At 73.3% G+C, this 55,411-nt stretch carries 53 protein-coding genes, 1 tRNA gene and 1 pseudogene (2 of these 55 only partly in view); 16 read left to right on the top strand and 39 right to left on the bottom strand.

Annotated elements, in window-relative coordinates; translation table 11 throughout:
• Together OG455_RS25280 and OG455_RS25275 are read left to right on the top strand one after the other, a co-directional pair.
• On the top strand, positions 1–270 hold the 3' portion of the coding sequence (locus OG455_RS25280; RefSeq protein ID WP_266297373.1) for a PTS transporter subunit EIIC. 981 nt of this gene lie to the left of the window's left edge; only the last 270 of its 1,251 coding nucleotides appear in the window; its start codon lies off the left edge, out of view; it ends in the stop codon at positions 268–270.
• A 205-nt stretch (positions 271–475) separates the two neighbouring features.
• Positions 476–1,732: a PTS transporter subunit EIIC gene (locus OG455_RS25275; RefSeq protein ID WP_266297371.1), complete on the top strand. Its 1,257-nt coding sequence runs from the start codon at positions 476–478 to the stop codon at positions 1,730–1,732.
• Between the two features lie 153 nt (positions 1,733–1,885).
• On the opposite strand, the gene OG455_RS25270 is transcribed toward OG455_RS25275, so the two are convergent.
• On the bottom strand, positions 1,886–2,632 hold the full coding sequence (locus tag OG455_RS25270) for an MBL fold metallo-hydrolase (RefSeq protein WP_266297367.1): 747 nt from the start codon (positions 2,630–2,632) through the stop codon (positions 1,886–1,888).
• A 226-nt stretch (positions 2,633–2,858) separates the two neighbouring features.
• The gene (locus tag OG455_RS25265; protein ID WP_266297365.1) at positions 2,859–3,059 is read right to left on the bottom strand and encodes a MerR family transcriptional regulator; all 201 of its coding nucleotides are present in this window, start codon (positions 3,057–3,059) and stop codon (positions 2,859–2,861) included.
• A gap of 232 nt (positions 3,060–3,291) precedes the next feature.
• Between OG455_RS25265 and OG455_RS25260 the strand changes: the two genes are divergently transcribed.
• Entirely contained in the window at positions 3,292–3,885 is a 594-nt protein-coding gene (locus OG455_RS25260) for a type II toxin-antitoxin system PemK/MazF family toxin (protein ID WP_323185573.1), read from the top strand.
• A 175-nt stretch (positions 3,886–4,060) separates the two neighbouring features.
• On the opposite strand, the gene OG455_RS25255 is transcribed toward OG455_RS25260, so the two are convergent.
• The 6 genes from OG455_RS25255 to clpS all read right to left on the bottom strand — a co-directional run bounded on the left by OG455_RS25255 (position 4,061) and on the right by clpS (position 7,250).
• Positions 4,061–5,029, bottom strand: coding sequence for a PLP-dependent cysteine synthase family protein (locus tag OG455_RS25255; RefSeq protein WP_266297363.1), 969 nt, complete (start codon positions 5,027–5,029; stop codon positions 4,061–4,063).
• Positions 5,029–5,307 carry a MoaD/ThiS family protein gene (locus OG455_RS25250; RefSeq protein WP_266297361.1) on the bottom strand — a complete coding sequence of 93 codons (279 nt, stop codon included), beginning with the start codon at positions 5,305–5,307 and terminating at the stop codon, positions 5,029–5,031. The genes OG455_RS25255 and OG455_RS25250 overlap by 1 nt, the downstream gene beginning before the upstream one ends.
• A 127-nt stretch (positions 5,308–5,434) precedes the next feature.
• Complete coding sequence (locus tag OG455_RS42120) at positions 5,435–5,539, bottom strand: putative leader peptide (protein WP_323185572.1); 105 nt, start codon at positions 5,537–5,539, stop codon at positions 5,435–5,437.
• A gap of 129 nt (positions 5,540–5,668) precedes the next feature.
• Positions 5,669–6,100 carry a M67 family metallopeptidase gene (locus OG455_RS25245; RefSeq protein ID WP_266297359.1) on the bottom strand — a complete coding sequence of 144 codons (432 nt, stop codon included), beginning with the start codon at positions 6,098–6,100 and terminating at the stop codon, positions 5,669–5,671.
• 180 nt (positions 6,101–6,280) lie between these two features.
• Complete coding sequence (locus OG455_RS25240) at positions 6,281–6,865, bottom strand: DUF2017 domain-containing protein (protein WP_266297357.1); 585 nt, start codon at positions 6,863–6,865, stop codon at positions 6,281–6,283.
• A 91-nt stretch (positions 6,866–6,956) separates the two neighbouring features.
• Positions 6,957–7,250 carry an ATP-dependent Clp protease adapter ClpS gene (clpS, locus tag OG455_RS25235; protein WP_035848862.1) on the bottom strand — a complete coding sequence of 98 codons (294 nt, stop codon included), beginning with the start codon at positions 7,248–7,250 and terminating at the stop codon, positions 6,957–6,959.
• A gap of 197 nt (positions 7,251–7,447) precedes the next feature.
• On the opposite strand from clpS, the gene OG455_RS25230 reads away from it, so the two are divergent.
• Positions 7,448–8,803, top strand: coding sequence for a nicotinate phosphoribosyltransferase (locus OG455_RS25230; RefSeq protein WP_266297350.1), 1,356 nt, complete (start codon positions 7,448–7,450; stop codon positions 8,801–8,803).
• Positions 8,804–8,912: 109 nt separating this feature from the next.
• Positions 8,913–9,500: an isochorismatase family protein gene (locus OG455_RS25225; RefSeq protein WP_266297347.1), complete on the top strand. Its 588-nt coding sequence runs from the start codon at positions 8,913–8,915 to the stop codon at positions 9,498–9,500.
• 118 nt (positions 9,501–9,618) lie between these two features.
• Here OG455_RS25225 and OG455_RS25220 read toward each other — a convergent pair whose 3' ends face one another.
• Positions 9,619–10,704 carry a hypothetical protein gene (locus tag OG455_RS25220; RefSeq protein ID WP_266297345.1) on the bottom strand — a complete coding sequence of 362 codons (1,086 nt, stop codon included), beginning with the start codon at positions 10,702–10,704 and terminating at the stop codon, positions 9,619–9,621.
• A 104-nt stretch (positions 10,705–10,808) separates the two neighbouring features.
• Complete coding sequence (locus OG455_RS25215; protein ID WP_266297343.1) at positions 10,809–11,138, bottom strand: hypothetical protein; 330 nt, start codon at positions 11,136–11,138, stop codon at positions 10,809–10,811.
• Here OG455_RS25215 and OG455_RS25210 point away from each other — a divergent pair.
• Both OG455_RS25210 and OG455_RS25205 read left to right on the top strand, forming a co-directional pair.
• Positions 11,125–11,607 (top strand): hypothetical protein, encoded by a 483-nt coding sequence (locus tag OG455_RS25210; protein WP_266297341.1) that lies wholly within the window; start codon positions 11,125–11,127, stop codon positions 11,605–11,607. The genes OG455_RS25215 and OG455_RS25210 overlap by 14 nt on opposite strands.
• Before the next feature lie 110 nt (positions 11,608–11,717).
• Positions 11,718–12,020 (top strand): hypothetical protein, encoded by a 303-nt coding sequence (locus tag OG455_RS25205; protein WP_266297339.1) that lies wholly within the window; start codon positions 11,718–11,720, stop codon positions 12,018–12,020.
• Positions 12,021–12,192: 172 nt separating this feature from the next.
• On the opposite strand, the gene OG455_RS25200 is transcribed toward OG455_RS25205, so the two are convergent.
• Positions 12,193–12,507 (bottom strand): helix-turn-helix domain-containing protein, encoded by a 315-nt coding sequence (locus tag OG455_RS25200; RefSeq protein WP_266297337.1) that lies wholly within the window; start codon positions 12,505–12,507, stop codon positions 12,193–12,195.
• A gap of 104 nt (positions 12,508–12,611) precedes the next feature.
• Complete coding sequence (locus tag OG455_RS25195; RefSeq protein ID WP_266297334.1) at positions 12,612–13,007, bottom strand: glyoxalase; 396 nt, start codon at positions 13,005–13,007, stop codon at positions 12,612–12,614.
• 98 nt (positions 13,008–13,105) lie between these two features.
• Between OG455_RS25195 and OG455_RS25190 the strand changes: the two genes are divergently transcribed.
• Positions 13,106–13,849, top strand: a complete 744-nt coding sequence (locus OG455_RS25190; protein ID WP_266297332.1) for a DUF402 domain-containing protein — start codon at positions 13,106–13,108, stop codon at positions 13,847–13,849.
• Between the two features lie 57 nt (positions 13,850–13,906).
• Here the strand turns inward: OG455_RS25190 and OG455_RS25185 are convergent, their stop codons facing one another.
• From OG455_RS25185 to OG455_RS25160, 6 genes are all read right to left on the bottom strand, one after another.
• Positions 13,907–15,220 (bottom strand): S8 family serine peptidase, encoded by a 1,314-nt coding sequence (locus OG455_RS25185; protein ID WP_266297330.1) that lies wholly within the window; start codon positions 15,218–15,220, stop codon positions 13,907–13,909.
• 71 nt (positions 15,221–15,291) lie between these two features.
• Positions 15,292–16,824: a hypothetical protein gene (locus tag OG455_RS25180; protein ID WP_266297328.1), complete on the bottom strand. Its 1,533-nt coding sequence runs from the start codon at positions 16,822–16,824 to the stop codon at positions 15,292–15,294.
• A 34-nt stretch (positions 16,825–16,858) separates the two neighbouring features.
• A complete protein-coding gene (locus OG455_RS25175; protein ID WP_266297326.1) occupies positions 16,859–17,623 on the bottom strand; it encodes a DUF2563 family protein in 765 nt (254 codons plus the stop codon).
• Positions 17,624–17,725: 102 nt separating this feature from the next.
• Positions 17,726–18,439, bottom strand: a complete 714-nt coding sequence (locus OG455_RS25170; protein WP_266297324.1) for an endonuclease V — start codon at positions 18,437–18,439, stop codon at positions 17,726–17,728.
• Between the two features lie 170 nt (positions 18,440–18,609).
• A complete protein-coding gene (locus OG455_RS25165; protein WP_266297321.1) occupies positions 18,610–19,380 on the bottom strand; it encodes an RDD family protein in 771 nt (256 codons plus the stop codon).
• A 78-nt stretch (positions 19,381–19,458) separates the two neighbouring features.
• A complete protein-coding gene (locus tag OG455_RS25160) occupies positions 19,459–20,844 on the bottom strand; it encodes an RDD family protein (RefSeq protein WP_266297319.1) in 1,386 nt (461 codons plus the stop codon).
• A gap of 416 nt (positions 20,845–21,260) precedes the next feature.
• On the opposite strand from OG455_RS25160, the gene OG455_RS25155 reads away from it, so the two are divergent.
• A complete protein-coding gene (locus OG455_RS25155) occupies positions 21,261–21,677 on the top strand; it encodes an SsgA family sporulation/cell division regulator (RefSeq protein WP_266297317.1) in 417 nt (138 codons plus the stop codon).
• Positions 21,678–21,719: 42 nt separating this feature from the next.
• On the opposite strand, the gene OG455_RS25150 is transcribed toward OG455_RS25155, so the two are convergent.
• From OG455_RS25150 to OG455_RS25120, 7 genes are all read right to left on the bottom strand, one after another.
• Positions 21,720–23,195 carry a glycosyltransferase 87 family protein gene (locus OG455_RS25150; RefSeq protein ID WP_266297315.1) on the bottom strand — a complete coding sequence of 492 codons (1,476 nt, stop codon included), beginning with the start codon at positions 23,193–23,195 and terminating at the stop codon, positions 21,720–21,722.
• Between the two features lie 99 nt (positions 23,196–23,294).
• Entirely contained in the window at positions 23,295–23,687 is a 393-nt protein-coding gene (locus tag OG455_RS25145; protein WP_266297312.1) for a type VII secretion target, read from the bottom strand.
• A gap of 12 nt (positions 23,688–23,699) precedes the next feature.
• On the bottom strand, positions 23,700–24,317 hold the full coding sequence (locus tag OG455_RS25140; RefSeq protein WP_266297310.1) for a hypothetical protein: 618 nt from the start codon (positions 24,315–24,317) through the stop codon (positions 23,700–23,702).
• Entirely contained in the window at positions 24,314–26,065 is a 1,752-nt protein-coding gene (locus OG455_RS25135; protein ID WP_266297308.1) for an alpha/beta hydrolase, read from the bottom strand. The genes OG455_RS25140 and OG455_RS25135 overlap by 4 nt, the downstream gene beginning before the upstream one ends.
• 146 nt (positions 26,066–26,211) lie before the next feature.
• Positions 26,212–27,873, bottom strand: a complete 1,662-nt coding sequence (locus OG455_RS25130) for a cellulose binding domain-containing protein (protein WP_266297306.1) — start codon at positions 27,871–27,873, stop codon at positions 26,212–26,214.
• Between the two features lie 128 nt (positions 27,874–28,001).
• Positions 28,002–29,534, bottom strand: a complete 1,533-nt coding sequence (locus OG455_RS25125; protein WP_266300948.1) for a HAMP domain-containing sensor histidine kinase — start codon at positions 29,532–29,534, stop codon at positions 28,002–28,004.
• A 53-nt stretch (positions 29,535–29,587) separates the two neighbouring features.
• Positions 29,588–30,295: a response regulator transcription factor gene (locus OG455_RS25120; protein ID WP_266297304.1), complete on the bottom strand. Its 708-nt coding sequence runs from the start codon at positions 30,293–30,295 to the stop codon at positions 29,588–29,590.
• Between the two features lie 197 nt (positions 30,296–30,492).
• Between OG455_RS25120 and OG455_RS25115 the strand changes: the two genes are divergently transcribed.
• Positions 30,493–31,089, top strand: a complete 597-nt coding sequence (locus OG455_RS25115; RefSeq protein WP_266297302.1) for a hypothetical protein — start codon at positions 30,493–30,495, stop codon at positions 31,087–31,089.
• 143 nt (positions 31,090–31,232) lie between these two features.
• Here the strand turns inward: OG455_RS25115 and hppD are convergent, their stop codons facing one another.
• Positions 31,233–32,381: a 4-hydroxyphenylpyruvate dioxygenase gene (gene hppD, locus OG455_RS25110; protein ID WP_266297300.1), complete on the bottom strand. Its 1,149-nt coding sequence runs from the start codon at positions 32,379–32,381 to the stop codon at positions 31,233–31,235.
• A 239-nt stretch (positions 32,382–32,620) separates the two neighbouring features.
• Between hppD and OG455_RS25105 the strand changes: the two genes are divergently transcribed.
• Positions 32,621–33,124 carry an Lrp/AsnC family transcriptional regulator gene (locus OG455_RS25105; RefSeq protein ID WP_266297298.1) on the top strand — a complete coding sequence of 168 codons (504 nt, stop codon included), beginning with the start codon at positions 32,621–32,623 and terminating at the stop codon, positions 33,122–33,124.
• 104 nt (positions 33,125–33,228) lie between these two features.
• On the opposite strand, the gene OG455_RS25100 is transcribed toward OG455_RS25105, so the two are convergent.
• The 3 genes from OG455_RS25100 to OG455_RS25090 all read right to left on the bottom strand — a co-directional run bounded on the left by OG455_RS25100 (position 33,229) and on the right by OG455_RS25090 (position 36,974).
• Positions 33,229–34,059 (bottom strand): hypothetical protein, encoded by an 831-nt coding sequence (locus tag OG455_RS25100; protein ID WP_266297296.1) that lies wholly within the window; start codon positions 34,057–34,059, stop codon positions 33,229–33,231.
• Positions 34,060–34,110: 51 nt separating this feature from the next.
• Positions 34,111–34,761: an IclR family transcriptional regulator gene (locus OG455_RS25095; RefSeq protein WP_035848807.1), complete on the bottom strand. Its 651-nt coding sequence runs from the start codon at positions 34,759–34,761 to the stop codon at positions 34,111–34,113.
• Between the two features lie 383 nt (positions 34,762–35,144).
• Positions 35,145–36,974, bottom strand: a complete 1,830-nt coding sequence (locus OG455_RS25090) for a DEAD/DEAH box helicase (RefSeq protein ID WP_266297293.1) — start codon at positions 36,972–36,974, stop codon at positions 35,145–35,147.
• A gap of 360 nt (positions 36,975–37,334) precedes the next feature.
• On the opposite strand from OG455_RS25090, the gene OG455_RS25085 reads away from it, so the two are divergent.
• Positions 37,335–37,766, top strand: coding sequence for an SsgA family sporulation/cell division regulator (locus OG455_RS25085; protein WP_266297291.1), 432 nt, complete (start codon positions 37,335–37,337; stop codon positions 37,764–37,766).
• A 19-nt stretch (positions 37,767–37,785) separates the two neighbouring features.
• Here the strand turns inward: OG455_RS25085 and OG455_RS25080 are convergent, their stop codons facing one another.
• Positions 37,786–38,424, bottom strand: a complete 639-nt coding sequence (locus OG455_RS25080; protein ID WP_323185569.1) for a class F sortase — start codon at positions 38,422–38,424, stop codon at positions 37,786–37,788.
• A 26-nt stretch (positions 38,425–38,450) separates the two neighbouring features.
• Positions 38,451–41,063 (bottom strand): phosphatidylglycerol lysyltransferase domain-containing protein, encoded by a 2,613-nt coding sequence (locus OG455_RS25075; protein ID WP_266297289.1) that lies wholly within the window; start codon positions 41,061–41,063, stop codon positions 38,451–38,453.
• A gap of 308 nt (positions 41,064–41,371) precedes the next feature.
• Here OG455_RS25075 and OG455_RS25070 point away from each other — a divergent pair, with 308 nt between their 5' ends.
• Both OG455_RS25070 and OG455_RS25065 read left to right on the top strand, forming a co-directional pair.
• The gene (locus OG455_RS25070) at positions 41,372–42,646 is read left to right on the top strand and encodes a hypothetical protein (protein WP_266297287.1); all 1,275 of its coding nucleotides are present in this window, start codon (positions 41,372–41,374) and stop codon (positions 42,644–42,646) included.
• A gap of 182 nt (positions 42,647–42,828) precedes the next feature.
• Positions 42,829–43,449, top strand: a complete 621-nt coding sequence (locus tag OG455_RS25065) for a hypothetical protein (protein ID WP_266297286.1) — start codon at positions 42,829–42,831, stop codon at positions 43,447–43,449.
• A gap of 53 nt (positions 43,450–43,502) precedes the next feature.
• On the opposite strand, the gene OG455_RS25060 is transcribed toward OG455_RS25065, so the two are convergent.
• Positions 43,503–44,936 (bottom strand): MFS transporter, encoded by a 1,434-nt coding sequence (locus OG455_RS25060; RefSeq protein ID WP_266297285.1) that lies wholly within the window; start codon positions 44,934–44,936, stop codon positions 43,503–43,505.
• A gap of 265 nt (positions 44,937–45,201) precedes the next feature.
• Here OG455_RS25060 and OG455_RS25055 point away from each other — a divergent pair.
• Positions 45,202–45,276, top strand: a tRNA-Cys gene (locus OG455_RS25055).
• A gap of 174 nt (positions 45,277–45,450) precedes the next feature.
• Here OG455_RS25055 and OG455_RS25050 read toward each other — a convergent pair.
• The 6 genes and pseudogenes from OG455_RS25050 to OG455_RS25025 form a co-directional block, all read right to left on the bottom strand.
• Entirely contained in the window at positions 45,451–47,763 is a 2,313-nt protein-coding gene (locus OG455_RS25050; RefSeq protein WP_266297284.1) for a xanthine dehydrogenase family protein molybdopterin-binding subunit, read from the bottom strand.
• A gap of 788 nt (positions 47,764–48,551) precedes the next feature.
• Positions 48,552–48,998: pseudogene (locus tag OG455_RS25045) on the bottom strand ((2Fe-2S)-binding protein); the annotation flags it as partial.
• Between the two features lie 77 nt (positions 48,999–49,075).
• Positions 49,076–49,972, bottom strand: coding sequence for a xanthine dehydrogenase family protein subunit M (locus tag OG455_RS25040; protein WP_266300946.1), 897 nt, complete (start codon positions 49,970–49,972; stop codon positions 49,076–49,078).
• Between the two features lie 435 nt (positions 49,973–50,407).
• A complete protein-coding gene (locus OG455_RS25035; protein ID WP_266297283.1) occupies positions 50,408–52,048 on the bottom strand; it encodes a beta-N-acetylhexosaminidase in 1,641 nt (546 codons plus the stop codon).
• A gap of 62 nt (positions 52,049–52,110) precedes the next feature.
• A complete protein-coding gene (locus OG455_RS25030; protein WP_184937681.1) occupies positions 52,111–52,389 on the bottom strand; it encodes a DUF3039 domain-containing protein in 279 nt (92 codons plus the stop codon).
• Positions 52,390–52,455: 66 nt separating this feature from the next.
• Positions 52,456–53,034, bottom strand: coding sequence for a YqgE/AlgH family protein (locus OG455_RS25025; RefSeq protein WP_266297281.1), 579 nt, complete (start codon positions 53,032–53,034; stop codon positions 52,456–52,458).
• A gap of 248 nt (positions 53,035–53,282) precedes the next feature.
• Between OG455_RS25025 and murA the strand changes: the two genes are divergently transcribed.
• Positions 53,283–54,629, top strand: a complete 1,347-nt coding sequence (gene murA, locus OG455_RS25020) for a UDP-N-acetylglucosamine 1-carboxyvinyltransferase (protein ID WP_266297279.1) — start codon at positions 53,283–53,285, stop codon at positions 54,627–54,629.
• A 220-nt stretch (positions 54,630–54,849) separates the two neighbouring features.
• Here the strand turns inward: murA and OG455_RS25015 are convergent, their stop codons facing one another.
• On the bottom strand, positions 54,850–55,411 hold the end of the coding sequence (locus OG455_RS25015) for a sensor histidine kinase KdpD (protein ID WP_266297277.1). It continues 761 nt past the right edge of the window; the window shows 562 of its 1,323 coding nt (coding positions 762–1,323); its start codon lies off the right edge, out of view; the stop codon is at positions 54,850–54,852.

The raw sequence follows: 55,411 nt of genomic DNA, 5'->3' as shown, positions 1-55,411 counted from the left end.
GTGCTCTACGGCATCCACGCGCTGCTCACCGGCCTCTCGATGGCGGTCACCTGGGGGCTCGGGGTGCACGACGGGTTCAGCTTCTCGGCCGGCCTGATCGACTACCTGCTGAACTGGAACCTGGCCACCAAACCCTGGCTGATCCTCCCGATCGGCGCCGTCTTCGCGGTGCTCTACTACACGCTCTTCCGATTCGCGATCATCAGGTTCAACCTGCCCACCCCGGGCCGCGAGCCGGAGGACGAGATCGAGGACGTCACCAAGGCGTGACCCCAGGTGAACGCACTGGAAGATCGTTAATCCTCAACAAGGTTTCGATTTCATAGCGCTTCCCACCTGCGAGGCAGCCTGGCCTTCCGACCCCCCTCAGGGCGTGCTACAAACTGGTCTACACCACTAGTGGTGTAGACCAGTTCGCGTATCGGCCCCGCGGCCGCACCCCGCCCGGTACGCCCTGCCGTGAGGAACCACCCCCATGAGTACGACAGCACAGGCGCCGGCGCCCGCCGGGCCCTCGCCCCTCAAGCAGTTCGGGCAGAACGCCCTGCAGAGCCTGCAGAAGGTCGGCCGCAGCCTCCAGCTGCCGATCGCCGTGCTGCCGGCCGCCGGCATCCTGCTGCGCCTGGGGCAGCCCGACGTGCAGGAGAAGCTGCACCTGCCGGCCAAGCTGGTCGCCACCTTCGCCGCCGCCGGGTCCGCGGTGTTCGACAACATGCCGTTGCTCTTCTGCGTCGGCATCGCCATCGGCCTGGCCAAGAAGGCGGACGGCTCCACCGCGCTGGCCGCGCTGGTCGGCTACCTGGTCTTCCACAACGTGCTGACCGTCTTCCCGATGCACGGCACCGTCACCGCCGCGAACCCGGCCGGCACCCCGCAGAACCCGGGCGTGCTCGGCGGTGTGGTCATCGGCCTGCTCACCGCGACCCTGTGGCAGCGCTACCACCGCACCAAGCTGCCCGACTGGCTCGGCTTCTTCAACGGCCGCCGCCTGGTGCCGCTCATCATGGCCTTCGTCGGCACGTTCCTCGGCATCGCCTTCGGCCTGGCCTGGGGCCCGGTCGGCGACGCGCTGAACAGCTTCAGCAACTGGGCGATCGGCCTGGGAGCGCTCGGTTCCGGCATCTTCGGCCTGATCAACCGCGGGCTGCTGCCGGTGGGTATGCACCAGTTCGCCAACACCTTCTTCTGGCAGCAGGCCGGCACCTTCCACGCCGCCGGCGGCAAGCTGGTCCAGGGCGACCTGAACCGCTTCTTCGCCGGTGACCCGCACGCCGGCCAGTTCATGTCCGGCTTCTTCCCGGTGATGATGTTCGGCCTGCCCGCCGCCGCGCTGGCCATCGCGCACTGCGCCCGCCCCGAGCGCCGCAAGGCCGTCCTCGGCATGATGATGTCGCTGGCCCTGACCTCCTTCATGACCGGCATCACCGAGCCGATCGAGTTCTCCTTCCTCTTCATCGCCCCGGTGCTCTACGGCATCCACGCGCTGCTCACCGCGCTGTCGATGATGGTCACCTGGGCGCTGGGCGTGCACGACGGCTTCACCTTCTCGGCCGGTGCCATCGACTACGTCTTCAACTGGCACTTCGCCACCAAGCCGTGGCTGATCATCCCGATCGGCCTGGTCTTCGGTGTGATCTACTACGTGGTCTTCCGCTTCGCGATCACCAAGTTCAACATCATGACCCCGGGCCGCGAGCCCGACGAGGAGATCGAGGACGTCACCAAGGCGTGATCCGCCGTACCTGAGCGCACGCGCGAGAGGGGCACCGGCCGCGGCCGGTGCCCCTCTCGCGCGTGCGCGCCCGGGAGCGGTACGAATGGCGGATCCGGGCCGAGGGCTGCCAGCTCTCGCGCGTGCGCGCCCTGGGCGCGGACGCGGGAGGTGTCAGACCTCGTAGACCGCGCCGGCCTTGGCCAGCTCGACCGGGCCCTGGTAGGCGGCCTCGGCGTCGCGCAGGTTGCGCTGCGGATCGGTCCACGGCGGGATGTGGGTGAGCACCAGGCGGCGGGCCCGGGCGGCGGCGGCGTGCTCGCCTGCCTCGCGGCCGTTGAGGTGGATCGCCCGGTAGGTCTCCCGGCCGTCGGTGTAGGCGGCCTCGCAGAGGAAGAGGTCGGTGTCCCGGGCCAGCTCGACCAGCTCCGGACTCTCCCCGGTGTCGCCGGAGTAGACCAGCGAGCGGTCGCCGTGCTCGATCCGGAAGGCGTAGGCCTCCACCGGGTGGTTGACCTGAACGGCGGTGACGCTCAGCGGACCCAGCGCGAAGCGGCCGGGGGTGAGGGTGTGGAAGTCGAAGACCTCGGTCATCCCGGGGCGCTCCGGCATGTCGTACGCGCGGGCCAGGCGACCGGGCGTGTCCCGCGGGCCGTAGACGGGCAGCGGGTCGGGGCAGCCCTCCTGGCGGTAGTTGCGGGCCACCCAGTAGGCGCACAGGTCGATGCAGTGGTCGGCGTGCAGGTGGCTGAGCGCGACGGCGTCCACCTCGTAGAGGCCGACGTGGTTCTGCAGGGCGCCGAGCGCACCGTTGCCGAGGTCGATGACGAGGCGGTAGCCGTCGGCCTCGACCAGGTAGCTGGAGCAGGGCGATTCGGGCGACGGGAAGCTGCCCGAGCACCCCACCACAGTCAGTTTCATCCGAGCCCCTCCGCCGGATCCAGGTCCCCGCGCACACCGATTACCGCCGGGTCACACCGGCGGGTAGCTGCAGCGGTCGCGTGTCGAGGGTAAGGGCGGAGCGGCACTTTGCCCCCGTCCCCGTGCCGGGCTGTGGCTGGAATCACCAGAACGGGGCGGCGTGGGGACGGGCCCGCGCGCTCGGGTCACGCGCGGGCCCGGGACGGCTTCCGAACGGGCGGTGCGGTCAGCGGTGGCCGGGGCGGCGGCGGGCCCAGGCCCGGATGGTCTCGGCGTACCAGCGCGGGTGACCGCCCTGGTCGACGAAGGCGGGATCGGGCAGCAGCCCGTGCCGGCGGTAGTTGCGGACGGTGTCGGTCTGGACGCCGATATGGCGGGCGATCTCGGCGTAGGACCACACTTCGCCGCTGCTCTGCTGGCTGCTCATCTGGCGCCACCTCCGGGTGTGCCGAGGGCCGGCCTCCGGCTCGCGCGGGCACGGGAGGTCCGAGGTCGGCCGGCTGGCCGGACCGGTCGGCTGGACCGGTCGCTGATGCGTGACCAGCCTTTCCGGCGGGGCGCCGGTGGGGTGTGCGCGGCGGGCTCCGTAGTCGTTCCGTGACAGAGCGGGAGCAGCGAACGGATAAATCGTCAACTGTCACAGCCGGTACGGTCAGCACATGATTCACTCGCATGGCGTCCCGGCGATCCTGATCGTGCTGGTCGTCCTCGGCGCACTGGGCCTGCTGGGCGGCTTCGGCGCCGCAGCCGGACGTCGCCGCCGCGGCGGCCGACGTCCGCCGACCCGGAACCGTCGCCCGGGCGGCACCGCACCGCGCCCGCGCCGACCGGACCGGCCCGCGAAGCCGGGCGCGCGGACGGACGGGCCGCAGGGCGGACGCACGCGGGGCGGCCGGACGCAGGTCGGCGACGCGCGGGGCGGCGGGCCGCGGACCGGTGCCGGCGGGCCTGCGGCGCAGGAGATCTGGTGGGCGGAGGTCCCGTTCGAGGACGGGCCGGGCAGCAAGGACCGGCCCTGCCTGGTACTCCGGCTCAACGGGCGCACCGCCACGGTCGCGAAGATCACCAGCAAGCACCACGCGGAGCTGCCCGGCGTGTTCGCCCTGCCACCTGGCGCGGTCGGTGACCCGCAGGGGCGGACCAGTTGGCTGGAGACGGACGAACTGCGCGAGGTGCCGCTGACCGCGTTCCGGCGGCGGGTCGGGCCGGTGGACGCGCAGACCTGGGCGCGGGTGCAGAGGGCGGTGCGGTGAGCGGGGGCGGGTGGCTGCTGACGGGTGACGGGCGTCAGCCGACGTCTGGCAAATGACGGCTGACGGCTGACGGCTGACGAGAATCGGCTGGCGAATGACGGCTGACAGAATCTGAAATCTGTCAGCCGTCATTCGCCAGCCGTCATCCCAACCCCGACGCCGACCCCGACGACCATCAAGCCCAGAGCTGCCCCTGCAACAACTCGACCGCGTCCTCCGTGCTGGCGGCGGTGTAGATCCCGGTGGAGAGGTACTTCCACCCGCCGTCCGGCACGACGAAGACGATGTCCGCACGCTCGCCGGCCTCGGCGGCGCGCCGGCCGACGCCGATCGCGGCATGCAGGATCGCGCCGGTCGAGACACCCGCGAAGATGCCCTCCTCGGCCAGGAGTTCACGGGTGCGGCGGACGGAGTCGGCCGAGCCGACGCTGAACCGCGTGCTGAGCACGTCGGCGTCGTACAGCTCGGGCACGAAGCCCTCGTCCAGGTTGCGCAGCCCGTAGACCAGGTCGTCGTAGCGCGGCTCGGCGGCGACGATCTGCACGCCGGGCACCTTCTCGCGCAGGTAGCGGCCGACGCCCATCAGGGTCCCGGTGGTGCCCAGGCCCGCGACGAAGTGGGTCACCCCGGGCAGGTCGGCCAGGATCTCCGGACCGGTGCCGGCGTAGTGCGCGCCCGCGTTGTCCGGGTTGCCGTACTGGTAGAGCATCACCCAGTCGGGGTGCTCGGCGGCCAGTTCCTTGGCCACCCGCACCGCGGTGTTCGACCCGCCGGCCGCGGGCGAGGAGATGATCTCCGCGCCCCACATCCGGAGCAGTTCGCGCCGCTCCTCGCTGGTGTTCTCCGGCATCACGCAGACCATCCGGTAGCCCTTGAGCTTGGCCGCCATGGCGAGCGAGATGCCGGTGTTCCCGCTGGTCGGCTCCAGCACGGTGCACCCCGGGGTGAGGCGGCCGGCCGCCTCGGCCCGCTCGATCATGTGCAGCGCCGGACGGTCCTTGATCGAGCCGGTCGGGTTGCGGTCCTCCAGCTTCGCCCAGAGCGTGACCAGGCCCTCCGCGTTGCCGGGCACGGCGGCGGAGAGCCGGGGCAGTCGCACCAACGGGGTGTTGCCGACGGCTTCGAGCGGGCTGTCGTAACGCATTACTCGGCGCCGCCGGCCACCGCCGGGAGGATGGTGACGCTGTCGCCGTCCTTGATGCCGGTGGTGATGCCCTCCAGGAAGCGGACGTCCTCGTCGTTCAGGTAGACGTTGACGAAGCGGCGAAGGTCGCCCTTGTCCAGCAGCCGGTCGGCGATGCCCGGGTGGCGGACATCGAGGTCGGCGATGAGCTCCTGAAGGTTGCTCCCGCTGCCCTCGACGGCCTTGGCGCCGTCGGTGTAGGTACGGAGGATGGTGGGGATGCGGACCTCGATGGCCATGGCTGCGCTCCTGGACAGGTGGTGGTGGGGCCGCGGGCGCGCGGCAGGGGCGGTACTGGCTTCGTGACGGGCGATCGGTGACGGGCGAGGGCGCTGGCGCGCGGCTCGCCGGCCGGGCGGGCAGGACTCAGGCGTCGGGACAGATCGCCGCGGCATGCCGGCACAGGTCGATGTGCAGGCGCGCCACGAGGCGGATGCCCGGGGCCTGGAAGCTCACATCGACGGAACGCATGGGCTCATCGTATAGATTCCCGCCCCGGATCCTCCATGCCCGTCTCGCAGGTCGGATGCTTTCGTGTCGACCTGTGAGATGTGCCCCATGGCCCCGCCCACCGCCCCTCAGCCGTGCCCGGTGTGCCGGTCAGGCGGCCGGGGTGTCGAGCACCTCGACGTCTTCCTCCGTGATCACGCCATCCACGATGCGGAACGAGCGGAACTGGAACGGGTCGCCCTCGCCGGTGCCCTCGGCGGTGGAGACGAGCACGTAGTGGGCGTTCGGCTCGGAGGCGTAGCTGACGTCGGTGCGCGACGGGTAGGCCTCGGTGGCGGTGTGCGAGTGGTAGATGACCACCGGCTCCTCGTCCCGGTCGTCCATCTCCCGGTAGAGCTTGAACAGGTCCGCCGAGTCGAACTCGTAGAAGGTGGGCGAACGAGCCGCGTTCAGCATCGGGATGAAGCGCTCCGGGCGGCCGCTGCCGACCGGACCCGCGACGACCCCGCAGGCCTCGTCCGGGTGGTCGGCGCGCGCGTGGGCGACGATCGCGTCGTGCAGCTCTCGGGTGATGGTCAGCATGCGGCCAGGATAGGGCCCGGCCAGGCGGCGCCCGGGCCGCTGTCCGCTCCCTGGTCGCCGCGCTGGACACCGACCGCGACAGAGCCGGTCGCCACCCGCGACGCGGCGGACCCACCCCGGCACGGACCACCCGGCACGGACCACCCCGGGACAGGCCTCGCCAGGGCGGGCCGCCCCGGGTCAGCCCGCCATCGCCTCCAGCAGCGACTCCTGCATCGCCCCCAGCCAGAGGTAGGCCATCACCAGCGGCTTGCGCTCGTCGGCGTCCGGCAGGTCGTACAGCCCCTGCTCGTCCTCCTCGGTGACCTCCAGTCGCACGCCGAGCGTGAGCCGCAGGTCGTTGAGCGCACCCAGCCACCGCGGGCACTCCTGGGCGGCGGGCCGCAGCACCCCGCCGCCGTCCCCCAGGGTGTCCAGCGAACGGATCACCAGCAGCGCGTCCTCGCGCTTGCGGGTGCGCAGGTCCGGCTCGGTGTAGCGGCGGAACTCACCGGCCGCCGCCTTGGTCCCGGCGTCCGCCGCCTGCCCCGGCTCGCCGTAGGCGTCGGGGAAGAGCCTAGCCACCGCGGGGTCGCTGGGCGCCTCGGTCGGCCCCTCGGCGAAGAGTGCGGCGAGCGGGTCGGTGTCGGCACCGGGTGCGGCCCCCGGGCCGGGCCCGATCAGCTCCAGCATCTGCACCTCGAGGGAGCGGAGGATGGCGGCCTCCACCTCCTCCAGCGCGATCGCCGCGCTGCCGTCGCGGGTCCGCTCGAACAACCCAGCCATCGTCAGGTAACCGTCCGGTTCTCGTAGGTGTCGGTGGGTCGGGCGGCCTGCGCTGCCGACCGACGGGTGCTCAGCTGACCGGCCGCGCCGGTCAGTCGTGCTGCAGCGTGGCCCACAGGCCGTAGCCGTGCATGGCCTGGACGTCCCGCTCCATCTCCTCGCGGGTCCCGCTGGAGACCACCGCGCGACCACGGGTGTGGACGTCCATCATCAGCTTGCGGGCCTTCTCCTTCGGGTAGCCGAAGTAGGCCTGGAAGACGTAGAGGACATAGCTCATCAGATTGACCGGATCGTTGTGGACGATGGTCACCCACGGAGTGTCCGGCTCTGCCACCGGGAGGCTCTCGGCCTCGGGGCGTTCGATCTCGGCCGGCGCGACACTCACGACTGGCTCTCCTCACCGGGGGTGGCTCGACGGGGACCGGGCATGGCCCGGCACGGCTCCTCTGACCTCCCATGCTGCCATCCGGGGGACCTCGGAGCGATTCCGACCCGGCCGCCGCGCGCGAGCCGGCATCCTCCGCGGAACTCACCGGACCAGAAATCGTCAAACTGACGCTAAGTGGTAGTAGCATCATCCGCATGGACGCCCAGGCAATCGCGGCGGCACGCTCCGCCCTGCCCACCTCGCCGGCAGCCGGCTCGACCGCGCTGCTCACCGACCGCTACGAGCTGACCATGCTGCAGGCCGCGCTGCGCAGCGGCGCGGCGCACCGCCGCTCGGTCTTCGAGGTCTTCACCCGGCGCCTGCCCGAGGGCCGCCGCTACGGCGTGCTGGCCGGCACCGGCCGGGTGCTGGACGCGGTGGAGAACTTCCGCTTCACCACCGCGCAACTGGACTGGCTGGCCGACCAGCGGGTGGTCGACGAGCCGACGCTGCGCTGGCTGGCCGACTACCGCTTCCGCGGCGACATCCACGGCTACCCGGAGGGTGAGGTCTACTTCCCCGGCTCGCCGCTGCTCACCGTGGAGGGCACCTTCGCCGAGGCGGTGATCCTGGAGACGGTGATCCTCTCCATCCTCAACTTCGACTCCGCGATCGCCGCCGCGGCCTCCCGGATGACGGCCGCCGCAGGGGAGCGGCCGTGCATCGAGATGGGCGCCCGCCGGGCCCACGAGAGCGCCGCCGTCGCCGCCGCGCGGGCGGCCTACATCGCTGGCTTCGCCGCCACCTCCGATCTGGAGGCCGGCTTCACCCACGGGATCCCGACCACCGGCACCGCCGCACACGCCTTCACCCTGCTGCACGACAGCGAACGGGACGCGTTCACCGCGCAGCTCGCCTCGATGGGCACCGGCACCACCCTGCTGGTGGACACCTACGACCTGGCCGAGGCGGTGCGCACCGCCGTCGAGGTGGCCGGCCCCGAGCTCGGCGCGGTGCGGATCGACTCCGGTGACCTGACCCTGCTCGCCCACCGGGTCCGCCGCCAGCTGGACGAGCTGGGCGCCGAGCGGACCCGGATCATCGTCACCTCCGACCTCGACGAGTACGCGATCGCCGCGCTCGCCGCCGCCCCGGTGGACGGCTACGGGGTCGGCACCAGCCTGGTCACCGGCAGCGGGCACCCGACCTGCGCGATGGTCTACAAGCTGGTCGCCCGGGCCGGCTCGACCGACCCCGGCGCCCCGCTGGTGCCGGTGGCCAAGCGCTCGGCGGGTGCCAAGTCCAGTGTGGGCGGGCGCAAGTGGGCCGCCCGGCGACCGGACGCGGAGGGCGTGGCGCAGGCCGAGGTGGTGGGCACCGGGCCGCTGCCGCAGGAGCTGGCGCCGTACACGCTGCACGTCCCGCTGGTGCGCGGGGGCGAGGTGGTCGGGCGCGAGCCGCTGACCGCCGCTCGCGAACGGCACCTGCGGGCCAGGGCCGCGCTGCCGCTGTCGGCGACCCAGCTCTCCAAGGGCGACCCGGTGCTCGCCACCGAGTTGCTGGTGCACTGACCGGGGCCCGGACGCCACCGGCGCCGGCCCTTCCGCCCCTCACCGACACTCCCTAGAGTGGCCACGCTCCACTCCCCTCCCCCACCGACCGCCAGCGAGGAAGCCAGCCATGCAACGGGCCCTGATCGTCATCGATGTGCAGAACGACTTCTGCGAGGGCGGCAGCCTCCCCGTCGCCGGCGGTGCCGAGGTGGCGGCCGCGATCACCGAGCTGATCGCCACCGCCCGGGGCGAGTACAGCCACGTGCTGGCGACCCGCGACCACCACCACGATCCGGGCGCGCACTTCTCCGCCGACCCCGACTTCGTGGACAGCTGGCCGCCGCACTGCGTGGCCGGGACGGAGGGGGTCGGCTTCCACCCCAACTTCGCGCCCTCGGTGACCTCCGGTGCGATCGAGGCGGTCTTCGACAAGGGCGCCCACGCGGCCGCGTACAGCGGCTTCGAGGGCTTCGACGAGAACGGCCGCACACTGGCCGAGTGGCTGCGGGAGCGGGGCGTCGAGGCGGTGGACCTGGTCGGCATCGCCACCGACCACTGCGTACGGGCCACGGCGCTGGACGCCGTGCGGGAGGGCTTCGCCACCCGGGTGCTACTGGACCTGACGGCCGGTGTGGCGCCGGCGACCACGGCCGCCGCGCTCGACCGGCTGCGTGAGGCCGGGGTGGAGCTGATCGGGGCCCCGGTCCTGGGGTGAGGGGATGGCGGGTGGCGGGGTGACGGGGCGGGTCTCTGGGACCGGGAGTTCGCGGGCGGGCTTGGGGGCTCAGGGCTTGCGGGCTCAGGGCTCAGGGCTTGCGGGCTTGCGCCTTCGGTCAGCCCTCCGTGAGCATCAGCTCCACCACGTCCGCGCCGCCGGCCAGGAAGGCCTGCCGCAACTCCTCGGTCACGGCCGCCGGCTCGGCGGCGACCCGGGCGGCGGCGAGGTAGACCACCCGCACCCCGAGGTACTCCATCCGGTGCTGGCCGGCCCGCACCCAGGCCTGCTCGCCCTCGCTGACGCAGCGCAGCTCGGAGTCCACCTCCACGGCCACCCCCGCCTGCGGCCAGTACAGGTCGGGGACCGCGACGAAGGTACCGCCGCGCATCCGCAACTCCGGCCCGACCAGCGGCTCCGGCAGCAGCTCGGCGGCGGCCAGTTCGACGATCCCGCCGAGCGCCGACTCCCGCTCCGCGGCGAGCAGTTCGTCCAGTGCGGCACGGATCCTGGGCACCTCGAGCAGCTGCGCCTCGCGCAGCTCGGCGGTCAGCTCGGCGGGCGTGCAGGCCGGGCGACCGCCGGCGGCGGTGACCGCGACCGCCTCCCGCAGCACCGAGCGCAGCGCACGCGGCCCGAGCACCACCCGTTCCGCGGCCACCTCCGGCCCGCCCCGCGAGCCACTGCCCGAGCCGCCGTCCTCGGTGCGGCCCAGCCACTCGCGCAGCGCGTCCGCCACCGCCCTGGCCACCGGCGCGCAGGCCAGTCCGTGCACCTCGCTGGCCACCAGCTCACGGGCGGTGCGCTGGATCCGCACCTCGCCCGCGTCCCGCAGGCGGCGCTGTCGGGGCACCAGCACCTGCACCCCGGTGACGGCGGGCAGCCGCGGCACCGCGCTGAAGCCGTAGAGCGCGAGAGCGGCCGCTCCGGTGATCAGCGCGCCCTCGCGGCTGCCCGCCTCGCGCCCGTTCTGCGCCGCGTAGAGCAGGGCCGCCCACATCCGCTGCTCGGGCGTCGGGGCCCCGGTCTGCAGCAGGTAGACCCGCGGCAGCAAACGTTGCCAGGGTCCGCCGCGCCGGCAGTGTTCGCTGACCACCCGGGAGGGAACTCCCCGTGCGCGCAGCTGACTTGCGGTGATCACGTTCTGCTGGCAGCGGGCCAGCTCTTCCAGCGAGGGAACCGGGGAGGGGATCTGGTAGCTCATGCGACAACCCTCCCCTGTCACCCGGTCGCCTCATCCATAACCTGACGCACCGTTACGGAACCGTCGTCAAACCGGGACAGCCCTGCACTAAAGTCGCCATACCCTCACTCAAACGGAGTAATCATAATCAATCGGCTTGCAGATTGCTTCAACAGATGCTTCATCAGGCGGTCGTCGTGCGCCATGACGAGCGCCATGACATCCGTCATGCGGGATGGATGACCCGATCCCCCTGGTCCGGATCTCGCCCCGCCCGGCACAATTGTGACCACCGGCAGGGCGGACCGCGCGAGGCCGGACGAACCGGGGGAGCCCACCATGCTGAAGGCCGCGATCAGGAACGTGTTCAGGACCGTCTCCCGGAGCACCGCCGAAGAACCCACCGCCGAGGCGGGAACAGCAGGGACGGGAGCGGAAGCGGTGACCGCGACCAAGCCCAAGGGGCTCGCCGCCGTCACCGAGCCGATCGACGAGCTGCGGCTGCCGGTCTGGTTCTTCGGCTTCGAGGCCGTCTTCGCCAGCGCCTTCGACCTGTTCAAGGCCTTCCCGGTGGTCCTGCCGTTCCTCGGCCTGCTGGTGGCGGTCAACATCGCCGTCTCGCTGACCATGATGCGCAAGCGCCTGCGGCTGGCCAAGGCGCTGTGGCGCGGCAAGGAGACCCGCAAGGTCGCCTTCGGCCTGCTGGCACTGCGGCTCGGCAGCCACTTCGTGCTCAACGCCGTCGGCGTCACGGTCACCTCCACCGGCGCCCACCTCGCCTACGCGGTGCTGATGGGCGCCATCACCGTCGGCCTGCTCGCCTTCACCCAGCGCACCGCGCTGCGGGCCCTGGAGAACTCCCGGGCGAACGCCACGACCGCCCTCGCGACCCCGGCGGCGACGGCGGCCCCCCTCGCGCTCTGAGCCTGCGCCCGGGGTCGACCGGGCCCCGGAGAGCCACTGTGATCCGGGCCACTGCCCCGGAGCGCTCCCCTCGGACGAAGCGGCCCGCGGGCATTGCCTACCATCGGGGCATGCCATATGACGAGACATCAGGTCTGAGCGCGGCGCAGCTGCGCCTGGGCCGGCTACCCGGATACGTCCGGCAGCCCGACCCCGCCCGCCGTGCCGGCGAGCGGGGTTCGACGTACAAGAAGGGCTGGGAGGTCCGCTTCACCGCGCGCAGCGAGGCGGAGATAGCGGAGATCCGCGAACTGCTCGTCGCGGCCGGGTTCGCGCCCGCCCGTCCGTTCTTCAAAGGTCAGCAACTGATCCAACCGGTGTACGGCATGGCCGTGGTGCGGACCTACCTGGAAGCCCGCGAACTGATCGCCTGACCACGGCCTCCGGCGCAGCACCCGCCACCCGAGCCACCGGCTCCACCCGAGCCGCCTCGCTCCACCGGCGCCCGTTGCTCCGCGGGTGCCGCGCTGCACCGCCTCGCACCCCGGATCTCGCACGTCGCACCTCGCACCCCGCACGTCGCACCTCGCACCACCAGCACGAGCTCTACCCAGCCGCCTCCGCGCGAGCCCGGGCGGCATCCACCTGGCCCAGGTGCTCCCTGGCCCACGCACAGACGGCATCCATCGGACCGAAGAGCGAGTGGCCCAGCGCGGTCAGCTCGTACTCCACGCGGGGCGGGTTCTCCTCGAACTCGGTCCGGGTCAGCAGCCCGTCCCGCTCCAGCGCGCGCAGCGACTGCGCCAGCACCTTGGCCGTGATCCCGCGCAGCGGCACCTTGAGTTCGGAGAACCGCCGCGGCCCGGCCTCCAGGCAGCGCAGGATCAGCCAGCTCCACTTGTCGCCGACCTTGAACGGCATCGGCCGGTCCAGGCACGCGGGGTGCCCCCGGCCGGACACCTGGGGCGACCCGAACAGGTCCGGTGGCAGCGGAGCCGGCGGCGCCGGTGCGAACGTCCCCCCGCTCATGCCTGGTCAGCGCCCGGACGCGGCGCCATGAACTCCAGCCGGTTGCCGAACTTGTCGAAAGCGTAGAACCGGTCGTAGCCAGGGAACTCGTCGTCCCACCGCACCGGATGCCCGTGCGCCTCCAGCCGCTCGGCCAGCGCGCGCAGCCCGTTCACCAGGATCCCGGGGTGCGCCTTGCGGGCCGGTGCGAAGTCCTGCTCGACCCCGAGGTGCACCTCGAGCCCGCCGCCGCGGAACCAGCAGCCACCCCGGGCCGCGAGAGCCGGCGGCTTGACCAGTTCGGTCATGCCCAGCGCCTCGCCCCAGAACTCACGGCAGAGCGCCTCACCGCCCTCGGGGATGGCGAGTTGGACGTGGTGCAGGCCGGCGAAAAAGTCATTGGCTACGGTCATACGGTGACACTACCTGCGGGTATATGGATTGTCAGGAGCTCTAGAATCCAAGATCACCGAGGCAAAGCGGGTCACCGAGCCGGAGGACGGACGCACACATGGCACTCGAACCGGGCCGGATCCTGGACTGGCACTTCTCGTTCGGCGGGCAGTTGATCAGCGTCTGCCCGGTCCGCGTGGTCGTCGACACCCCCGAGGCGCTGGTCCTCTGGCTGGCCGCCCGCACCCCGTGCTGGGAGGCCCGCCTCCCCGGCGGCCGCCACATCCGGGACCTCGATCCGGCCGAACGCCCGCCCGGCGGATACCCCTTGGCCCCCGACCTGTCCCGCCCCGGCCCCGCCCTGATCCACCAACCGCACGGCGCCGGACACGCCGTCTGGTGGGTCTTCGACCACAAGCGCCGTTTCAAGCGCTGGTACGTGAACCTGGAGGAGCGCACCAGACAGGACCACCGGATCCTGGTCACCGACCTGGAACTCGACCTGGTGGTGGCCGCCGACCGCAGCTGGCAGTGGAAGGACGAGGAGTCGTTCCGCCGGAAGACCGGCCTGCCCGGCTATTGGACCGCCCAACAGGCCGCCACGGCACGGGCCGAGGGGGAAAGAGTGGCCGCCCTGGTGGAGGCCGCGGCGTTCCCGTTCGACGGCACCTGGTGCGACTACACGCCGCCCGCCGACTGGACGCTGCCGCCCCTCCCCGCCCCACCCGTGGGCGCGCTGCTCACGGACGCGCTGCTCACGGACGGAGTGACGAGCCCTGCTCCCCCTGCCGCCGGGCGCTCCCAGGCGTGGCCGCCACGCTGGTGGCCCGCCCCGCGCCCTGGCCGCGAGCGCCGCCGCTGAGGAACGGCGCGGGACTTCGGGCGCGCGCACCACGGGACGGAGCGGTCGGGGGCAGCCTCAGGCCCGGGGGTCCCGGGGGTGCTCGGGGTACTGGGGGTGGTCAGGGTACTGGGGACGGTCGGGGTACTGGGGAGGCTGGGGGTGCTGGTACTGCTGAGGCTGGTACGGGTGCTGAGGCGGGTAGGACTGCTGGGGCGGGAGCGGGTAGGCGGCCGGAGCCGGCTCGGGTCGGCGGCCCGCACGGCGGAGCAGGAAGACCACCCCGAGCACGACCAGCACGAGCACCCCGCCGCCCGCACCGTACAACCAGCCGGGCGTCCCACCACCGCTCCCCCCGCCGGCCGCCTGGGGTACCACCACCGGAGAAGACGTGTCCGGCGCACCCTGCGACTCGACCCGGCTGAGCAGCGGGTTGTCCTTCGGCCCGTTGTCCACAGCCGGATTGGGCGCCAGGGACTTCGAGGGCGAGGCGATCCCGTAGCCGTAGTGGTCGTTGGGTACCTTGCTGTGGTCCGGCGGCGCCGCAGCGCTGGTGATCATGCGTCGGATCACCTGGCCGGCTGAAAGGGCTGGGTACTTGGACCGGACGAGGGCCGCGATGGCGGAGACGTAGGCGGTGGCGTCGGAGGTGCCGGTGGCGTAGCGGTAGTCAGTGGTCGACTTGTTGCCCGCACTGTAGATGCCGACACCAGGTGCGGCGAGGGTCAGCTCGGGCCCGTAGTTGGAGTGGTCCCAGATGTTGCCCTGCCGATCGATCGCCCCCACCGCGACCACACCGGGGAAAGCTGCGGGGTAGGAGACAACGGAGCCGAGGTTTCCAGCTCCAGCGACCATGACTACATCGTGCGCCACCGCGTAGGCCACTGCGGCTCGATCATCCGGGCTGGTTCGCATTGAGCCCGCGAAGGACATATTGATTACCTTCGCGCCATGATCGACTGCATAGCGAAGTGCATCTGGAAACCGGAAGTCTGGGCCGGCCTGAACATCCCCAACACTCTCAAGGCTGACCCGCACCGGGAGAACTTTGGCCTTCGGCGCTAGCCCCATCACACCAGCCTGATCTCCGTGCCCATGGCCTGCGATCAGACTGGCCATTCCAGTGCCGTGACCGTCATTGTCTACTCGGCCGTCTGTCTGGTCTCCCGAGAAGTCAGCACCCGGCAAGATCTGACCGATCAGATCCTGCTGATCAGGATCAACTCCGGTGTCAATCACTGCAACCGTCACACCATCGCCCTGGCTGATCGGCCACACGTCGCTCGTCGCCTTGTACGCCTGCAACGCCCACTGCTGATCGCGAATGTTGTCCGCGAAGGCCGGCCCTGCGGCCAGACCCCACACCAACGCCCCCGCGGCGAGGACGGCCATCCCCCGCACCGGCCGACTGCTCGCCACTACCGGTCACCCCATTCCTCAGAACTGTCACCCCGGACGGTGACTCATTCCACCACGTCAGGGTTGACGGACTCATCCGCCATCCAGGTCTCCTCGTCTTCCACCAGATAGTCGGCGCGCTTGCCCGCCTTCCGCTTCTTGCGTCGAGCCTCCTGCGTCTCACCTGGCAGGAACCCGGGCCCGCGCTCCGCCTCTTCCGCGCCCGACTCGGCCGGCACCCGGCCGCGTGCACCCAGGCCGGTGCCTCCCTCGGTGAACGCCTGACGAGGCCCACCGGCCGCGCGACCTGGCGCCGACTCACCTTCGCCGATCACGCCATCGCCGACCGATCGCGCCGCGCCACCACGGACATAGCCACCCGACCGAGAGCCGACCGACGTACCGTCACCGGCGCCCTCGCCCAGCGGGCCGCCACGGGCGAAGCCTGCGGCACGACCGGTGACGGACCGCTCCGCGCCTTCGCCGCCGGTGAAAACGGGCTCGCCAGTACCCAGGCCGGCCCCGCGGGCGGGCTCCGCCTCTCCGGCAGAGCTCCGGGCGTCCATCGCGAAGGGCCGTCCAACAGTGCTGCCGAAGCCCAATGGCAACGAGCCGCCGCTGGCCGGGCTGCCACCGACCGCGCCTCCGGGGACACCCATGCCACCCGCCACCGGCGGCCTCGAGCTCATGACGCCGATGCCGTCCAGCCCGGTGCCGCTGCCCAGGTTGTGCGATGGGGCAGGGGGAACCGGAGCGGTCGACGAACCCAGGGCCGGGCGCACTTCGTGCGCACCCACCGGTGTGTCCGCTCCGACTGCGACAGACCTCGGCGGCCTGGGCGTCGGGTTCGCGACGCCGCCCCGGATGCCGGAATCGGTGGGTGTGGCCAGTGTGACGGCCTGCGTACGCGGAGCCGCCACTGCTGGGGCACTGGGACTGTCCGTCACCCGCGCAACCACCTGCGCGTTTGCGGGTGCGGTCACATAGCCGCCGACAGCGCCCAGACCGGAACCCATGACGAACGCGGCCAGCGCCGCTGACGGGCTTGGGTCAGGAGGTTGAACGTCCGGATCATCAATGTTGTTGATTGGCGGCGGCTTCAGCACCGGTGTCGCCGTCCGGTACTTGTTCGCCAAGGTCTGCATCACCGCGACAGCCTCGGCCTTCTTCTGGTCCTTGACAGGCACCTGAGTGCTGTCGTCGTCGATCCCCACCGCGTTCTGCGCCGTGTCGGAGATCGCGTTGCCGACCTGGGACCAGAAGCCGGGCTCCTCGGGCATGTCGTGCTTGGCCTGGTCGATCGCCTCGGACATCATCTGCAGCGTGTTTGCCGCGTCGTTGGCGTACGCCGCCGTGTTGTTGACGCTGTTGGCCAGCTTGGTCATCTTGCCGTAGAAGGCGTCGCTGCTGGTGCCCTGCCAGCCGTCGGTCGCGGTGCCGGACGCCTTGTCCAGCGCGGTGCGGATCTGCTTCAGGGTGTCCGCGGCCCGGCGCCAGGGGTCACTGGCCGACATCACGTCGCCGGAGTTCAGGGCCTGGACCATCTTCCGCAGGGCGGAGTGGCTGTACGTGTTGAAGTCGGTGATGTCCGAAGTCATGATCACTCACCTCCTGTCACGTGAACGGTTGTCCTCACCATGTGGGTTGCTCCACCACGCGGCCGGTCGTCCCGTCGTCCTCCGGCGTTGTCGCGCTTCCGGGCCGGGCGGAGTTCCCGTTCGCCGATCCGTCGGGCGCGCCGCCCCCCGGGACCACTGCGCCAGGCACCACAGGTGCCCCGCCCGACGGGGTCCCCTCACCCGGCGCTCCGTCAACGGGTGCTCCCCCAACCGGCACTCCCCCAACCGGCAAGCCGCTCGCGGGCACCTCCGCCGCCTGGTCCACCGGCTGCCCCGTCACCGGTGTGCCCTGCCGACCCGCCTTCCGCCCGCCGGACGTGGCTGCCTTCCGGCCCACCGCGGCACCGGTGGCCGCACCCGCGGCGGCAGCACCGTAGGTCGCGGCCGGGGAGGAGGTGGCGAGCGTGCCGACCGACCAGCCGTCCGAGGAGACCCGGAGACTGCGTGCGGTGTCGTGCTCCTGCTCCTCGTAGTTGGTGGCGGTCAGGTCGGCCTTGCTCTGGGCGTCGTCGATCGCCTCCTGCAGTGCGGTCAGCACATCGCGCAGGCCGTCGCGCATCAAGTCGTACTGGTCGTGCAAGGCCTTCGCCTCGGCGAACTGGCCGAACGAACCGCTGCCCACGCCGGTCCTGGCATGGGTCGTGGGTCCGTCCGCGCTCTGCTGGAACTCCGCCAGCAGGCCGCGTACCTGGCCGGCGAAAGCTCGCAGGCTGTCCACCTCGACCTGATAGCCCGACCCGGCCCCTGCCCCCGCACCGCTGCTGCCCTTGTCGGCCACGGTTCGCGCCTCCCCGTCGTGTTCCCGTCAGCCCTGACCGGGCCCAGCCTCCCAAGTATTCAACTCAACGCCAACCCCCCGTGTCCAACAGCTGCCTCCCTGTCAGGAGGCCGCCAGGGTACGGCGGCAGAGCGAGTCCGCCTGCCTGGTGGTCTCCGGCAGCCGGTAGCGCGGCGTGAGGGCAAGGACACAGGCGACCGCCTCGGACAGCCCGATCCGGTGACCCACCGACACGAAGACCGGCTTCACCCCTACGCGGGTTCGCACCGCACGGCCGACCTCCTCACCGGTCTCCTGGTCGAGCAGCGGGGTCCAGCGGCCGCGCTCGGCGGCCGGGTCCTGGTGGGTGAAGGTGAACGGGGTCTTGGCGACACCCAGCGTGCGCAGGCCGGTCAACACGCCGAGGTGGCTAGCCAGTCCCAGACGGCGCGGGTGGGCCAGGCCGTAGCCGTCGCAGACCACCAGGTCGGGCCGCTGCCGCAGGCCGGCCAGGGCGTCGACCACGGCGGGGAGTTCCCGGAAGGCCAGCAGGCCGGGCAGGTAGGGGAAGGCGACCGGACCCACGGCGGTGGCCTGCTCGACCACCTCCAGGGTGGCGAGGTCGAGCAGCACGGCCGCGGCGGCCACGGTGTTCCGCTCGTCGTCGTACGCCACGTCGACGCCCGCCACGAGCGACCCCGGGGCGGGGGCGGCCCCGTGCGGCTCGACCAGCGGGCGCAGCCGCCGCTGCTCGGCGAGCGCCGCCTCCTCGGTCCGAGGCCAACCCGCCAGGTCGACGGGCGCCAGGCCGCCCGTCACGCCCCTCACACGCGTCACGCCCCTCGCGTCCATCGCGCTCTCGGACACGCTCACTCACTCCCCCGGGCCGGTACCGACATCGCGGACCACGCTACCGACCCCGCCCGCCCGACCCGCACTGGCCGCCCCAACAGCACCAACAGCACCAACAGCACCAGCACTCCGTGCCCCGCCCAGCGCGTCGGGCCTCAGCGCGTGGTGACCGCCACCGTCTTCGCCGCCTTGTCGTGCAGGCACTGGCGGTAGGGCTTGTCGAAGACGCCGAACATGCCGTTGACCACCCACCAGAGCCCGCAGCAGAGCACCGCGGGGAGCGTGTAGACAGCGGCGCGGGTCCAGGCGGCGGAGGTGGTGGGGCTGCTGCCGTCCGCCAGCATCGCGACCCGGACGTTCATCACCTTCTTGCCGAGGGTCTGGCCGTCGCGCGAGAACATCACGCCCTCGTAGACCAGGTAGAGGGCGTAGAACACCCAGACACCGTCGGTCCAGCCGTCCCGGTTGGAGAAGCCGGTGAAGGGCAGCACCACCACGAACGCGACCACCTGGATGAGCAGGTAGTCGATCACCCGGGCCAGGATGCGGTGCGGCCAACTGCCGATGGGCGGCATCCCGGGGACGGGGCCGACACCGCCGTACGGCGACCCGCTCGGCGCACCACCGTACGGGTTACCCCCGTACGGACTGCCGTCGTACGGGCTCCCACCCCCTTGGCCACCTCCATGGCCGCCGCCTTGACCGGCCCCTTGACCGGCCCCTTGACCGCCGCTCTGGCCGCCGCTCTGGCCGCCGCCGAACGGGGCACCGCTGTACGGCCCGGCGCCGTACGTGTTGGTGCCGTACGGGGAGTCGGCCGGCGGCGGGGTGCCCTGGGGCGGCTGGTCCGACTGCGGCGGCTGCTTGTCGAAGGAGGGCTTGCCGCCCCCTTCCGGCTCAGGGTTCGAGGGGTCGTAGCTGCTCATACGAAGAGTAGATCACTACAAATCGTATCTTCTGCGACTATTTGAGCCGTTTTGCTGACGCTCCGCCGGAAACGCTCCTCAGGCCTTGACGACCCTGGTGCGCGCCGCCCGGTCCGGCCAGCCGAGCCGCCGTTGACGGTCGGCCAGCGGCACGAGCGGTCCCAGCACCGTCAGCACCGTCAGCTGGCCGACCAGCCAACGGACCAACGCGCGCCCGAACCCGAGCGGACGAACACCGCGCCCCGGCGCCGCCTCCGCGCCGGCCACCACCCGGACCCCGGCCAGTCGCTTGCCGAGGGTGCGGCCGGTCCGGGCGGTGGGGAGCACCTCGTAGGCGAAGCCGACCAGCAGCAGCACGCCGAGCAGCAGGGCGGCCCGCCCCAGCACGGTTCCGTCGATCAACCAGACCTGGACCTCACGGCCCGTCACGTGGCTGGCGGACCGGGCCTGGTCGAGCTTCTGCTGCAGGTACGCCGTCGTACTCGTGACGAGGGGTACGGCGACCGCGGCGACCACGGCCCCGACCGCCACCAGGTCCACCAGCCGGGCTGCCAGGCGCCGCCCGAGCCCGGCGGTCACCAGCGGGGTGGGGGCCGCCGGACGCGCCACGCGGGCGGGGGTACGAGCGGGCGACCGCACAGCCGTGGGCGCCCCGGTCGGCGACGCGGAAGTCGACCCACCCGACTTCCGCGGCCGCACAGCAGGAAGTGGCGCGCCACTCGGCACCGGAAGCCGCCCGGAGCCGGACAGCACGGGTGCCTGTGCGGGCGCCTGCACGGGCCTGGAGGCCACCGCGTGCACCGGCACCGGCACCTGTACCTGCACCGGCACCGGCGCCTGCACCGGAGTGGGCGCGAGCGCGCCTGACGGCGGCGCAGGGACGGCGGTGGGCTCCACCGCCGCCACCCACGCGGCCTCCGGCGCGTCTACGGCGCCCGCGGCCTCCGCCACCTCCCCGGGTGCCCCCCAGGACACCCAGCGCGCCACCTCCCCGGTCTCCAGCAGTCCGCGCTGCTCCTGTGGGTCCACCTGCCAGCGGCCGGGTGCGGTCGACTCCTCGGGCGCCATCATGAAGACGGCCCCTGCCGACGTCTGGTCCAGGAAGACCGGTCCGGTCTCCACCAGCGGCGACGGCTCCGGCTCCAACCGCTCCCGTCCTACCGGCTCGAACGCCCCCGACTCGAGCACCGACGCCTGCGGCCCCATCGGCCCCATCGGCCCCATCGGTCTCGCCGGAACGGACGGCGGCGGGATGTAGCGCGCGTTGGGCCGCACGGCGGGGCGGCCCGCGAACGCCGGCGCCACCAGCACCTCGCCGTCGGCGGGAGCGGGACGGCTGGTCCCGGGCACCCAGGTGCCGCCGTTCCAGTAGCGGACGAAGCCCGGCACCGACGGGTCCGGGTAGTAACCGGGCGCGGGGGCCCCGGCGGTGTCCGTGCTGGCGACCAACGGCTGGTCCGACATGCAGATCTACTCCCCTGTGGGCCTCCGGCGGGGCGCACGCCACGTCGCCGGGCAGTCACAAAGGGTAGTACTTCCACGCCGATCGCGGCGGAACCTGTGGATAACCGGGACAGCCAGGTGACCGACCCGCTTTGCTGGGTGCCGTGGCCTGCCCGCGCGCCGCCCGCCGCGAGCTGCTCGCGCGACCCCGCGCGCACGTGCCTCCGTGCGCTCCTCGCACCGCCGCGCGCCGCCGCCGGGAACCGCCACTGCCCGCGATCCAGCGCGGCTCAGCACGGTCCGGTGCGGCCCGGTGTGGCCGGTGCGGCCCCGCTGAAAGAAAGCTGGCCGAACCCGTGTAAGAACCGCGCGGCCGCGCGCTCTCTTCGGGTGTCCGGGCCCGGCAGGGGCCCGGCGCGACCGAGAGGATCAGCGGCATGAACAGCGGCCCGAGCGTGGTGGAGCACGAGCTGGAGCTCAACCTGGTGCTCTCCCCCGAGCGCAGCGTCCCCGTCCCGGCCCGCCTGTCGTACGGCAGCCACGACCCCTATGCGGTGCACATCACCTTCCACCTCGACACCGGCACGCCGGTGACCTGGGTGTTCGCCCGCGAGCTGCTGGTGGAGGGGACCTTCCGACCCTGCGGGCAGGGGGACGTACGGATCTGGCCGACCCGGGCCGGGCGGCAGAGCGTGCTCTGCCTCGCGCTCACCTCACCGGGCGGCGACGCGCTGCTGGAGGCCCCGCTCGCCACGGTGGCCGCCTGGCTGGAGCGGTCGCACCGGCTGGTGCCGCCGGGCAGCGAGCTGAGCGTGCTCGACCTGGACGGCTCGCTCGCCGAGCTGCTGGCCTGACCGCGTGCGCAGCGAGCGGCATCGGGCGGGAGGGCTGGCCGGTCAGCGCGCCGCGGGGGCGCGCTGACCCGCCGGCGCACCGGCTTCGGCCGGATCTGCCGCACCCACACCCACACCCGCACCCGCACCCGCACCCGCACCCGCACCCGCACCCGCACCCGCACCCGCCGGACGCTGCCCGGGCAGGCCCAGCGGCACCAGCGGCTGCCCCGCCGCACGCCGCCGGGAGCGCACCCGCACGGCCGCCACCAGCAGGAAGCAGAGCCCGATCCAGGGGTACATCCCGGCTGGCAACTGCTTGAACACGTTCATCTGCAGGTTGGTGATGCCCTTGTGCGGCACCAGCCACATCGAGAAGGAGCAGAACCCCGCCGCCGTCATCCAGAAGACCACCCGCCAGCGCCGCCGCCGCACGGCCGCAGGCCGGGACCGCTCGTGGTCGGCCTCGGCGGCCAGCAGCACCAGGATCGGCACGCACCAGATCCAGTGGTGGGTCCAGCTGATCGGCGAGATCAGCAGCGCGGTGACCGCGGCGCAGCAGACGCCCCAGGCCTCGGCACGCGGCAGCCAGCGGTCGCTGCGGTAGGCCCAGACCGCGATCGCCAGACCCGCGACCGCGACCAGCGCCGCCGCCGCGGTGGCGGGCAGACCGGGGTCGGCGTGGTGCAGGAAGCGCGCGGCGACCCCGCGCAGTGACTGGTTGTCGACGATCTCGGTCTTGCCGACCCGGGAGGAGTCGTAGAGGTACTTGGTCCAGAAGCCCCAGGTGGCGTCCGGCAGCACGGCCGCACCGAGCAGGAAGGTGCCCAGGAAGGTGAGGCCGGCCACGAAGGCGGCGCGCACCCGCCCGGTGAGCAGCAGGTAGACCGCGAAGAGCCCGGGGGTGAGCTTCATCCCGGCGGCGATGCCGATGCCGACGCCCTTCCACTTGCGGTGGTCGGGCGTGGTCAGGTCCCAGAGCACCAGGCAGATCAGCGCCAGGTTGATCTGGCCGTACCGCAGCGTGGTGAAGACCGGCTCCAGCCACACCCCGAGCCCGATGACCAGCACCACCCCGACCGGCCGCAGCTCCCGCTTGGGCCAGCCGGCCAGCCGGAACGACAGCAGCGCCGCCAGCCCGAGCAGTGCCAGGTTCCCGGCCGTCACCGCCACCCGCAGGAGCGGCACCGGCAGGAAGGCGGTCGGCGCGAAGAGCATCGCCGCGAACGGCGGGTAGGTGGCGGGCAGGTTCCACTTGGTGACCCGGATCGCGTACAGGTCGTGCCCGTGCGCGACGGCGGCGCCCTCGGCCCGGTAGACGATCATGTCGACCATCGAGGTCCCGATGAAGTGGCGGACCACGGCATAGGCGAGCAACGAGACGAACGCCGTGATCGCGGCCTTCCGCATCCGCTCCCGCGGCGCCTCGCGCACGGCGCGTATCGGCTCCTGCGCCCAACGCCGCCAGGCGGGAGCGTCGGATGGAACAGCCCCGGGCCCGGCCTTCGCCGCCCGCTGGTCCTGCTGCACCGCTGTCACTACCCGCTCCATCCCGCCGGTCGGTCGACCAGCCATCGACAATAACGGACGGCGGGCGCCGGGCGGCGGTTCAGCAAGGGCCCGCTGGTCAGCAAGCGCCTACTGGCCACCGGGGTGCAGCACCGTCACGAACGGATCCGCCCCGGCGGCCGGCCGCACCGACCCGGCGCCGGTCAGCGCGAGAGCCGTGGCGGAGTCGATGGCGCTGTAGTTCTGCGCGGTGGTGACCAGGTTCTGGCCCTGGCTGTCCAGCTGCCCGGAGAGGGTGGTCAGCAGGGTCTGCCAGGCCGCGGTGCAGTCGTGCAACGCCTGGCCGCTCTCCCACCCGGCCAGGCCCGCGACACCGGTGTCCGACGCCGGCCCGATGCCCTTGGTCTCGTCCGGGATCCGCCCGGCCACCGCCTGCGCGTTCTGACCGGCCGCCCGCAGTGTGTCGGGGTGCACGGCGAAGCCGGAGCCGGAGCTACCGCCACCGGCCGGGTTCGAGGTCATGGGGAGCTCCGTTCAGTGGGACCAGTAGGGGTCGTCCGACAGCACCTTCGCGCTGGTGCCGGGTGCCGGGCCGGGGAGCTTGTAGTCACGGGTGGGCTGGTAGCGGACCTTCACCGCCCGCACGGTGAACCAGACCTTGGCGGTCCGGCCCGGCGTGGTCTCGGCCGAGTAGAGATCCAGGAAGCAGTCATCGAACGTCGCCGCGCTGAGCGAGCCGGGAAAGACCGGGGCCTCACCCATGGGGCCGTCGCGCTCCACCGGGCCCTGGACAGTGGCGTGCCAGGCGCTCTCGACCTGGTCGAGCAGGGTAGGGAGCTTTGCCAGCGAGACCTCGGTACAGAGGGAGACGATGCTCTCGAGATCGGACAGCGTGCTCGGCTCACGGTCCCAGTGCGCAGGGTACTGGTCGGACTCGTACCTGAACCCGCAGTACGTCGGGCTCGGTGTGATGGCCGCCATGGTCGTTCTGACCAGGTCGTCCAGCCTCGAACGCGCCTGGTCCGACGTCAGTAGCGGCCGGTCGCGGAGCGCCACCATCGGCCCGTAGCCGTTGTCGAACAGCCAGCCCACCGTCCCCGCCATCAGCATCACGACCGCCACCGCGATGGCGCACCCTCCCCGCACACTCACCGGTCAGCCTCCCGCCGCACATGGCTGTAATCGCCGGTGACGATGCTGCCGACGTTGTTCAGCGACGGCCCGCCGTTGTTCGGGGTCAGGTACTTGAGGTGGGCGGAGATCGGGTCGGTGCAGGTCCAGTCACTGACCGCGAAGCGCTGTGCCCCGAACGCGGCACTGGCCGGGTCCGTGCCATACCAGAGTCCGTTCGGATCGGTCTGGTGCGCCCATTGAGAGCCCAGCAGCGGTCCGCCGAGCGCGCCGAGCGCGGTGTCCTCCCTGGACGGGAGGTGGGTCACCGGATCGTTCTCGGCGGCGCCCACCCAGACATGGCCCGGCATACCCAGCTGCTTGGCACTGTTCACCCCGGCCCCGGGGCTGCCGATCAGGACGACGTCGTCCGGCGCGCTGTACGGACTCCCCTGCTGTGTGGACATCCTGGTCGCTTCGCCGACCAGCAGTGAGCCGTAGCTGTGCCCGATTGACGTGATGTGCGGCGCGCCGTCATTGGTGGCCCGCAGGCCGGTCAGGAACTTGGCATAGGCCGGGGCGCCCGCCTGGGCGCGGCCCGACGAGGCTGCCGACAGGTTGCTGTCCGGTGGTGCGTCGTAGCCGAGCCAGACGACGGAGGCCACCGACCGCCCCGCAGGCTCCTTGGCCTGCGCCGAACGCCAGGTGTTCAAGGCGTTCTCGGCTTCATTGGAGCCGTCGATCACGCCATGGGCCGCCCCGAGGGACGCAGGGTCGGAGGTCATGCCGGGGACGTAGGCCGAGATGTCGGTGGCCGTGTCGGGGTCGCCGAAGGAGATGATGGCGCGGCCCTGACCCTCGGTACCGATACCGAGCAGGTAGTCCTGAGGGCGGCCGTCACCGGCATACTGGGCGTCCTCATTGAGACGGCCCTGAATTGGCTGGAGCTTCTTCAGGGTGTCCTCGTCCTCCTTGCTGAGGGGGCCTAGTGCTTCCTTGTCGGTCAGGCTCTTCAGCGTCTGTGCCAGGTACGCCCGGTTCACCTCGTCCCGCACCTGCGCCGGGATCCCGTCCTGGTTCCCCAGCAGCTCCGGATGGTCCGCGATGAACCACTGCTGCTCATCCGGCGTCAGCCCCTTCCACCACGTGTTCCACTGCGCCGGGCCGGCACCCGCACCCGGCACACCGTCGAGGTACGTGGGAGTGGCGAGCTCGAAGTCGGACTGGTACCGGTCGACGCTCGCGGTCTGCAGGTCGAGCCCGTTACCGCTGGTGGCGCGTTCCGCGAAGGCCTTCAGGGTCGCGGCGAGCGCCTGGTCCGCCGACGTGGCCTCGGCCAGCGCGCCCGAGATCCGGGTGCTGATCCCGTTGGCGGCCGACTGCTGCTGGGCCTGCCAGTTGACCTGGTTGTCGTGTCGCTGCGCAGCCGGCGGAGGTGCCCAGCTGACGGCGCCGCACTCGTTCACCGAGAACCCCTGGGCCTGCGCGTCGGCCAGGGCCTGCAGCAGCTTGGAGCGCGCAAGCTGGAACGCGTCGGCGCTGTCCCGCAACTGACCGTTGATCGTGCCGAGTTCCAGTCCTGCGGCCTGCAGCTTGTCGTCGGTCGCGGCCAGCGAGGCCTGCGCGCTGTCGGCGGCCTGGCCGCTCCAGCCAGCACTTTGCACCGCCTGGACGGTGCCCCGCTGCCAGTCGGCGACGTGATCGCCGAAGGCGTCACCAAGCTTCCCGTACGCGTCCGCCACCCCGTACAGCCCCGCCGGCTTAGCGTCCCGCAGGCTCGCCAAATCCATCCCAGCCCCCCATGCCGCTGACTCCGAGTCACGCTCCCCAACGAACTCGTGAGCACCCTAACGCCATCGCGTCACAAAAAGCAGCCGCCCGGTCACTCCTCGCGTGGAGTGACCGGGCGGCCGGCGTCAGTTCAGCCGAGTGGGCCTCAGCCCGCGTACGCCCCCAGCGCCTTGCTGAAGTCCAGCGGCTGCTGCGCCACGCTGCTGCAGGTGGCGTCGGCGTAGCCCTTCGCGCCGCCGGAGCAGGCCTGGTCGCGGGTGGCGGACCACATGGCCAGCCAGGCCAGGTGCTTGCTGCTCGCGAAGGCGGCCAGTTGCTGGGCGTCGGCCACCGTGAAGACCTCGGTGGAGACGTCGTTGACGCCGATCATCGGGGTGACCGCGACCTTGGCCCAGGCGGCGGAGTCACTCAGGTTGAGGATGCTCTTGACCTGGGCCTGGGTGGCGGTGGCGGCGTCGATCGCGTACTTGCCCATCTGGCCGCTCGGGTTGGGGGCCACGCCGTCGCCGAAGTCCATCGCCATGATGTTGACCGCGCCGATCCGCACGCCGCTGCTCTGGGCACCGGTGACCAGGTTGATGCCGTCCTGGGTCAGGCCGGTGGGCAGTGCGGGGAGGGTGAAGGAGACGTCCAGGCTCTTGCCCTTGGCGGCCGCGGCCTGCTGCAGCTGGGCGATCGCCTGGTCGCGGCGGGTGTTGGCGGCGGCGTCGGTGAGCGCGCCGCCCTCGACGTCAAAGTCGATCTTGGTGAGGCCGTAGGCGTCGACGGCCTGCTGGTAGGCGGCGGCCAGGTCGCTCGCCGATGAGCAGGCGCTTGCCAGCTCAGTGCCGTTGGCGCCGCCGAACGAGACCCGCACGTCGCCGCCGATCGCCCGCAGCGCCCCGATCTGCGCGGCCACCGGGTCCGCGGCGAGGTCGCTGACGCCGCCCCACTTGGGCACGCAGCCCCCGCCCGACACGATGAAGGCGAGGGTGAAGTTCTTCACGCCGCTCGCCTTGGCGTTGGCCACCAGGTCGTAGGGCGGGTAGAGCGAGGTGTCGACGTACGGGGCGAAGCCCGCGCCGCCGCCCGCCGGGGCGCCGGTGGGCGGGGCGGTCGGGGTGGACGTCGGGGTGGGCACGGGGGTCGGCGACTGGGTGGCGGGCCGCGTCGGGCCGGACGTGGGCGTCGGCTTGGCGCTGGTGGCGGGCGCGGTGGGCCGCGCGCTGGTCGCGGGCGCGGTGGGCGACGCCGACCCGGGCGACGACGGCGACGTGCTGCTCGGCGCCGCCGTGGGCGCCCCGCTCGGTGCCGCGCTCGGCGCGCCGCTCGGCGTGCTGGTCGGGCGCCCGGACGGGACCGGCGTGGGCCCCTGGCCCACCTTGCACGAGGCGTTGTTGATCAGGCAGTTGCCCGGCTCGGCCTGGGCCGCGCCCGCGCCCTCGACCACGAAGCCCACGTCGACGCTCTGCCCGGGCGCCAGGTGCCCGCTCCACGCCTGCGGCTTGACCGTGACGTGCTGTCCTGCGGCGCTGAAGCTCGCGTTCCACAGCGAGTCGATCTTCGCGCCGGCCGGCAGGTCGAAGCTGAGCGTCCAGTCGTCGATCGCGGCGCTCTCCGTGTTGCTGACCAGGTACTGGCCGGTGTAGCCGGCGTCCCAGACGCTGGTGCGGCTGTAGACCGCGCCGAGCGAGGCCGCGCTGGCGCTGGAGGCCATGACCGCCACACCGCCGGCCACCACGGCCGCGGCCAGCACGCTCGCCCCGATCACGGTGCCCTTGCGGCCGCGGCGCCGGTGGGCGGCGCGGCGGGTGGTCTGGTTCGTCATGGGGCTCCTCAACTGCCGGACGGAGGACGGGTGCCGGAAGCCCTCACCTCCGGCGCCGCCGACGCTAGCGTCCCGACCGGGCCCGAAACGGCCTGCTCAGGCACGGGTAGCCGTCCCTTAGGGAGCCGTTAAGAAACTCCCCGCCCGCGCTCGCGCAGCGCCCACCCGCCCCGCCGGGCCCGGCGGGGCCGCCGCGGCGGCGCCTCGCCGCCCGAGCCGCCCGCGCCCAACCGGAGCCGGATCTCCGCGCCGCCCAGCACCGCCGAGCGGCCCAGTGCCAGATCCCCGCCGGTCGCCTCGGCCAGCTTGCGGACGATGTCCAGGCCCAGCCCGGTGGACCCCTCGCCGCCGTGTCCCTCACCCCGGCGCAGCGCCGCTGACGGGTCGTCGAATCCAGCCCCCGCGTCGCCGACCAGCACGATCACGGCGCGCTCGGTGGCCAGCACGTCCACCGAGAAGGCGGTACCGACGGCGGTGTGCCGGAAGACGTTGCCGAGCAGCGCGTCCACGGCGGCGGCCAGGTCACCGGGCGGCACCGGGACCGGGGCGGGGCTGTCGGCGCCGTGCAACTGCCAGCGGCGGCCCTCGTCCTCGGCCAGCGCCGACCAGAAGCCGACCCGTTCGCGGAGCACCTCGGCGGCGTCGCAGCCCACCACGACCGCGGGTGGCTCACCCGGGGTGCGGCGGGCCGAGCGGATGATCTGGTCGACCTCGCGCTCCAGTTGGGCGACAGCGTGCCGGGTGGCGTCGGCCGCGTCCCCCTCACCCAGCGAGGCGGCGTTCAGGCGCAGCACTGTGAGCGGGGTGCGCAGCCGGTGCGAGAGGTCGGCGGCCAACTCACGCTCGGCGGCCAGCAGGTGCACCACCCGGTCCGCCATCGCGTTGAACGCGGCCGCGGCCTCGCGCAGTTCGGCGGGGCTGCCCTCGGCCTGCGGGCCCTCCACCGGGATCCGCACCGCGAGGTCGCCCGCGCCCAGTGTGCGGGCCGCGGCGGCCAGGCGGCGGGCCGCGGCGACCAGGCGGGCCCCGGTGCGGTCGGCCACCAGCACGGCGATCGCCACCAGACCCACGGCGACCAGCGAGAGCACCAGCCAGGCGGTGCCGACACCGCGGGTGAGGTCGGCGTCGGCGACGTAGACCTCCACCACGGCGACCTGGGCGGGGGCCACGGCGAACGGCTGCAGGCGGGCGTAGCCGCCGGGCACCTGGACGGTGACCACCCGGCCCTGGGCCGCGAGGCCGATCTCCGCCGGGGTGGCCCGGGCGGTGCCGATCACCTGGCCCTGCGCCGCCGGTCGACCGGCCCCCTGTCCCTGACCGCCCGCACCGCTTCCACCGCCCGCACCGCCCGCACCGTCGGCACCGCCCGCGCTGCCCGTACCGCCCGTACCACCAGGCCGGCCCGGTGTCGCCCCGGGCGCCGGCAGGTGGACCGCGATCCGCCCCTGGGCGCCCGCGTCGGTGCTGGCCAGCGCGCGGGCCAGGGCGCTCTGGTCGGTGGTGATCGCCAGCGCGGGGCCGAGGGCGGCGGACTGCCGGTCGGCGGCGGTGAAGGCCCGCTCCCGGGCGGTCTTCTGGACCACCAGGCCGAGCGGGATCAGGAAGGCGAGCGCGACCATCGTGGTCCCGGCCACCGCGGAGCGCACCAGCACCCAGCGCAGCGGCGGACCGGTCAGTCCCGACCTGTCGGACACGGACCGGCCACCACGCGCAGTCACGGCCGCCGCTCCGCGACCGCCTCGGCGGGCGCCTCCAGGCGCACCCCGACACCGCGCACGGTGTGCAGGTAGCGCGGCTCGGCGGCGGTCTCACCGAGCTTGCGGCGCAGCCACGACAGGTGCACGTCGATGGTCTGGTCCCCGCCGTAGGTCTGCCGCCAGACCTCGGCCAGGATCTCCCGGCGCGGCACCACCACGCCGGGCCGGGCCGCCAGGAAGGCCAGCAGGTCGAACTCACGGCGGGTCAGGTCCAGCGCCCGCCCGTCCAGCACCGCCTCGCGCCGCTGCGCGTCGATCGCCAGCCCGCCGACCCGCAGCACCGGGGAGACCGGGGCCAGGCCGCCGCCGAGCCGGCGCAGCACGGCGGCCATCCGGGCGGTGAGGTGCTCCCCGGAGAACGGCTTGACCAGGTAGTCGTCGGCGCCGTCGTTGAGCAGCCGGACGATCTCCGCCTCGTCGTCACGGGCGGTGGAGATGATCACGGGGACATTGGTCAGGCCGCGGATCATCTTGAGCGCCTCGCTGCCGTCCAGGTCGGGCAGGCCGAGGTCGAGGATGACCAGGTCGCAGCCGACCTGGGCGACCTCGCGCAGCGCCTCCAGCGCGGTGCCGACGCTGCGGACCGCGTGTCCGGACTCGGACAGGTGACGGATCAGGGCCGAACGGACGAACGGATCGTCCTCGACCACCAGGACTGTTGCCATGGGGCTGCACGCTAATGCATCTCATATTTTCGCAAGAACGTTGCTCAAGCCTGATCCCGGCCCGATCCCGCTCGCTCGCCACCCGATCGCTGGTCGATCGCTGGTCGATCGCCACCCGATCGCTGCCCGGTCCGGGCCCGATCACCGCAGGTGCCCGCTGGCCAGGCCCGTACCCGGGTACGGCAGGATGGCGGGCGATGCGAAGCGGACTGGTTCAGACGGGCGCCTGGGCGGCGGCCACCACGGCGGGGGTGGTGCTGTCCTGGCTGGGCGTGAGCAGCGTGCTCTCCGACTCCGCCTTCGAACCGCCGCGCGCGCTGCCGCTGCCGGCCTCCTCGGCCACCCTGCCCCTCGCCGTCCCGAGCAGCCCGCCCGACCCGTCGGCCGGCCCGGATCCCGCCGCCCGGCCGTCCGAGGCCGCGCCCACCCGGCCCACCGCGCCCACCGCGCCCACCCGGACGACGCCTGCCGCGCCGGCCACCCAGGCGACCCACCCGGCCACACCGGTGACCGCCTCCACGGCGCCCGCCGCACCGCCGCCCTCGGCCACGCCCGACGGCCAGGCGAGCACCGGCACGGTGCACAGCTACCTGGTCCCCGGTGGCCGGGTCGCGCTGGATCTGCAGCCGGACATCGCCGAGCTCGTCTCCGCCACCCCTGATCCGGGCTGGCTGATGCAGAGCTGGACCGGCGACGGGTGGATGCGGTTCGACTTCTCCCAGGGCAGCTCCACCAACTCGGTCTTCGTCACCTGGAACGGCCACGCCCCGGCCGTGCAGACCGTGGTCCGCTAGGAGCTGTCGGGCCGACCATGGCCGGCCGCAGGCCGACCGCGGCCCGCTCGCACAACGCGGCGCGGCCCCGGATCGGACGGGATCCGGGGCCGCGCCGCGCCGCGTCCGGCCGCTCGGCCGGTCCGCTCTGCACCACAGGTTGCCTACAGGTTGCCGCGGCGCTCCTGCTCGCGCTCGATCGCCTCGAAGAGCGCCTTGAAGTTGCCCTTGCCGAAGCCCATCGAGCCGTGCCGCTCGATCATCTCGAAGAAGACGGTCGGCTTGTCCTGCACCGGCTTGGTGAAGATCTGCAGCAGGTAGCCGTCCTCGTCGCGGTCGGCCAGGATCTTCAGCTCGCGCAGCTCCTCGAGCGGCACCCGGGTGTCGCCCACCCACTCGCCGAGGGTGTCGTAGTAGCTGTCCGGGGTGTCCAGGAACTCCACGCCCGCAGCCCGCATCTGCCGGACCGTGCGGACGATGTCGTTGGTGGCCAGCGCGATGTGCTGCACGCCGGGGCCGCCGTAGAACTCCAGGTACTCGTCGATCTGCGACTTCTTCTTGGCGATGGCCGGCTCGTTGAGCGGGAACTTCACCTTGCGGGTGCCGTCGGCGACCACCTTGGACATCAGCGCGGAGTACTCGGTGGCGATGTCGTCGCCCACGAACTCCTTCATGTTGGTGAAGCCCATGACCTGGTTGTAGAACTCGACCCACTCGTTCATCTTGCCGAGCTCGACGTTGCCCACGCAGTGGTCGATGGCCTGGAAGTTGCGCTTCTTGGGCGCCTCGACGATCGGCTCGCGGGCGACGTAGCCGGGCAGGTAGGGGCCGGCGTAGCCGGAGCGGTCGACCAGGGTGTGCCGGGTCTGGCCGTAGGTGGCGATGGCGGCCAGCACAACGGTGCCGTGCTCGTCGTTCAGCTCGTGCGGCTCGCTCAGCCCGGTGGCGCCGTGCTCGGTGGCGTAGGCGTAGGCGGCGTAGACGTCCGGCACCTCGATGGCCAGGTCGACCACGCCGTCGCCGTGCTCGGCCACGTGCTGGTCGAGGAACTTGCCGTGCTCGGTGGCGGCCTTCACCACGGAGGTGAGGACGAACCGCGCGCCGCCCGACTCCAGCACGTAGCTGGCGGTCTCCCGGTTGCCGGTCTCGGGGCCGCGGTAGGCCACGCAGCGCATCCCGAAGGCGGAGGAGTAGTAGTGCGCGGCCTGCTTGGCGTTGCCGACGGCGAACTCGACCGCGTCCATCCCCCGAACCGGGAAGGGGTCGGCCTGACCCGCGTGCGCGGGGACGGACTCAGCTGCGGTATCGGTCATGACGGCCTCCCTGTAGGGCGTTGGACCTCGACGCGCCCCGAGGGTGTGGGGGCGGGGAAACCCCGCGGTCCGGTGTGGGGGCCCTGCCCACGGGGTTGTGGTGGGAGCGTGGCCCCGATCACAGCATTAAGCAACTGTTCCCATTTGCCCTGGTCAAGCTGTGGCATTTGGCGGGACAATTCCGGCGTCCGCTGTACAGACTGCCCACCGCCGCGCGGTCCGTCCTCGAAGGTGCCACTGTGCTGAACTCCCCCATCGACACGCTGGACGGCAGGCTGATCGCCCTGCTGGCCGAGGAGCCCCGGATCGGGGTGCTGGAGTGCTCACGCCGCCTGCAGGTGGCACGCGGCACGGTGCAGGCGCGGCTGGACCGGCTGCGGGCCCGCGGGGTGGTCGGCGGCTTCGGGCCCGAGGTGGACCCGGCGGCGCTGGGCTACCCGGTGACGGCCTTCGCCACCCTGGAGATCTCCCAGGGGCAGGGCGCGGACGTCCGGGCCCACCTGGCCGGCGTGCCCGAGGTGCTGGAGCTGCACACCATCACCGGGCAGGGCGACATGCTCTGCCGGATCGTCGCCCGGTCCAACGCCGACCTGCAGCGGGTGATCGACCGGGTGGTGGGCTTCGACGGCATCGTCCGGGCCTCCACCGCCATCGCCCTGGAGAACCCGGTGCCCTACCGGGTGCTGCCGCTGGTCGCGCAGGCGGCGGCAGAGGGCGCACCGGGCCCCGGCGCGGCCGACTGACCGTCCACGCGCCACGGGCGCGCTCAGCGGCCGGGTCTCACCAGCCAGGGTCAGCGGCCGGGTCTCACCAGCCGGGGTCACCAGCCGGGGTCACCAGCCGGGTCTCAGCAGCTGGGCAGCGCGCCGCCGCTGTCCAGCGCCCTGAGCGCGGCCAGCGAGTCCGAGAGCGTGTTGACCGGGATCAGCCGCAGGCCCGGCGGGGTGTTCACCTTGGCGTCCGAGCACTCGCCGCGCGGCACCAGGAAGACCGTCGCGCCGTCCTTGACCGCGCCCCAGGTCTTCAGCGACACGCCGCCGACCGCGCCGATGGTGCCGTCGTCGGCGATGGTGCCGGTGCCGGCGATGTTCCGCCCGCCCGTCAGATCGCCGCCCGCGCCGTTGCCGGCCAGCTTGTCGATGATCGCCAGGCTGAGCATCTGCCCGCCGCTGGGGCCGCCGATGTCGCCCAGGTCGATGGTGACCTTCACCTGGTCGGGCGACAGGTGCAGGTAGTTCAGCGCGGCCACGGTGGCGCTGTCCCGGGCCTGGGTCATCTCCTGGGTGGCCGCGCCCGGGTTGCTGGGCGGGTAGACCGAGTCCCGGGGCAGGATCGCGACCTTCGGGTCGGCCCAGCCGTCGACGGCCTGCAGCAGGCTGATCGACTCGTTCGGGAGCGTGGCGCTGATCGTGGTGACCCGCAGCGAGCCGGTGGTCTGCCGCACCGGAGCCCCGGTGATGGTGACCACCTGGTGCCCCTCGAAGCTGCCCAGGGCGTCGGCGGTCAGCCCCGGTGTGGTCTTGGTGTACGGCAGCGGTGCCAGCGCGGAGACCGCGAGGAAGGCGGCCACCACGACGGCGCAGAGCAGGACGGCCCGGCGCTTGGGGGTCAGCAGCCGGGTCGCGGGCCCGGTCGGGCGCTTGGTCTGGTCAGCGGAGGCAGCAGGCACGTAGGGCATCCAAACACACCGGCGCCCCGCTCGGCCCCACCGCCCGACCCCGGCCGCGCCTCAGCGCAGCGCGTCCGCCACCTCGGTGGCGGCCTCCACCACCCGGGGGCCGACCCGCTCGGGCACCAGCCCGTTGAGCATCACCACGCCGACGCTGCCCTCGATCCCGCTCAGCCCGACCAGCGCGGCCGCCGCCCCACTGGCGCCGGACTGCTCCTCCGCCCGGGTGATCACGAAACCCTGTTCGGGCCGGCGCTGGCCGGGGAACTTGCGGGCCTCCAGGATCGCCTTGCCGGCCGCGCTCTCGTCCAGCGGGTGGCGCAGCCCGGTCCGGTAGGCCACGTGGAAGTCGGTCCAGCTGGGCTCGACCACGGCCACCGCCAGCGCCTCGGTGCCGTCCACCAGGGTCAGGTGGGCGGTGGCGCCGAGGTCCTCGGCCAGGCTGCGCAGCGCGGGCAGCGCTGCCTCGCGCAGCAGCGGGTGCACCCGGTGGGCCAGCCGCAGCACGCCCAGGCCCACCCGGGCCCGGCCGCCGATGTCGCGTCTGACCAGCCCGTGCTGTTCCAGGGTGGCGAGGAGGCGGTAGACCACGGTGCGGTTGACGGCGAGCCGGGCGGCCAGCTCGGTCACGGTGAGCCCGCGCTCGGAGTCGGCGAGCAGTTTGAGGACCCGTACTCCGCGGTCCAGGGTCTGAGAGGTCTCGGCGGTCACGACACGCTTTCCTTTCCGCGGCGGTCACCGGGCTCGGCGAGGGCCGGGACCGGACACAGGTGGCGCGCGCAGGGGTGGTGGACGCGGAAGGGCCGGCTGCGTCGTCATCGGCACACCAGCCCTGCGCGCTCCGGTCGGAGGTCGTGCCTACGAGAGAGCGTGTGGGGAAAAGTAATAACTGTTTCGCCTGGACGGAAGTGGTTGTCCAAAATTCGGTCATGATCGATATTTAGGATCCGGACCAATCGGGGCAATCACCGCCATTTTCCGGGCGCGTACGGAGCAGTCGGGCGCCCCGGGTCCGGACTCCGGACAACGGGGGCCCTCAGCGGCCGCTCAGGGAACTGCCAGGGAGCCGTTAAGCCCGCCGTGCTACCGGCGGCTCAGCGGGCCCACTCCTTGACCATGGCGATCCGGGCCTTCAGCTGGTTCACCGTAGCCTGCGCGGTGAGCGGGCCGCCGCACTGGCGGCGCAGCTCGTTGTGGATGGTGCCGTGCGGCTGGTTGGTCCGGTGGTGCCAGGCGGCGACCAGGCCGTTCAGCTCCTTGCGCAGGTCGCGCAGCTCCTGGTGGGTGACCACCGGTCGCTGCTCGGCCGGGAGCTCCAGCAAGTCGGCCTCCTCGGCGGGCCTGGCCTTGGAGCGCTGGATCTGCCGGGTCTGGCGCTTCTGCAGCAGCAGGTGCACCTGGTCCGGCTCCAGCAGGCCCGGGATGCCGAGGTACTCCTCCTCCTCCTCGCTGCCCGGGTGCGCCTGCATGCCGAATTCCATGGCGTTGTAGAGCACCCGGTCGAAGACCGCGTCCGAGCCCAGCGCCTCGTAGGAGAGCTCCTCGCCGCCGGCCCCGTCCGGGCCGTCGTTGGCCCGCTCGGCCTCGGCGAGCAGCCGGTCCTCCTCGTCGAAGAGGCCCTCGCCCTCCTTCTTCGGGCGGTCCAGCACGTGGTCGCGCTGCAGTTCCATCTCGTTGGCGAAGCCGAGCAGCATCGGCACCGAGGGCAGGAAGACCGAGGCCGTCTCGCCCCGCTTGCGGGCCCGCACGAAGCGACCCACCGCCTGGGCGAAGAAGAGCGGGGTGGAGATGGAGGTGGCGTAGACGCCCACCGCCAGGCGTGGCACGTCGACGCCCTCGGAGACCATCCGGACCGCGACCATCCAGCGGTCATCGCCCGCCGAGAAGTCGGAGATCCGCTGGGAGGCCTCGCTCTCGTCGGAGAGCACCAGGGTGGCCTTGTGCCCGGTGATCTCGCGGATCATCTTGGCGTAGGCACGGGCCGCGTTCTGGTCGGTGGCGATCACCAGGCCGCCGGCGTCCGGGATCGCCTTGCGCACCTCGGTCAGCCGCTTGTCGGCGGCCCGCAGCACGTTCGGGATCCACTCGCCCTGCGGGGCCAGCGCGGTGCGCCAGGCCTGGGCGATCAGGTCCTTGGTCATCGGCTCGCCGAGCCGGGCCTCCAGCTCGTCGCCCGACTTGGTGCGCCAGCGCATGTTGCCGCTGTAGGAGAGGAAGATCACCGGCCGCACGACGTGGTCGGCCAGCGCGTGCCCGTAGCCGTAGGTGTAGTCGGCCACCGACTTGCGCAGCCCGTCGGTGTCCGCCTCGTACTGGACGAACGGGATCGGGTTGGTGTCCGAGCGGAACGGGGTGCCGGTCAGCGCCAGGCGCCGGGCGGCCGGCTCGAAGGCCTCGAAGCAGGCCTCGCCCCAGGACTTGGAGTCGCCGGCGTGGTGGATCTCGTCCATGACCACCAACGTCTTGCGCGCCTCGGTGCGGTTGCGGTGCAGCATCGGGTTGACGCCCACGCCCGCGTAGGTGACCACGACGCCGTGGTACTCCTTCGACAGCGGCCCCGAGGAGTACGCCGGGTCCAGCCTGATGCCTATCCGGGCCGCGGCCTCGGCCCACTGCTTCTTCAGGTGCTCGGTCGGCGCGACCACGGTGATCTGCTGCACCAGGTGGTTGTGCAGCAGGTAGGAGGCCAGGGTCAGGGCGAAGGTGGTCTTCCCGGCCCCGGGGGTGGCCACCGCCATGAAGTCCCGGGGCTGCTTCTCGATGTACCGGTCCAGCGCCCCCTGCTGCCAGGCCCGGAGCTTGCCCGCCGTGCCCCAGGGGGCCCGCCCGGGGAAGGCCGGCGACAGGTGGTGCTGCCCCGCGGGCGCGCCCGACGGCCGCGGGGCGGCATGCGGCTGGGCGATGTCGGAGAACAGCGGTGACATGTCGGAAGCGGCGGCAGTACTCACGGTCTCCGAGGGGGGATCGTCGCAGGTCAGAGCGGTACAGCAGCCATGACCCGCAGTCGGCAGGCGATCGGACAACCCGCCTAGCCTACCGGGCCGCGGCGGGCGGAGCGGGCCGACACGGAGGGATCAAGGGCGGTCCTGGCGCAGCGCCCGCAGCCTCTGGGAGATCATCCCGGCCTGCTCCGGCCCACCGGCGACGACGGCGATCACCAGGTCCTCGATCAGCGGGCGACTGTGACCGGGATCACCCGTTCGCCCGGTTGGACCCGAGTAATCCCCCGCCCCAGGAGCACTCTCTCCTCACACAGGCCCGTCCCCCAGCCCAGGAGCCCCCCGATGCGCAGCGCCACCGTCGAGCACACCGTCCACGCCCGCCTGATCCTCTCCGGGCACAGCTCCACCGGTCTGCGCGCGCGGCTGGGCTACCGGGCGGACGACCCCTTCGCCCTCACCATGGCCTTCCCCGCCGAGTACTCGCTGGACGAGCCGCTGGCCCCGCGGCCCGGGGCCGAGGTGGTCTGGGTCTTCGCCCGGCAGCTGCTGGCGTGCGGGCTGGACCTGCCCTCCGGCCTGGGTGACGTGCACGTCCGGCCCTCGCGCGGCGCCTACACGATGGTCGAGCTGCGCGCCCCCGAGGGCCTGGCGCTGCTCCGCTTCGACGCCGCCGACCTGCGGCGCTTCCTGTGGGCCAGCTACCGCTGCGTGCCCGAGGGCGCGGAGGGGCGCCACCTGGACGCCGACCGGGCGCTGGCCGAGCTGCTCCGGTAGGCCCGCGCCAGGGCCGGCCTCACGCCGCTGCCCGATGGCCCGTCAGGTGCGCGTAGACCACCACGTTGCCGCGGTAGCCCTGCCCCTTGCGGTAGCCGCCGCCGCAGGTGATCAGCCGCAACTGCGGGTCGGGGGAGCGGCCGTAGACCCGGTGGTCGGGGAAGGCGCTCTTGTCGTAGACCTCGATGGCGTCGACCATGAACCAGGCGGTGCCGCCGTCGGCCCGCGCGATGTCGATCCGGTCGCCGCGGTGCAGCGCGCCCAGGCCGTAGAAGACCGCCGGACCGCTGGCGGTGTCCACGTGGCCGACCACCAGCGCGGTGCCGCGCTGGCCCGGCGTCACCCCGCCCTGGTACCAGCCGGCCAGGTTGCGCTCGCGGTCCGACGGGGTGGCCAGGTGCCCCCCGCCGTCCAGGCCGACCTTGGTGACCGGGGCGTTCACGCCGATGGCGGGGATGCTGATCCGCACCGGCACCGAGGCCGCCATCGGGGTGCCGCTCAGCGCGGCCGGGCGGATGGCGCCGTCGGCGAACCCCTCGGCGGGAGAGGGAGCGGGCGGTGGCGCCCCGCGGCTGCCGTCCTGCACCAGCCAGGCGCCCACCACCACCATCGCCGCCAGCGCCACCGCCCCCGACCAGGGACTCCTGCGAGCGCTCACGCCGACTCCCGTTCACCGACCGGTCATCACCTGGGCCCAGCCAAGCGGGAGCCTGACGACCCCGCACCGGGTGCGCCGCCGGACGGGTGAGCGGCTGTGCCGCGCCGCAGCGAGCCGACGCTGGGCAGCCGGGGGCGGACCAGGAAGCCCTCGGCCAGCCCGGCCGCCACCGCGATGGTGGGCAACTCGGAGGACTTCTCGTAGAGCACGAAACGCGGCTCCCACTGCGGCTGGTACTTGGCGTTGGCCCGGTAGAGGGACTCCAGCTGCCACCAGCGCGACAGCCCGCGCAGCACCGCGCGGCACAGCCGCAGCACCGGCCCCGCGCCCAGCTTGCCGCCCTGCTCGAAGACGTAGCGGAACATCGCGAAGTTCAGCGAGACCCGGGTGACCGGCAGGGTGCCGGTCGAGGCGCTCAGCAGCAGTTCGGTGACCAGGAACTCGACCAGCCCGTTCGGGGACTCCCGGTCGCGGCGCATCAGGTCCAGCGAGAGGCCGTGCGCGCCCCAGGGCACGAAGCTGAGCAGCGCGCAGGTACGGCCGTTCTCGTCCCGGCACTCGGCCAGCACGCAGTCGCCGTCGGCCGGGTCGCCGAGCCGGCCCAGCGCCATCGAGAAGCCCCGCTCGGTGCGCCCGTGCCGCCAGGCGTCGGCCAGGTGCACCAGGCGGTCGAGCTCCGCCTCGGGGATCTCGCTGTGCCGGCGGACCAGCGCGCGGTAGCCGCCCTTGCGGACCCGGTTGCGGCTCTGGCGCAGGGTGCGCATGCTGCGGCCCTCCAGGCCGAAGTCGGAGACCTGGACGATCGCCTCGTCACCGAACTCCAGCGCCTTGAGGCCGGTGCGCCGGTAGACCGTGGCCGCCTGCTCGCCGGCGCCGGTGACGGCCGGCACCCAGGCGTTGACCCGGGCCAGCTCGCGCCAGCGCCCGATCGCCTGCGGCCAGGCCTCCGGGTCGCCGATCGGGTCGCCGGAGGCCAGTGCCACGCCGTTGACCACCCGGTAGAGCACCGCGGCCTTGCCCGAGGGCGACCAGCAGACCGACTTGTCGCGGCGCAGCGCGAAGTAGCCCAGCGAGTCGCGGGCACCGTGCCGCTCCAGCAGCGCGCGCAGCCGCCGCTCGTCCTCCGGCTCCAGGTGCACCCGCCCGTGCGGGGAGCGGAAGAAGACCCGCAGCACCAGCAGGAAGAGCGCGGCCCCGAGCACGTTGACGGCCAGGTCGGCCCACCGGTCCACCGTGAGCCGGGAGGCGGCCTGGCCGAAGCCCGAGACGGTGAACAGGCGCACCAGCGCGTAGTTGAAGCAGTCGCCCCAGTCGGCCCGGGGCCGGCTGCCCACCCGCACCAGCAGGGCGCCCAACGAGGTGACCAGCACGCCGCCGACCACCAGCACGGTCAGCCCGAGCGCCAGGTTGCCGCGGGCGCCGCGGGCGTGGAAGGCCCGCTTGCCGGCCAGCAGCGCGGCCAGCAGCAGCGCGGTGAGCGCGGCCGAGATCCAGTTGAAGGGGTGCGCGCGGTCCTCCGGCAGCACCGCCAGGGCCAGCGCCGCGACGACCGTGTAGAGCGCGGCCACCGCGGTCGCCACGATCCAGGCCGCCCGCTTGCGGCGGCGCAGCATCACCGCGAGCAGGGCGGCGAAGAGCGCGGCGGTGAACCCGGCGGTGACCAGCACCGGGGTGAAGAGGTCGCCGGTGTTGGCCCGGTCCACCCGCTCGCGGAACGGGGCGACCACCCCGGCCAGCAGGTTGAGCGCGGCGGCGATCCGCAGGTACCACTCGGCGAAGACCGCGCAGCGCCGGCGCCAGGGCGGCAGCGGACGCGGTGGCACCGGTTCGGGCGCGGGCAGCGGTGCGGGCGCGGGCTCCGGTGCGGGCTGCGCGGCGGTGCCCGGTTCGGTGGCGCGCTCGGCGTCCGGCGCGCCGGCCAGCAGGTTGTACGCCCCGACCTTGGCCGCCGTCACCCGCCGGTGCACCCGGGCCTCGCGCCGCTCGGCGCGGGCCATCCGCTTGGGGCGGGTGCGGTAGCGCCAGCGGGCCCACGGGCTGCCCGGCCGGGCCAGCCGGATCGCACCGACCACCGCGAGCAGCGGGATCATCACACCGATGAGCCCGGTCCACAGCTTGCCCTTGAGCAGACTGATCACCACCAGCAGCAGCAGTATCCCGACCGCCGCCAACTGCGCGGGCCCGGGTCGGCCCAGGTAGCCGCCGAACGGCAGCTGGCCCAGCAGCAGCAGCGCGATCAGCGCGACGGCCAGGATCACCGCGTCCACCGACTTGCGGCCCTGCTCCTTCCAGTACACGTCCTCCAGGTGCAGCACCAGCGCGAACTCGTCCAGCACCAGTCCGCAGCCGGCCCCGAACGCGGTGGCCAGCACGTCGCGCGGCCCGGCCTGGGCTCCGTGGTAGGTGAAGCCGCCGATGCCGGCCACCACCATCAGCGCCTGGCCGAAGACCACGTGGTGGATGTGCAGGCCGCCCGGGGTCACGTTGCCGGGCCACCAGGAGGTACCGCGGCGGATCATCCGGGTGCTGAACCGGATGAAGAGGAAGGCGGCCACCAGACCGATCAGCAGCAGGAAGAGCGGCTCCCGCCCAGGTACGACGATGCGCGAGTGGTAGGCGTGCTGCACCGACTCCCACATGGCCCCGCGCTCCTCCCGCCGCACTCCCCGCGGCCCTCGTCCAATCTGATGATCCTCCAACACCCGGCGCACCTCGACACGCCGTGCCGCTCCGTCTAACGGGCGTTCCGCCCGGCGCCATCCCGCGGTCCCGCCCGGTCGCGTGCCATGCTGATGGACAAATCGCCCATAACGGCCTTTCAGCGGACCCTTCGCCACAAATCGTGCGCCGCCGCGCCGTTGGGCCACCGCCGCCGCAACCAGCGCGGCACCGCCCGCCGGCGCAGAGCGGATCTGCTCCGACCGAACCGCCCGAACTGGAGTGATGTATGGACGCCTTGTCCCGCCGGACCCTGCTCGCCGCAGGTGCAGCCGGCGCCGCGACGGTGGCCGCCGGCTGCGCCCGCCCCGGCAGCTCCGGCAAGGCCGACGCCGCGGGTCCCGCCGGCGCCGCGCCGGTCCCGAGCAGCGCCTCCGCCTCGGCCTCCCCCGCCGACCCCAGCACCCCGGCCAAGCCCCCCACCACCCTGATCGGCGACGGCTCCACCGCCGACACCGGCCCCCAGCCGGGGCAGCCGCAGCCGGTCGCGCTGGAGCTGGGCGAGCGGCCCCCGCAGTTCGTGGTCTTCTCCTGGGACGGCGCGGGCGAGCTGGACGACCGGCTCTTCTCCCGCTTCCGGCAGCTGGCCAAGGACCACGACGCCTCGATGACCTTCTTCCTCAGCGGGATCTACACCCTGCCGGAGGCCAAGAAGGACCTCTACCACCCGCCGCAGCACCACGTCGGCGCCTCCGACATCGGCTACCTGAGCGACCAGCACATCCACGACACGCTTCTCCAGATCAGCTCCGCCTGGCTTGAGGGCCACGAGATCGGCACCCACTTCAACGGGCACTTCTGCGGCGCCAACGGGGGCGGCAAGTGGTCCCCCGACGACTGGGACAGCGAGATCGAGCAGGCGATGTCCTTCGTCATGAACTGGAAGACCAACACCGGCTTCACCGACCTGCCCGCGCTGCCCTTCGACTACCGCAAGGAGCTGATCGGCGGCCGCACCCCGTGCCTGGAGGGCCAGCGCGGACTGCTGCCGACCGCGGCGGCACGCGGCTGGAAGTACGACACCAGCGGCCCCGGCGGGCTCCAGGTCTGGCCGCAGAAGATCCAGGGCGGCGCGCTGTGGGACATGCCGCTCCAGTCGATCCCCTTCCCCGGGCACACCTTCCAGGTGCTCTCGATGGACTACAACATCATGTTCAACCAGTCCGGCGACAACACCAAGGGCAACCCGGCGATGCGCGCCGCCTGGCAGCAGCAGGCCCGCGACTCCTACCTGGCCGGCTTCGAGCGGGCCTACAGCAGCAACCGGGCCCCGATGTACATCGGCAACCACTTCGAGCAGTGGAACGGCGGCATCTACATGAACGCGGTGGAGGAGGTGCTGCGGACCGTCGCGGAGCGGCCCGAGGTGCGCCTGGTCTCCTTCCGTCAGCTGGTCCAGTGGCTGGAGGCGCAGGATCCGGCGGTGCTGCGCAAGCTGCAGTCGCTGTCGGTCGGCGAGGCGCCGGCGGGCGGCTGGTCGAGCTTCCTGGGCGCCACTCGCTGACCCCGTTTGGCGCTACCCCGGGTGAGCCGGCATCACCCCAGGTAGCCGCTGGTTTTCGGCCCCGCGGAGCGGTTCGGTGCGGATGCGCACGACCGCCGGGAACCGTCCCCTGGATGCCAGGACACGGTCTTGCCTACTCCCTCGCGGGGCCACCCCCGCGGCCGCGTCCCCGGAGATGCACCATGCGCGCTCGTCACTTCGCCGCCACCGGGCTCCTGGCCCTGGCCCTCGGCCTCAGCGGCGCCGGCCCCGCGGCCGCCGCCAACCCGGTCATCATCGAGCCGGACCCGGTCACCCCCGGCAGCCAGTTCGCGGTCTTCGACGGAGGCAACTGCGACAGCGCCGGCGGCCAGGCCGTCTTCCACTCGCGGGAGGGCCAGGGCAGCCCCGGCGAGGACATCCCCACCGTCAAGCTCGGCTCGCTGCGCGGCCTGATGGGCGCCATGGCCACCGTGCCCGAGCGCGCCAGGCCCGGCGTCTACGACGTGACCATCCAGTGCACCACGGTCACCAAGACCCAGGTGACCAGCACCTTCACGGTGCACCAGCCCGGCCACCAGGACCAGCAGACGCAGCCCCAGCAGCAGACCCAGCCCGAGCACCAGACCCAGCCGGACCACCAGCAGTCCGGCCGCCCCGAGCAGCCCGGGCAGCCCGGCGAGCCGGGCCCCAAGGGCCCCACGCACGCGGGGCTGGGCGGCAGCGCCGACCCCGATGTGCCCGAGACGGTGGCCGGCGCGACCCTGCTGGCCACGGCGGGCGCCGCCGCCTACCACCAGCTGCGCGGCCGCCGCTCCTCCTGACCCGGCAGGGGTGCCCGGCGCAGCGGACGCCGCGCCGGGTGGCCCGCAGGCCCTCAGCCGCGCGGCCGCACCCGCCCCGACAGGGCAGCGCCGAGCAGCGCGACCGCCGTCATCGTCAGGAAGATCGCGGCGAACCCGGCCCGCGCGCCGCCACCCTCGCCGGCAGCGTCCGCCGCGGCCACCGCACCGCCGCCGAGCGCGGCGAAGAGCACCCCGGCCAGGCCGACCAGCAGGACGTTGCCGAGCGCGTCGGACATCTGCAGCGAGGCCGAGTTGCTGCCCGCCGCCTGTGGCGGCGAGAGCTTCATCATCAGCACGCTGATGGTGGAGACCGACAGGCCCATCCCGATGCCGCCGAAGGCCCAGGCCGCGGCGGCGGTCCAGGTCGGCGCGGCCGGGATCAGCACCAGGGCGGCGCCGGCGATCGCCAGCGCGGTGAGCAGGAAGCCGAGGCGGATCAGCCGCTCGCGGTACCGCTCGGCGCCGGGACGGCCCTGCAGCCAGGAGCCCAGCGCCCAGGAGAGCCCGCCGCTGGTCAGGGTCAGCCCGGCCAGGGTGGGCGAGAGGTGACGCTGGGTGACCATCATCAGCGGGATGAACGCCTCGGCGGCGAAGAACGCCCCGGCCGCCACACCGCGCAGCAGGATCAGCGTCGGCAGACCGCGCCCGGCCCGCAGCGTGCCGGGCGGCAGCAGCCGCAGCACGGCCGGCACCAGCAGCCCGGCGCCCGCGGCGGCCGGCACCAGCCCGAGCAGGTCCAGCCGCTCACCCGCGTACTGCAGCAGCCCGGCGCCGAGCGCGGCCATCGCGGCGAGCGCGATCCGCCGCCGGTTCAGCGCGCCGCCGGGTGCCGGCGGTTGCTGCCGCTCGGCCCGGCGCAGCGCCGGGCCCATCACCGCCAGCGGCAGCACCACCAGGGCCGGGACGGCCAGGAAGACCCAGCGCCACCCCAGGTGCTGGGTGACCGCCCCCGAGACCACCGGGCCGACGATCGAGGGCAGCACCCAGGCGGCCGAGAAGGCCGCGAACACGGCGGGCCGCAGCCGCTCGGGGAAGGCCCGCCCCACCACCACGTAGAGCGCGACGATGACCAGCCCGCCGCCCAGCCCCTGGATCGCCCGGCCGCCGACGAAGAGCCACATGCTGCCCGCGGTGCCCGCCACCACCAGGCCGCCCGCGAACACCCCGATCCCCGCGAAGAGCGGCAGCACCGGCCCGCGCCGGTCGCACCACTCCCCCGACAGCACCATGGCGAAGAGGGTGCTGGTGAAGTAGCCGGAGAAGGCGAACGCGTAGAGGCCGAGCCCGTGCAGCTGGCGGGCCGCCACCGGCATCGCGGTGTTGACCGCCGTCGCCTCGAAGGCGAGCAGCAGCACGACCGAGACGATCCCCAGGGTGAGCGCCCGGTAGTGGGGGCCCAGCACCCCTTGGGCGCCGTCGTCCGCCGGGCGGGACGGCGTCGTCGAGGTCTGCGTGGCTGTGGTCATGACTGCCATGGTAAGTGCCGTCGGGCCAGTTGACTCCTGACCTGCGGTCCCGAACGCCCTCCACCGCTGGTCCTAGGACTTCATGCGGCCGTCACATTCGGCTATTGACGCCCCCGCCCCCGGAGCGCCAAACTGAATTCAGAAAGCACGACGGAAAGCCGATGACGAGAGGAGCCCGCGATGACCGCCACGATCACCCGCCCCGCCCTCTCCTGTTGTCGCCCCTGCCACAGCTGACCCGGCGGGCGCTCAGCGCCCATCGCCCGGCCGTGTGCCCGAATGGTTCAGGGAGCCGTCTGCAAAGCGGCGTACGCGGGTTCGATTCCCGCCATGGCCTCCACGACATGTCCTCCGGAATTCCGGTCGGTGAGCGATTCGCCGACCGGAATTCCGGCATTTCCGGAAGCGGTCCGGCGTGGCGCGTTCAGGAGGCGATCGGGTGCCGGGGAATTCCGGTCGCGGACCGGGAGCACCGGACCCGGGAATTCCCCTGGCGGGAATTCCCGGGCGACGGTCAGCCGGCCAGGACCACCGCGTCCTCCGGCAGGATCGGCAGCCGGCCGATCGGGAGGTTGGTGGCCGCGCGGACCGCGGCGGCGACGGCGGCGGGGGCGACCACGGCAGGAGCGGCGCTGACCGCCTTCGCGCCGAAGGTGGCGACCACGTCGCGCTCCTCCAGCAGCGCGGCGATCCGCACCTCGGGGGTGTCCAGCGCGGTGGGCAGGCGGTAGCCGGTCAGCGAGGGGTTGACCAGCAGGCCGCCGGTGCTGCGCAGGTCCTCCAGCAGGGCCAGGCCCACACCCTGGGCCACCCCCGCCTCGATCCGGTCCTCGATCTGGCCCGGGTTGAGCGCCCGGCCCACGTCCTGGGCGACCGTGACGTCGACCACCCGGACCGCGCCGAGCTCGATGTCCACGTCCACCACCGCGCGCATCGCGCAGAAGGCGATCGAGACGAAGGCGTCGCCCTGTCCGTTCTCGTCCAGCGGCTCGGTGGGGTGCGGGCGGCACTGGGCGGTAGCCCAGAGCTCCTTGCCCTCCAGCGCCTCGGTGACCGGCATGCCGAGCACGCCGTCGTAGGAGGTGATCTTGCCGTCGGCGATCGAGAGCAGCTCGACCGACATGCCGAAGTCGGCGGCGATCGGCGCCAGCAACTGGTGGCGCACCATCAGCGCGGCCTTCTCCACCGCCCCGCCGGAGACCCAGGTGTGCCGGCCGCGGGCCGAGGGGCCGGCGATCGACTGGTCGCTGTCCGCCGGGGCGACGTAGACCTCGGAGACGCCGAGCACCGACTGCACGATCTGCCGGGCCAGCGTGGCGAAGCCCTGTCCCGCGTCCACCGCCGCGCAGATCACCGTGGCGTGGTCGCCGCTGACCCGCACGGTCGCGGTGGAGACCTCGTCCGTGCCCTCGGCGCCGAGCATGTGCGCCATGCCCACCGCGTAGCCGATGCCGCGGCGCACCGCCGACGGGTCGCCCGCGCCGCCGGGGCCGCCGGGCAGCAGCCACTCGGTGTCGGGCTCGTCCAGCGGCAGGGCGGGCAGCGGCACCTCGGCCACCGCGTCCAGCAGCGCGGCCACCGGGGCCGGGCAGGTGACGGCCTGTCCGGTGGGCAGCGCGTCACCGGTGGCCAGCACGTTGCGGCGGCGGATCTCCAGCGGCGTGAGGCCCAGCCGCGCGGCCAGCAGGTCCAGCTGCGACTCGTGCGCGAAGCAGGACTGCAGCGAGCCCTCGCCGCGCAGCCGGCCGGCCGGAGGGTTGTTGGTGCGCACCGCCCAGGCGTCCACGAAGACGTTCGGGCAGACGTAGGGGCCCACCGAGAAGGCGGTGGCGGCGGCCAGCACCTCGGCCGAGACGTCCGCGTAGGCGCCGCCGTCCAGCAGGATCTGCGCCTCGACCTTGACCAGCCTGCCCTGCGCGTCGGCGTGGTGGCGGTACCTCAGCAGCGCCGGGTGCCGGGCCGCGTGGGTCTGGAAGGACTCCTCGCGGGTGAGCGTCATCTTGACCGGGCGGCCGGTGCGCAGCGCCAGCAGCGCCAGCGTGGTCTGGAAGGAGCGGTCCTCGCGGTCGGCGGTGGCGCCGGGCACCCCGGTGACCACCAGCCGCACCCGGTCCGGCTCCAGGCCCAGGCAGGCGGCGGTGCGCTCGCGGTCGCCGTGCGGGTCGGTGGAGGAGAGGTGCAGCTCCACGCCGCCGTCCGGGCGCGGCACGGCCAGGCCCGCCTCGGCGCCGATCGGCGCCGGGTCCTGGCGGCCGACCTGGTAGAGGCCCTCGACCACCACCTCGCCGACCACCTCCGGGTCGCCGGTGCGCAGCGGCAGGTGCCGCAGCAGGTTGCCGTCCGGGTGCAGGGCCGGGCCGTGGAAGGCCTGCTCGGGGTCGGTGAGCGCGTCGAGCAGCTGGTACTCGACGGCGATCGAGGCGGCGGCCAGCCGCGCGGTGTCGGGGTGGTCGGCGGCCACGGCGGCCACCGGCTCGCCCTGATGGCGCACCACCTCGGCGGCCAGCACCGGGCGGTCGCTCGGCAGGGTGGGCGCGGGCAGGTCGGCGGCGGTGAGCACGGCGTGCACGCCGGGGATCGCCAGGGCGGCCGAGGTGTCGACCGAGACGATCCGGGCGTGCGGGTGCGGCGAGCGCAGCACGGCGCCCCAGAGCAGCCCCTCGGCCCACAGGTCGGCGGCGTACGGGTAGATGCCGAGCGCCTTGGGCAGCGCGTCGGTGCGCAGCGGCGAGCTGCCCAGGCCGAACGGGCGCTCGGTGGGCTCGGCGGCGGTGGCCGCGCCGGCGGGGGTGCCGGTGGCGGCGGTCGGGTCGGTGGGCGCGCTCATGCGTGGTCGTCCTCGGGCAGGAGGAGGCCGTGGGCGGGGGTGCCCGCCTCGGGCGGGCCGGGGTCGGTCTCGTAGACCGTGCCGTCGAAGGTGCCCTCGAAGGCGCCGTCGAACGGGGTGGCCGGGGCCGGGATCCCGTGCGCGGGGGTGCCCTGGTAGCCGACGGACTCGTAGCCGGTGCCCGGGTAGGGCGCGGCGGCGTACGGCCCGGCGGCGTAGGGCGGCGCGGCCGGGTAGTCGGTGCCGTGCGCCGGGGTCGCGTCGTACGGGACGCCGTGCGCGGGCGTCGGCTCGTACGGCGTGCCGTGCGCCGGGGTGCCCTCGAACGGTGCGCCCGGCGCGGCGGTGCCGTGCGCGGGGGTGGGCTCGTAGCTCGCGCCCGCGTCGTAGACCGTGCCAGGGCCGTAGGCGGTCGGGTCGTAGCCGTGGTAGCCCTGGGCCGGGATCGCCCCGAGGCCGGTGCCCGCGGCGGTCACCCCGGGCTGCTCGGCGGCGGACCGGGCGGGCGGCACGGGGTCGGCGCTGATCCAACCGCTGTCGGCACCGAAGAGCGGGACCTCGCCGGTGGTCGCCGTCGCGGTCCAGGCGTCCTGGTAGACCGGCGGGTCCAGCGGCTCGGCGGCCCGCGCGCCGACCGGCGGCGGGAGCTGGGCGGCCGCCTCCCGCGAGGACGGGTCCGTCCCGGTGGCCGGGGCCGACGCGGTGGCTGACGCCGTGGTCGATGCGGCGGCCGACGCGGCCTCGGCGGCCTGCTCCGCCTCCAGCAGTGCCGTCCCGCGCGCGTCCGCGACCGTCTGCACGGCCGCCAGTACGCTGCGGTACCCGGTGCAGCGGCAGAGGTTGCCGCAGAGCGCCTGACGGGCCTCCACCTCGCTGGGCCGGTGGTTGCGCTGCAGCAGGTCGTGCACCGCCATCGCCATGCCGGGGGTGCAGTACCCGCACTGCACCGCGCCCGAGTCGGCGAGCGCCTGCTGCACGTCGCTGGCCGCGCCGCCGGCCGACAGGCCCTCCACGGTGCTGATCTCGCTGTCCGCCGCGAGCGCGGCCGGCACCAGGCAGCCGGCCACCAGTTGGCCGTCCACCTGCACCGAGCAGGCCCCGCACTCGCCCTGCTCGCAGCCGTTCTTGGCGCCGGCCAGGCCGAGCCGCTCGCGCAGCACGTAGAGCAGGCTCTCGCCGATCCAGGCGTCGGTGACCGGCCGTTCGAAGCCGTTCACCCGCAGCGTGTAGGACGCGGTGGGGCGTCCGTCGCCACCCAGCTGGACGGGGTGGTTCGTCGGTTCGTGCGCCATGTCGGCGGTCACCTCGGCCGTCACTTCAGTGCCCTTCCCAGTGCCCGGCGGGCCAGCACCGCCACGGTACGCCGTAGCCGCACGGCCGCCGCCGTCGGCCCCTCGGACAGCAGTGCCGACGAGGCGTCAGCCCCGTAGCCGTCGGGCACGCACGCGCTCGCCACGTACTCGCCGAAGGCGGCCGCGGCAGCCGGATCGATCGACTGCGCGCCCTCCTCGCCGCGGGCGTCCCAGTCGACGCAGCCCGCCACCCAGGCCTCGGCCTCCAGCGGCCGCAGCGGCACCGGCGCCACCGCGCCGACCGCGCAGCGCACCGCGCGCCGGGCCGGGTCGAGCACCAGCGCGACCGACGCGGTGGCGCGCGAGGGGCCGCTGCGTCCGGTGGCCTTGAGGAAGACCTGCGGGGCGTGCAGCAGCGGGACCCGCACCCAGGTGAGCAGTTCGCCCGGGCGCATCGGGTCGATGCCGGTGAGCAGGTGGCTGACCGGGACCTCGCGGGTGGCACTTTCACCGGCCCGCGGGGCCCGGGCCAGGGTGACCACGGCCTCCAGCGCGGCGAGCACCGGCAGGGTGTCGCCGGTGGCGGCCGCGGTGGCGATGTTGCCGCCCAGCGTGCCGACGTTGCGGGTCTGCGGCGGGCCCGCGGTGCGGGCGGCGTCGGCCAGCGCCGGGATCAGCGCGGCGAAGTCGGGGCGGTCCATCCGGGCCAGCGTCAGGCCCGCGCCGAGCACGGCGGTGCCGCCGTCCTCGTAGCGCCAGCCGCGCAGTTCGGTGATCCGGCCCAGGCCCACCAGCGCGCCGGGGCGCAGCCGTCCGGCGTTGACGGCCTCCATGAGGTCGGTCCCGCCGGCCACCGGGACGGCGGCGGGACTGGCACCCAGAGCCTCGACGGCCTCGTCGAGGGAGGTCGGCAGCATGATCGTCCGGTTCACCAGGATCCCACCGTGCTCCAGTCTTTCGGGCTGTTGCCGGACCCCGGCCCGGGACCGTGCTCAGCCGCTCTGCGACCGGCGCCAGGCCGGCCCGTTCCTCACCACCGCGGGTCCGCGGTGCCGCCCGTAGCGTACGGGCCGGGGCCGCCGAACTGAAGCAGCCCACCGGGTCGGGCAACTCTGGCACATCGAGCACCGTGATCACCCTCGGGGTCCCGGACGATCCGGTCGCTTTTCGGGCAGATCCCCCACAAATGAGACCGGATGTTCACCTGCTTTTGACGCCGCGGGCCAAGCAAAGGTTCCCAGATGATCACATTGTTCGACTGACGATTCGTCAGGCCGGCGCCGGACGGACCGTGCGTCAGTCCTGCGGCGCCGGCGCTGCGGCGTCAGCCCTGCGGCGTCAGCCCTGCGGCGTCAGTCCTGCGGCGGCGGGCCGGGCAGCGGGCGGCCGGCCACGCCGGGGCGCCGCTGCCACGGGTGCGGGCCGGCCGGCGGGCGGTAGGCGACGCCGAGCGCGTCCAGCCGGGCGTAGTGGGTGCGCATCCGCGCCTCGAAGCCGGCCAGGTCGCGGCCGCCCGCCTCGCGCGGCAGCGGCGACCAGGCGACCTCGGCGAAGGCGGCCAGCCGCGGGAAGGCCCGGTAGTCCAGGTCCCGGGCGCTGTCGGCGAACTCGCTCCAGAGGTTGGCCTGGGTGCCGATCACCTGACGGGCACTCACCTCATCCAGTGACGGGGGCACCGGCTCGAAGCGGTAGACGTCGGCCAGGGTACGCACGAAGCCGATCGGCACCGGCTCCTCGGGGCCCTCGGCCTGCCGGTGGTCCAGGTAGACCTGCTGCTCGGGACACATCACCACCTGGTGCCCGGCCCGCGCGGCGGCCACCCCGCCCGCGTACCCGCGCCAGGAGGCCACCGCGGCACCCTTGGCCAGGCCGCCCTCCAGGATCTCGTCCCAACCGATCAGCCGCCGCCCGCGCGCGGTCAGCCAGCCGTCGAAGTGCCGGATGATCCAGCTCTGCAGCTCGTCCTCGTCGGCCAGGCCCAGCTCCTCGATCCGCGCCCGGGCCGCCGGGCTGGCCCGCCACTGGTCCTTGCGGCACTCGTCCCCGCCGAGGTGGACGAACTCGGAGGGGAAGACCTCCAGCAACTCCTCCAGCACCCCTTCGAAGAAGGCCAGCGTGGCGTCGGAGGCGTTCAGCACGTTCTCGCTGACCCCCCAGTCGGTCCACACCCCGAGCGCGGCGGTGTCCACCACGTCCGTGTTGCCCAGCTCGGGATAGGCCGCGATGGCCGCCTGGGTGTGGCCGGGCAGGTCGATCTCGGGCAGCACGGTGATGCCGCGCTCGGCCGCGTAGGCGACCAGCTCGCGCAGGTCGTCCTGGGTGTAGTAGCCGCCGTGCGGCCGGTCGTCGCGCCGCTGGGCGGTCCGGTAGCCGACCATCGAGCGCTCCCGCCAGCCACCGACCCCGGTCAGCCGCGGGTAGCGCTTGACCTCGAAACGCCAGCCCTGGTCGTCGGTGAGGTGCAGGTGCAGCACGTTGAGCTTGTGCGCGGCCAGCAGGTCCACGTAGCGCAGCAGGTCGGCGAGCGGCAGGAAGTGACGGGCGACGTCGAGCAGCACCCCGCGCCAGCCGAACCGGGGCGCGTCGGTGATCTCGCAGGCGGGCAGCCGCCAGCCGGTGCGGCGCAGCGGGGCTCGCCGGTAGGCCTCGGGACCGAGCAGCTGACGCAGCGTCTGGGCCCCCCAGTGCGCGCCGGCCGGTCCGCCCGCGGTGATCCGGGCGCGCTCGGCGTCCACCGAGATCCGGTACTCCTCGGGGGCCAGCGCCGCGTCCAGCCGCAACCCGATCACCGGGTCCACCGCCCCGGGCAGCGCCAGTCCGGTGGCCGCGCCGAGCACGGAGCGCAGCCAGCGCTCGGCGTCCTCGGTGCCGGGCCCGCCGGCCAGGGTGCTCGCCGGGCCGAGCGCCAGGCCGGGGTCGGCGCCGGGGCGGTCAGCGGGCCCCTCGGCGGCAGCGGGGAGCTGGAGGGCGATCGGCGCGGGGATCAGGTCCATGCGGGCCATCCTGCCCCGCCGGGCCAGATTGGCATAGACCACTGCGCACCGGGCCGACCGGTCTACTTCTTCTTGTCGTCCCCGCCGCCGGCCGGCTCGATGCCCTCGAAGATCTCCTTGCACATCGGGCAGACCGGGTACTTCTTCGGGTCGCGCCCGGGCACCCAGACCTTGCCGCAGAGCGCGACCACCGGGGATCCGGAGAGCGCGCTCTCCATGATCTTGTCCTTCTGGACGTAGTGCGCGAAGCGCTCGTGGTCGCCGTCGCCGTGGGACACCTGCGGGACGGGCTCGACCAGGGTGCCGGTGCCGAGACCGCGCTCGGGCTCAAGAGTGCTCATAGGCGCCAAGTCTATGGGGGCCGCGCGGGAAACGGACCCCTGCCACTCGACGGGCGCCCACTGCGGCTAGTTGAGGGTGGGGTCCTCGGGGTAGGTGGCGAGCATCGCGAGCACGCCGCGCTGGCGGCGCAGCACCGCGCGCCAGAGCCGCTCGGGGCTGGGACAGGAGATGTCGCCAGGCTCGGCGTCCACCAGGTACCAGGCACCCTCGGCGATCTCCGCCTCCAGTTGCCCGGGGGTCCAGCCCGAGTAGCCGGCGAAGACCCGCAGGCCGCCCAGCTCCCCGGCCAGCACCTGCGGCGGCGCCTCCAGGTCGACCAGCCCGATCGCGCCGTGCACCCGGCGCCAGCCCAGCGGGTCCTCGGGGCCCGGCTCACCCGGCACCACCGCCACCGCGAGCGCCGAGTCCAGGCCCACCGGCCCGCCCTGGAAGACCACTTGGGGATCGCCGGCCAGCTCCGCCCAGCCGTCCAGCACATCACCGACCTCCACCGGCGTGGGCCGGTTGAGGACGACGCCGAGGGCGCCCTGCTCGTCGTGGTCCAGCAGCAGCACCACCGACCGGGCGAAGTTCGGGTCGGTGAGCACGGGGGTCGCCACCAGGAGCCGGCCTGTGTGGGAGGGGGCCGCGGTCATGCCACACATGATCCCGCAGCCGACGGTGAAACCTCCACCGCGCCGCGCCTCACCCGCTCGGCGGACAGCCCGGCGGGCTTCCACCCTAAGAGAGCATGATCACCAGGCGGCGGACAGGGAACCGGTCGACCGGCTACTACCATCTATCGAAAGGTGGCGCCCGTGCGGTCCGATGCCGTACGTCCGCCGGTCCTACCTCTCCCCCAGTCGCGGGGCGCCTCTGTGGCCCCGGCTGCGAACCCCGGATTGCGAGAACGATGACCGACGACGTCCTGCTGGTGCACGGCGGAAACCCGCTGGAAGGCGAGATCCGTGTCCGCGGCGCCAAGAACCTGGTGCCCAAGGCGATGGTGGCCGCCCTGCTCGGCCAGGGGCCCAGCAGACTGCGCAACGTGCCGGACATCCGCGACGTCAAGGTGGTGCGCGGCCTGCTCCAGCTGCACGGGGTGACCGTGCGCAGCGGCGACGAGGAGGGCGAGCTGATCCTCGACCCCTCGCACGTGGAGAGCGCCAATGTCGCCGACATCGACGCGCACGCCGGTTCCTCCCGGATCCCGATCCTGTTCTGCGGCCCGCTGCTGCACCGGCTCGGCCACGCCTTCATCCCGGGCCTGGGCGGCTGCGACATCGGCGGCCGGCCGGTCGACTTCCACTTCGAGGTCCTGCGCCAGTTCGGCGCCACCATCGAGAAGCACCCCCAGGGCACCTACCTGGTGGCCGCGCAGCGGCTGCGCGGCACCAAGATCGAGCTGCCCTACCCCTCGGTCGGCGCCACCGAGCAGGTGCTGCTCACCGCCGTGCTCGCCGAGGGCGACACCGAGCTGCGCAACGCGGCCATCGAGCCGGAGATCGTCGACCTGATCTGCGTGCTGCAGAAGATGGGCGCGATCATCTCGATGGGCACCGACCGCACCATCCAGATCACCGGGGTGGACGAGCTCGGCGGCTACGACCACCGGGCGCTGCCGGACCGCCTGGAGGCGGCCTCCTGGGCGTGCGCGGCGCTGGCCACCAAGGGCGACATCTACGTCCGCGGCGCGCGCCAGCTGGAGATGATGACCTTCCTCAACACCTTCCGGAAGGTCGGCGGCGCCTTCGCGGTGGACGACGAGGGCATCCGGTTCTGGCACCCGGGCGGCGAACTGAACGCGATCGCCCTGGAGACCGACGTGCACCCCGGCTTCCAGACCGACTGGCAGCAGCCGCTGGTGGTCGCGCTGACCCAGGCCGCGGGCCTGTCGATCGTGCACGAGACCGTCTACGAGTCGCGGCTCGGCTTCACCTCCGCGCTGAACCAGATGGGCGCGCACATCCAGCTCTACCGGGAGTGCCTGGGCGGCACGCCGTGCCGCTTCGGGCAGCGCAACTTCCTGCACTCGGCGGTCGTCTCCGGACCCTCCAAGCTGCTCGGCGGCGAGCTGGTGATCCCCGACCTGCGTGGCGGCTTCTCCTACCTGATCGCGGCGCTGGCCGCCGAGGGCACCTCGACGGTGCACGGGATCTCGCTGATCAACCGCGGCTACGAGAACTTCATGGAGAAGCTGCGGGGGCTGGGCGCCCATGTCGAGCTGCCCAGCGAGCAGGGGATGCTCGCGGCGGTCTGACGCCGGTGCGGGGCCACGGACGCGTGTGAAGGGGCCGCCCCCGCCAGGGCGGCCCCTCCGCGTGTGGCGGGCACCCCGCCAGGTGTGTCCTCGCCACGCACCGGCGCGAGGGGGATTCGCGCGGTGCCCGGCAGCAGCCTGGCAGGAGCCGGATGAGCGGACGATGAGGACCGCCGCTCGGCCGGGCCGGTCCCGGACGCCCACCAGGTGCCGGCCGGTCTCAGTGCGCCGGCAGCCGCAGCTCGGCCCGCACCCCGCCGCCCGGGGCCGCGGCCAGCCGCGCGCTGCCGCCGTGCAGCTCGGCCACCCAGCGCACGATGGCCAGCCCGGTGCCGGTGCCCGCGCCGCTGGTGACTCCCCGTCGGAAGACCGCCTCGCGGCGCTGCTCGGGCACCCCGGGGCCGCCGTCGGTGACGGTGACCAGGCCGGGCTCTACGGTCACCGTCACCGGGGTGCCGCCGCCGTGTCGCAGCGCGTTCTCCACCAGGTTGCGCACCGCCTGCCCGAGCAGCTCCGGGTCGCCGCGCACGATCACCGGCTGCTCGGCGGGCCGCACCGTCACCCGGGGCCGTTCGCCGTCCGTCCCGCTGTCCGTCCCGTCGCCCGTTGCACCGCCCGCCCCGCCGCCCCGCGGCGCCGGCGGGGCGGCGGGCAGCTCGGCGACGCACTGCTCGACCAACTGGTCCAGCCGCAGCGGTGTCAGCTCCACCAGCTGGGTGCCCGCCTCGATCCTGGCCCGGGCCAGCAGCCCGCCGACCAGGCGGGCCAGCCGCTCGCTCAGC

Origin of the sequence: Kitasatospora sp. NBC_01287 (assembly GCF_026340565.1) — a bacterium.
Classification (GTDB): domain Bacteria; phylum Actinomycetota; class Actinomycetes; order Streptomycetales; family Streptomycetaceae; genus Kitasatospora.
Note: the sequence above shows the minus strand (reverse complement) of the source record. Positions and strands in the feature narration are given on the sequence as shown.

What these genes read in the sequence shown, in the direction of transcription:
- OG455_RS25275 (WP_266297371.1), top strand. Translation starts at nt 476, where the DNA reads ATGAGTACGACAGCACAGGCGCCGGCGCCCGCCGGGCCCTCGCCCCTC.
- OG455_RS25270 (WP_266297367.1), bottom strand. Translation starts at nt 2,632, where the DNA reads ATGAAACTGACTGTGGTGGGGTGCTCGGGCAGCTTCCCGTCGCCCGAA.
- OG455_RS25265 (WP_266297365.1), bottom strand. Translation starts at nt 3,059, where the DNA reads ATGAGCAGCCAGCAGAGCAGCGGCGAAGTGTGGTCCTACGCCGAGATC.
- OG455_RS25260 (WP_323185573.1), top strand. Translation starts at nt 3,292, where the DNA reads ATGATTCACTCGCATGGCGTCCCGGCGATCCTGATCGTGCTGGTCGTC.
- OG455_RS25255 (WP_266297363.1), bottom strand. Translation starts at nt 5,029, where the DNA reads ATGCGTTACGACAGCCCGCTCGAAGCCGTCGGCAACACCCCGTTGGTG.
- OG455_RS25250 (WP_266297361.1), bottom strand. Translation starts at nt 5,307, where the DNA reads ATGGCCATCGAGGTCCGCATCCCCACCATCCTCCGTACCTACACCGAC.
- OG455_RS42120 (WP_323185572.1), bottom strand. Translation starts at nt 5,539, where the DNA reads ATGCGTTCCGTCGATGTGAGCTTCCAGGCCCCGGGCATCCGCCTCGTG.
- OG455_RS25245 (WP_266297359.1), bottom strand. Translation starts at nt 6,100, where the DNA reads ATGCTGACCATCACCCGAGAGCTGCACGACGCGATCGTCGCCCACGCG.
- OG455_RS25240 (WP_266297357.1), bottom strand. Translation starts at nt 6,865, where the DNA reads ATGGCTGGGTTGTTCGAGCGGACCCGCGACGGCAGCGCGGCGATCGCG.
- OG455_RS25230 (WP_266297350.1), top strand. Translation starts at nt 7,448, where the DNA reads ATGGACGCCCAGGCAATCGCGGCGGCACGCTCCGCCCTGCCCACCTCG.
- OG455_RS25225 (WP_266297347.1), top strand. Translation starts at nt 8,913, where the DNA reads ATGCAACGGGCCCTGATCGTCATCGATGTGCAGAACGACTTCTGCGAG.
- OG455_RS25220 (WP_266297345.1), bottom strand. Translation starts at nt 10,704, where the DNA reads ATGAGCTACCAGATCCCCTCCCCGGTTCCCTCGCTGGAAGAGCTGGCC.
- OG455_RS25205 (WP_266297339.1), top strand. Translation starts at nt 11,718, where the DNA reads ATGCCATATGACGAGACATCAGGTCTGAGCGCGGCGCAGCTGCGCCTG.
- OG455_RS25200 (WP_266297337.1), bottom strand. Translation starts at nt 12,507, where the DNA reads ATGCCGTTCAAGGTCGGCGACAAGTGGAGCTGGCTGATCCTGCGCTGC.
- OG455_RS25195 (WP_266297334.1), bottom strand. Translation starts at nt 13,007, where the DNA reads ATGACCGTAGCCAATGACTTTTTCGCCGGCCTGCACCACGTCCAACTC.
- OG455_RS25190 (WP_266297332.1), top strand. Translation starts at nt 13,106, where the DNA reads ATGGCACTCGAACCGGGCCGGATCCTGGACTGGCACTTCTCGTTCGGC.
- OG455_RS25185 (WP_266297330.1), bottom strand. Translation starts at nt 15,220, where the DNA reads ATGGCCGTCCTCGCCGCGGGGGCGTTGGTGTGGGGTCTGGCCGCAGGG.
- OG455_RS25180 (WP_266297328.1), bottom strand. Translation starts at nt 16,824, where the DNA reads ATGACTTCGGACATCACCGACTTCAACACGTACAGCCACTCCGCCCTG.
- OG455_RS25165 (WP_266297321.1), bottom strand. Translation starts at nt 19,380, where the DNA reads ATGAGCAGCTACGACCCCTCGAACCCTGAGCCGGAAGGGGGCGGCAAG.
- OG455_RS25160 (WP_266297319.1), bottom strand. Translation starts at nt 20,844, where the DNA reads ATGTCGGACCAGCCGTTGGTCGCCAGCACGGACACCGCCGGGGCCCCC.
- OG455_RS25155 (WP_266297317.1), top strand. Translation starts at nt 21,261, where the DNA reads ATGAACAGCGGCCCGAGCGTGGTGGAGCACGAGCTGGAGCTCAACCTG.
- OG455_RS25145 (WP_266297312.1), bottom strand. Translation starts at nt 23,687, where the DNA reads ATGACCTCGAACCCGGCCGGTGGCGGTAGCTCCGGCTCCGGCTTCGCC.
- OG455_RS25135 (WP_266297308.1), bottom strand. Translation starts at nt 26,065, where the DNA reads ATGGATTTGGCGAGCCTGCGGGACGCTAAGCCGGCGGGGCTGTACGGG.
- OG455_RS25130 (WP_266297306.1), bottom strand. Translation starts at nt 27,873, where the DNA reads ATGACGAACCAGACCACCCGCCGCGCCGCCCACCGGCGCCGCGGCCGC.
- OG455_RS25120 (WP_266297304.1), bottom strand. Translation starts at nt 30,295, where the DNA reads ATGGCAACAGTCCTGGTGGTCGAGGACGATCCGTTCGTCCGTTCGGCC.
- OG455_RS25115 (WP_266297302.1), top strand. Translation starts at nt 30,493, where the DNA reads ATGCGAAGCGGACTGGTTCAGACGGGCGCCTGGGCGGCGGCCACCACG.
- hppD (WP_266297300.1), bottom strand. Translation starts at nt 32,381, where the DNA reads ATGACCGATACCGCAGCTGAGTCCGTCCCCGCGCACGCGGGTCAGGCC.
- OG455_RS25100 (WP_266297296.1), bottom strand. Translation starts at nt 34,059, where the DNA reads ATGCCCTACGTGCCTGCTGCCTCCGCTGACCAGACCAAGCGCCCGACC.
- OG455_RS25090 (WP_266297293.1), bottom strand. Translation starts at nt 36,974, where the DNA reads ATGTCACCGCTGTTCTCCGACATCGCCCAGCCGCATGCCGCCCCGCGG.
- OG455_RS25085 (WP_266297291.1), top strand. Translation starts at nt 37,335, where the DNA reads ATGCGCAGCGCCACCGTCGAGCACACCGTCCACGCCCGCCTGATCCTC.
- OG455_RS25075 (WP_266297289.1), bottom strand. Translation starts at nt 41,063, where the DNA reads ATGTGGGAGTCGGTGCAGCACGCCTACCACTCGCGCATCGTCGTACCT.
- OG455_RS25070 (WP_266297287.1), top strand. Translation starts at nt 41,372, where the DNA reads ATGGACGCCTTGTCCCGCCGGACCCTGCTCGCCGCAGGTGCAGCCGGC.
- OG455_RS25065 (WP_266297286.1), top strand. Translation starts at nt 42,829, where the DNA reads ATGCGCGCTCGTCACTTCGCCGCCACCGGGCTCCTGGCCCTGGCCCTC.
- OG455_RS25060 (WP_266297285.1), bottom strand. Translation starts at nt 44,936, where the DNA reads ATGACCACAGCCACGCAGACCTCGACGACGCCGTCCCGCCCGGCGGAC.
- OG455_RS25050 (WP_266297284.1), bottom strand. Translation starts at nt 47,763, where the DNA reads ATGAGCGCGCCCACCGACCCGACCGCCGCCACCGGCACCCCCGCCGGC.
- OG455_RS25040 (WP_266300946.1), bottom strand. Translation starts at nt 49,972, where the DNA reads ATGCTGCCGACCTCCCTCGACGAGGCCGTCGAGGCTCTGGGTGCCAGT.
- OG455_RS25035 (WP_266297283.1), bottom strand. Translation starts at nt 52,048, where the DNA reads ATGGACCTGATCCCCGCGCCGATCGCCCTCCAGCTCCCCGCTGCCGCC.
- OG455_RS25030 (WP_184937681.1), bottom strand. Translation starts at nt 52,389, where the DNA reads ATGAGCACTCTTGAGCCCGAGCGCGGTCTCGGCACCGGCACCCTGGTC.
- OG455_RS25025 (WP_266297281.1), bottom strand. Translation starts at nt 53,034, where the DNA reads ATGTGTGGCATGACCGCGGCCCCCTCCCACACAGGCCGGCTCCTGGTG.
- murA (WP_266297279.1), top strand. Translation starts at nt 53,283, where the DNA reads ATGACCGACGACGTCCTGCTGGTGCACGGCGGAAACCCGCTGGAAGGC.